Raw genomic sequence first — 56,429 nt, 5'->3', positions numbered from 1 at the left:
TCCGCCGCCGCCGAAATCGCCAACCATATTGATTGGTGGGGTTGGTTTTTCACCAGCTCTGCCAAAGGCATGCAAGGCGCCGGATATCGAAATATAATTGATGTCATGCCCTGCTGCTGAAGCCAGCGGACCGGTTTGCCCCCAACCCGTCATCCGACCATAAACCAGGCCCGGATTGTCAGCGAGCAATACATCGGGCCCCAGGCCGAGCCGCTCCATCACACCGGGACGGAAACCCTCGATCAACCCGTCGGCATTCTTTACCAGATTCCGCGCAGTCTCGATCCCTTCCGCCGACTTGAGGTCAACCTCGACCAGATTGCGAGAGCGGGAAAGCGCGAGACGTGGATCCGGGGCGCCGCCGGCGCGATGTAGAACGGTGACTGTAGCACCCTGATCAGCGAGCATCATGCCGCAAAAAGGGCCGGGACCTATTCCGGCAAATTCGATGATATTGATACCCTTTAGCGGCCCTGCCATGCCAAAACTCCCGTTTAATCGATTGATTAACAGGTCCTATGCAGGGAAGTTATTCTAATCAAGCTTTATGTGGAAGTCTGAGCCGCTCTCTACTGAGAGCACTGGCTATTTTGCAAAGAGAGGAACCTTAAGCCGGTTAACGCAAATAGCGTGGCAAATCCGATTTCTTCTGTCCGACAGGTTGCCTTGCCAGTTTGGGGTCGATCGGATGATCGAAGGCGACGCCGAATCTACCTTGGGCAACCCAAGCAACATAACCGGTAATCCGGCCAATGTTGCGCAGTTCCATTTGGACATTGTCGCCACGTTTAGCGAGAACCGGTGCTTCAGCCATTAGCCCACCTGCCGACAAGTTGCGGATACGCACTTCACCACAGTCATCGCCGTCAATGAAACGCAGCGCTGCTTTCAGAAACAGGCTGTCCCGATCAAGCTGACGCTTCGGATGATCAACCGCCTGACTATTCATCTTCAGACTATCGTCAAATGTTTCTTTCATACGATTCCCGCAGTCGATAAATGTAAAACCATGTTTCGTAAAACGAGAAATAGTGCAGAAATAGTGCAGATTTGGTTAATGTCCGGCTGTTTTTTCCGAGGGTGAATTTGCACCACTGCGCTGGATCAAGCTAGTGTTCCGACCTTTAGGCAGCATAACTGTTAATTATTTCGCCGAGGCAGTAACTTATATCACTGATCGCGTGAAATTTTCTCGTTTCGTTCATGCGCTTCCTGCGCTTCCACGGTCATTGTCGCTATCGGTCTGGCCTTCAGCCGGTCGAGCGAGATTTGTTCGCCGGTGACCTGACAATAGCCATATTCGCCTTCGTCAATCCGTCGCAATGCCGCATCAATTTTGGAAGTCAGCTTGCGTTGACGGTCGCGGGTCCGCAGCTCCAGTCCCCAGTCGGTTTCGCTCGATGCGCGGTCATTCAGGTCGGCTTCCTGAATCGGACCATCCTGCAAATGTGCCAGGGTTTCTTTGGATTCTTCAATGATTTCTTGTTTCCATTTTTTCAAGGCTTGCTTGAAAAAAGCGAGCTGCTGCTCGTTCATAAACTCTTCGTCTTCGCTCGGCTCATAGCCGTCTGCAAGGACCAGATCTGCGCCATTTGCGCTATTTTTTCCGGATGCTTTTTTTACCGAGGATGCCAACATACTCTCCAAACATCTCCCCTCCCGAATCCGGGAGGTTGAAACCATTTACACGGCGGGCCTATACCCAGCACACCTAGCGGAAACAAGGCGCAAAATTGTTGTCATTCCATTAATCCTCAAATGGGAAAACTTCGAGCACCTAAAACTTGATGCGATGTATTTTCCAAAGCCCTTCAAGCGGATATGGCTCAACCTTAGGCCGCCTCAGAATTTCCGGATCTGTTCGGGCTTTGGCAATAATAGCATCTTCAACGGTTCCAATTCGGGACATTAACCGTGGTTGGATACAAGCTGCTAAGGTTTTTTGCCATTTTGAATCGATAAACAGGGTTAACGCAATTGTAGTTTACGATTTCTTCTGCGTTTCTAATGCATGTCGAGAGAGCGAAAAGGAATGTCAGCGGTTGAATGCTGATTGACCGGTCGCCTCCACAGCGGAAGAGAGATGATATTATGTCGGTACGGATGGCTCTAGCAAAATTATGCGCTTGCACTTGCGGCGGGGCACTGATTGGCGGCGGCGCAGTTCACGTGTCAGAAGCGCCTACGGCACCCTATGTGAAGCAGGTTTCAAAGAAGAAGCCGGTTCGCGCACGGATGGTCCGCAAAGGTGAGCCCGCTCGTAAGATCAAACGCACGCGGCGTACTGTGACTAAAACTGTGACAGCTTGTCAGCCGACGGTCGTGACGATTGCTCAGACTCCGGCGGCGCAACCGATCCCGCTTCCCCTGCCTCCTTATATGCCACCTGCTCCACCGATGCAGGATGGTGGCAGCTCTGTGCCTGTCGTGATTGGCGGCAGCGGCGGATATGGCGGCGGCGTCGGCGGCGGTTTCTTCGGCGGTTTCTTTGGTGGCGGTGGCGGCTCCGGCGGGGGAAGTGTTGTAATTTCCTCTACCAGCAGCGGCGGATCATCAAGCACATCTTCCGGCGGCAGTTCGACGAGCGGTGGTTCGACCAGCACATCCACTGGCGGCGTTACCAGCACCGGTGGTTCAACCAGTACCTCTACCGGCGGCGTAACCAGTACCGGCGGTTCAACCAGCACATCTACCGGAGGCAGCAGTTCGTCTTCATCTAGTTCATCCAGCAGCTCTTCGAGTAGCTCGTCTAGTTCCAGCGGCGGTGACGGCTCAACCGGTGGAAAAGGTGGCTCGGGCGGGCATGGCGGTTCAGGTGGTCACGGTGGTTCAGGTGGCCATGGCGGCTCGGGCGGACACGGTTCTTCCGGCGGTGGTTCAAACGGCTCGTCGGGAAGCTCTGGTTCTTCCGGTAGCTCTGGTTCTTCCGGTAGCTCGGGCTCATCGGGCAGTTCAGGCTCATCGGGCAGTTCAGGCTCGTCGAGCAGTTCATCTGGCAGTTCCAGCTCATCTTCCTCGAGTTCGGGTGGCAGTTCCACCAGCAGCTCGTCGGGCGCAACGGGCGGGTCTTCGAGTTTCGGTGGTAACAGCACGTCCACCGGTTCCTCGGGCAGCTCCTCCAGTTCCAGTTCGTCGAGCAGCAGCTCCAGCTCGTCTTCGGGTGGCAGCAGTGGAGGATCGAACGGCGGTACCGAAGTTCCGGCACCACCGATTGTCCTGCTTTTCGGTGCCGCGGCAGCAGCCTTGTTTGCCCGCCGACGCAAGTCAAAGGCGGCGGTTGCCATCTAGACTTCTCAGCAGAATGATTTGAAAAAGCGGCCGGAGCAATCTGGCCGCTTTTTTCTTTGCAGTCTTGCAAGTGAAACAGACGGTCGGCATAGGCTTTGGTCATGCATGATATAAAATATATTCGCGATAATCCGGAAGATTTTGACGCAGCACTGGCGAAGCGTGGCGCCGAAGCAGTCGCTTCAAATATACTAGCTCTCGATGAGCAAAGCCGCGCTTTGAAAACGCAGCTGCAGGATGGTCAAGCGCGCCGTAACGAGGCATCCAAGGCGATAGGCAAAGCCAAGGGGCAGGGCGATGAGGACACCGCGCAGGCGCTAATGACGGAAGTCGCCGAACTGAAAAGCAAATTGCCGGAGCTAGAAGAAAAAGAGCGGGAAGTTTCGAGCCGATTGCAGGATGTTCTGGCTGCACTGCCGAATCTGCCTGCCGAAGGCGTCCCGCTTGGTGAAAATGAAGATGACAATGTCGAGGTTGATCGCTGGGGCGAACCGCGGGCATTTGATTTTGCTCCGCGTGAACATAGCGATATCGGTCCGGCGCTGGGTCTGGATTTTGAAACGGCCGCAGCAATGTCAGGCTCGCGCTTTGCTTTTCTGCGTGGCCAGATGGCGCGACTGCAGCGGGCGATTGGTCAGTTCATGCTCGACCAGCAGACCATGATAAACGGCTTCCAGGAATGTGCACCGCCAGTGTTGGTACGCGATCAGGCGATGTTTGGTACCGGCCAACTCCCCAAGTTTTCCGAGGATTCGTTCCAGACTACCAATGGTCACTGGCTTATCCCGACCGCAGAGGTCAGCCTGACTAACAGCGTATACGGGCAGATATTGGATCAAGCGCAGCTGCCGATCCGATTGACCGCACTGACCCCTTGTTTCCGAAGCGAAGCTGGCTCCGCTGGCAAGGATACCAAAGGTCTGATCCGTCAACATCAGTTTGAAAAGGTCGAGATGGTTGCCATCGTCCATCCCGACAACAGCGATGCAGAGCATTTACGGATGACAGAAGCTGCCGAATCAATCCTCAAGGCGCTTGAGCTACCCTATCGCAAAATGCTGCTATGTACCGGCGACATGGGTGCGACAGCGCGCAAGACTTACGATCTGGAAGTCTGGTTGCCGGGGCAGGACACCTATCGCGAGATTTCGAGCATTTCGACCTGCGGCGAATATCAGGCGCGGCGAATGAATGCCCGTTTCCGGCCAGAAGGCGAGGAAAAGGGCACACGATTTGTCCACACGCTTAACGGCTCGGGTCTAGCCGTTGGCCGTACGCTTGTCGCCGTACTGGAAAATTATCAGCAGGCTGACGGCTCTGTTACAGTTCCGTCGGCATTGCTGCCCTATATGGGCGGGATCGACAAACTGGAGCCAGTCTGATGAGGATATTATTGACCAACGACGACGGTTTTGATGCTCCTGGGATGAAAATCCTGCTCGATATTGCGCAGCATTTTTCCAACGACATCTGGATAGTCGCGCCGTCTGACGAGAATTCGGGAGCAGGCCATTCGCTGACGCTCACGCGGCCGTTGCGAATTCGCAAGCGCGGCGATCAGCAATATTCGGTCGATGGTACGCCAACCGATAGCGTGATGTTGGCGGTCGCCAAGATTATGAAAGACGGACCGCCTGATCTGATCTTGTCCGGTGTAAATCGCGGCGCGAACCTTGGTGAGGATGTTACCTATTCGGGTACCGTGTCAGCCGCGATGGAAGGCGCACTGGCGGGCATCCCGTCAATCGCGCTAAGCCAAGCCTATGCGCGAGGAGATATGGGCGCCGATGTGCCGTTCGAGGCCGCGGTGCAATGGGGCGAGCGGGTACTGCGGCCGCTGATCTCCCAGCGGATGGATCACCGGACGCTGGTGAACATCAATTTTCCAGCGCTGCCAGCAAGCGAAGTAAAGGGCGTGCGGATCGTGTCGCAGGGTATCCGTGACTACGGCCGACTGCAGATCGTCAGCAACCGCGATCCCAGGGGTTTTGAATATCACTGGTTTGGTCTTGGGCCGATGGTCGAAACGCCGGAGCACAGCACCGATCTTGAAGCGATCGCCGACGGCTATGTCTCGATCACACCCCTCCACCTGGATCTAACCCACTATGATTCGATGGATAGGTTGAAAAAACTTTACAGCTGATGGTGAGGCGCTGCGATCCGAATTCGCTATCCTTGGGCGACCAGGGCTGGCAAGCTGTGGTTTTGCTGCTAATAGCGTTTCGGCAAGTGGAATAAGTTAATGGGGTCAGATATGCGTCACATTGCGATCCTGATATTGCTCTTGGGTATCACCGCCTGCATCCCTGCAGGCCGTGATGATTATGCCGCTCCGCCAGCCCGGCCTCAATTGGCTACGGATCTTGCCGTTTTAAGCACTGCCCCCCAGCCGACCCAACCTTCGCCCTGGCAAGCGAGTTCAGTCTCAGCCAATGCCCAGAAAGTGGCATCGGGAACCTATGTCGTGCAGCCGGGTGACACATTGCGCGGTATTGCCAATCAGACAGGCGCGGGATCGCAAATCATTGCGTCCGCCAACGGGTTGGTTGAACCTTATGTCATCCATCCCGGGCAGCGACTCAAGATTACCGGCGGCCGATATCACGCCGTTAACTCGGGTGAGACCGGTATCGCGATTGCCCGTGCCTATGGTGCGTCGTGGCGCGAAGTAGTGGAACTCAACGCTCTCGAGGACCCTTATATCCTGCGTGTGGGACAGAAGCTGTTGCTGCCTGCCTCCGCACCCAAAGATCTTTCCAGTTTGAGTGTCGAGCAACGTGCTGCGGCTTTCGACCTGGATATTGACGATATCGTCACCGGTGGACAGCCAGCGTTGGCCGATGGTGCTGCGGTGAAAGAGCCATCGGACTGGCGGAAAGCCATCGCACCCAATACAGCCATCGCTACTCCGGGGGCCTTCTCCGGTCGGTTCATCTGGCCGGTAAATGGAACCGTGATTTCCAGTTTTGGCAGCAAAGGTGGCGGCAAGGTCAATGATGGCCTCAACATTGGCGTCGCCAAAGGCACGCCAATACGTGCTTCGGCCGGCGGTGTGGTCGCCTACAGCGGCGATGAAATCGGAGTGTTTGGCGGGCTGATCCTGATCAACCATGGTTCCGGCTGGGTTACCGCTTATGGCCATGCCGACAAGCTGAATGTGACGCGTGGCCAGAAGGTCAACGCGGGTCAGGTTATCGGCCTTGCCGGTGAAAGCGGCTATGTTCAGGAACCGCAGCTGCATTTCGAGATCCGGAAGGACCGCAAGCCGGTCGATCCGAATATCCATCTGCCGAAAAATAGCTGAACCCACCATGGCCAGGCAAACACAGCGCAAAATCTCTGACTATTTCACCCTGCGGCGGCGTTCGAGTTTGCCGATCTGGGCGGATATAGCGTGGCGCGTCGCCTTTGTCCTCGGCCTTATCGGGATGGCTGTGTCGGTCCATTATTTCGATCGCACCGGCCTGCAGGACAGCTATGACGGCGATGTGAGCTTTCTCGACGTCGTCTATTTCACGATGATCTCGATCACTACCACTGGCTATGGCGACATTGCACCGGTCACCGAACGGGCGCGGATGTTCGACGCGCTGGTTGTGACTCCTATTCGAATCTTCGTCGTGCTAATCTTTGTCGGCACGGCCTACAATTTTGTTTTCAAACGAACCTGGGACAATTGGCGCATGAAACTGATTCAGAGCAATTTGCACGACCATATCGTCATCGCCGGCTTTGGCACGAGCGGCAGCGAAGCCGTGCAGGAGCTTCTTGCGCGCGGCACCAAGCCGGAAGAAATTGTCGTGATCGACACATCGGATGACGCATTGTCACTGGCGGAGAAGCTCGGCTGCGCGGTGATCAATGGCGATGCTACGCGCGACAACGCGCTGATGAACGTGAAGATTTCACGGGCGCGGTCGATGATCGTTTCGGCCGGGCGCGACGACACCAGCATATTGATCGTTCTCACCGCACGGCATCTTGCCTATCATTTGCCGATCAGCGTTTCGATCAAGGCTGCGGATAACGAGTTACTGGCGCGCCAGGCCGGTGCGACGACCGTTATCAATCCCGTCAGTTTCGCCGGGCTGCTGCTCGCCGGGAGCTGCGAAGGGGCCAAGATTTCCGACTATCTCAGCGATCTCGCTTCGGCCACCGGCCGGGTCAAGCTGGTCCAGCGCTCGGTAACCGAGGATGAAGTCGGAATGGCGATGAGCGATGTCGTCGGTTCGGGTCTTGGTGTTCGGATATACCGTGGCGACACGGTGATCGGTTTCTGGGAAACCGAAGCGAAGAAGCTCGAAGCGGGCGACATCATCGTCGAGATCATCCCCGGCAATGGCGTCGAGCATCCGGCGACCGAGGACGCCTGATCAACTCTGCCCATTAGTTCATGTTGCACCTGCGAGATAAGTCACTATCTTGACGGGTCAATCATGGAGCTTGCTGATGGCCACCCAAATACCGATGCCCACCGGGCTTCGCCCACCGCATAGACTGGCGCAGCTGGGCGAACTGTCCTTGCCGCTCGATCTGCTGCGCTTTGGCCTGCAATGGCCGCGGCTTGTCACGGCACCGCGCGGCGATGGCCGGCCGGTCTATCTGATCCCCGGCTATGGCGGCAGCGAATTGTCGATGCGCCCGCTCGAAGCCTTTCTGGCACGGATCAACTATGACGTCGCCGACTGGTCGCTCGGCCGCAACAAAGGCTCGGTGGACCGCGATGTCGCGCGCTTCATGGCGGTTGCGGAGGCCCGCTTCGCCGAGAATGGCGGACAGCCGTTTACCCTGATCGGCTGGTCGCTCGGCGGGATCATCGCCCGCGAAGCGGCTCGTCTCGCTCCCCATCTGGTCCGTGAGGTGATCACCATGGGCACCCCGATCATCGGTGGCCCCAAATATACCACTCCCGGCCAGCGCTACGCCAAGTCTGCCAATATCCAGCTCGACCGGTTCGAGCGCGAGGTCCACGACCGCAACAGCATCGGCTTCGAACAGCCGCTGACCGTCCTCTATTCAGACCGGGACGGCATTGTCGGGCCCGATATCGCGAGGGACATCTACAATCCCCAGGCCCGCAACATCCGGGTCGATGGCGGCCATCTCGGCCTCGGCTTCAACCCCAAGGTCTGGCGAATCATCGCCGATACGCTGGCGGGACACGCCTGATCCGATCCGCTGCATGGCTCAGCCGAGCCACGCGTGGACCACACCCATCGCGATGTAGAACAGCAGCCAGTAACCTGCGTCGATGAAAAACAGCGCCTTGCTCTTCTGCGAGAAGAGATAGTTGGTGCCGATCGCCGGAACGATGAAGCCGAGCGCGACGCCGAAGGCTGTCAGCACCTTCACGCCGAAATCCAGATCCGCGGCATAGGTGGCGAATGTATGCGCCAAAGTCCACGAGGCGACCAGGCTGAACGCGAAGGCGCCGCCATAGATCTTGCCCATGCTGCCCTCTTTGATCTGCTCCTCGGTCAGCCCGACCGCGCCCATCCATTTCTTGCCCATCACCGGGCCGTACCAGATGCCCCCGACCAGAAAGCCCGCCAATGCGGCCACGACGACTGCAATCCAGTTCACATCGAATATATTCATATCATCCTCCCCAGAACGTTCCCCGGCTCGGGCCGGGGCTCGTAGCCATAGCGAATTTTGCCCATTTCGGCAATTGCAGCGCGGTTCTCGGCGGGCCTTGCGCGGTCCCGGCAATCCGGCCATCGCGATCTTTTGGTGACTCCCCTGCAAAACACGCCTAAAGGCCGCGCAATATGGCAACGCAAATTCCTTCTCCGCCCAAAGTGGGCATGGTCTCGCTCGGCTGTCCCAAGGCTTTGGTCGACAGCGAACGTATTCTCACCCAGCTGCGCTCCGACGGCTATGATCTGTCGCCCGACTATGCCGGTGCGGACGTCGTGCTGGTCAACACCTGCGGCTTTCTCGACAGCGCCAAGGAGGAGAGCCTCGAGGCGATTGGCGAAGCGATGGCCGAGAACGGACGCGTGATCGTCACCGGCTGCATGGGCAATGAAGCCGACATGATCATGAAGCGCTTCCCCGATGTGCTCGCCGTCACCGGCGCGCATCAATATGAGGATGTCGTCACCGCGGTTCACGCTGCGGCTCCGGCCGCCCGCGGCGCGTTCGTCGACTTGGTGCCCGAAGCGGGTCTCAAGCTGACCCCGCGCCATTACAGCTATCTCAAGATTTCCGAAGGCTGCAACCATCGCTGTTCCTTCTGCATCATCCCCAGCCTGCGCGGCGACCTTGTGTCCCGCCGCCCCGACGCGATCTTGCGCGAAGCGGAGAAGCTGGTCGAGGCCGGCACCAAGGAACTGCTGGTGATCAGCCAGGACACCTCGGCATATGGCGTCGATATCCGCCACCAGCCGCGCCAGTGGAACGGCCCGACCGGGCAGGGACGCGAAGTCCGCGCCCATATGACCGATCTCGCCGCCGCGCTTGGCGAGCTGCGGACGCCGGAAGGCAAGGGCGTGTGGACCCGTCTCCACTATGTCTATCCCTATCCCCATGTCGACAAGGTCATCCCGCTGATGGCCGAGCGCAAGATCACGCCTTATCTCGACATCCCGTTCCAGCACGCCGCGCCCAACGTCCTCAAGCGGATGAAGCGCCCGGCCAACGAGGCCAAGGTGCTGCAGCGGGTCAAGAGCTGGCGCGATATCTGCCCCGATCTCACCATCCGCTCGACCTTCGTCGTCGGCTTTCCCGGCGAGACCGAGGACGACTTCAAATATCTCCTCGACTGGCTCGAGGAAGCCCAGCTCGACCGCGTCGGCGCGTTCCGCTTTGAACCCGTAGAGGGCGCTGCGGCCAATCTGCTCGACGGCGCCTTGCCGGAAGAGGTCAAGGAAGAGCGTTACCAGCGGATCATGGAAGTCACCGCCCGGATCAGCGCCGCCAAGCTGAAGGCCAAGGTCGGCCGCACCCTGCCGGTGATCATCGACGACATCGGCGAACCCGATGAAGACGGCGATGTCGGCGCGACGGCGCGGTCTGAAGCCGATGCTCCCGAGATCGACGGCAATGTCTTCCTCCGCAACGTCCCTGCCAGCCTGTCGGTCGGCGATATCATCGACGCGGTGATCGAGGATGCCGACGAGCATGATCTGTTCGGGGTTGCTGCCGGGTGATTCGTCATAGTGCATCAGTGTTGGTCATCCTGAATTCATTTCAGGGCCTCGTCCCGCTTGCCACTATCATCCGGTTCAGACGCCCGGGGTCCTGAATCAAGTTCAGGATGACGAAGATAAACAAGTTCAGGATGACGAAGCTGTTCCTGCGATGGCCAGTGCGATTTCACCACCCGAACTTTACACACTTTACACTGTTATAGATTTTTTCGCACCGCCGCCCGGTCGACCTCGAACTGCGCTTGTGCTTCCGCGTGAATGGCCAGTGGCGTGATCACGGCGTCGTCGGCGGTTCCCGTGGCTTTCGCGACCAGGCCCGGGACGTCGCGTTCCATCTCGGCGGCTTCTTCGGGGCTCATCTGATAATATTCCGGCGGGCCGTCATCGTCCGGCCAGTGGATTTCGTAAAATTCCGCGCCTTCTTCTTCCTCGGCCACTTCCGGTTCCGGATGCAGCTCTGCTTCGGCGGCCCGTACCGCCAGTTCTTCCTCGGTCGGCGTCGCGATCAGCGGCGCGGTGTCCTCGCCCGCGCCAATCGCTTTCAGCATATCACCAAAGCGCGCCGCGCCGCGTTGCGCCGGGATTTCCGCTGCAATCTTGTCGAGCCGCGCCAGATGGGCGAGCAGCAACCGGCTGTCATAGCGCCGCCGCGTCGCGACGACCTCTCCATGATAGAAAATCTCCTCCTCGACCCCTTCGATCGCCCGCTCCTGCAACTTGTCCTGCGCTTCCTCCCGCGCCAGCACCAATGCTGCCAGCCACGCCCGGGCAAAATCCGGATCGCGGCGTTTCAGGTCATAGGCCGACTGGCGGGTGCGCTGGACAAAATAGGCCGACGCCTGGACATTACCGGTCTGGGCGAGCGCCTCGAGAAATTTGACCCGCAGATCAAGGTGCCAGCCGTCGTGGCGGATGGCAGGGGAGGGAGTGGTGGCGTCAACACCGCCATCCCCCTGCAACCGCATAGAATCGTCATCCTGAACTCGTTTCAGGACCCGGTCCCTCGCACCCCGATCCTCCGGTTCAGCCTCCAGAGGTCCTGAAATAAATTCAGGATGACGAATATGCTCTCCATTCCCATCCGTTCGTGTCGAGCGAAGTCGAGACACCTGTTCGTCATCACCAGTCTCTCGACTGCGCTCGAGACGAACGGCTTTGTCCGGAGTGTCCTCCCCGCCGTCACCCGTTGCCACACCCCGAGCCGCGTTTAACCGCCGCGCAAATTCATCCTGAAAAGTCATAAGTCATATTCCTTCCAATGAAACCATCCCGACCGCAGCACAGCGGTGCGGCAGGTGTTAATGGTTTGTTAGATCGAGACTATATAACCTATCTGGTGAATTGTAGGAAAGACTTGGTTTGAGGGCTCCATTTCTATTGTCCGCTTCATCCTGACAGTGGACAATAGCTTTGACCGTAATTGACGGTAGCAAGTGGGTGGAAAGCGGAAAGACGGGTTTCGATGGGAAATCGATTGTTGCAGATTATCGGTCAATCTTGCCCTGTTGGTAAAAAATCGTCACCTTTCCGGCGCACTTAAAACCTTGATCGTAAATCCATCGCGCACATTCTCGATTTCATAGTCCGTCAGCGCCGGGCTGACGCCATATGCGCCGGTCCAGTCCATACGCCACCGCCGGTAGATCCACTCTCCCCCGGCACCGCCGGTCATGGCTTTACTGACCACATCTCTTCCTACAAAAGACACACCCTGAAACTGCGCACCGGTCATGACGGTTAGATCCTCGATCGCAAATTTCCCGCTTTTTGCTTCTTTGACCATTTCTTGTTCTACCCGCAGATCAGGAAAAGTGATCCTTTCAGGATTTTTGTCCCGTTGCATGAAATAGACTTCATAATAGGGATAGGGCTTGGCCCAGCTTACCGGCACAGCAATCAGATACGTGTCGCCTGCATCAGACCGCACGGCTAGCGGAACGCCCCCTGTGGATGGATCGGCTGCCGCCCAGATCTCCAGCACATCCGCGAGGCCCGTCAGGCCTTCCATGTCAGCGAAACCGAGATCGGAATAGGCACGAAGCGCTACATATCTGCTGGCATAGACCTCGCGAATACAAGACGTATCAGAATTGCACCCATCAGCGGCCTTTATCCAGGCTAGTTGCTCGCGGCGCAGGTTCCGGTCCTTGTCGCCTTCCCGAGGGTTTGTTTCCAGGGTGAGCGCCTCACCATAAGCCTTGTTCAGCATGGCATCGAGAGCAAGCAGACCGTCCGACTGACAAACGGCTTTTTCCCGTTCTGTCGCTACGGTTGTGCAATCAATAGCATGAGCCGCGTCCGAATAGCCGGCTAGAAAGCACATAAAAAGCGGGAGCAGAATATATCGATTAATTGCCATGCACATTGCCCTTGAACCGGTCGCCAGCATAAAACCCATAGTCCTACGCGGCGTTCGATATTCCCAATAACAAGGTTTCTACTTTCAGGCGAGGAATACTGGGCAGGAACATCCGCAATCGGGGTGTTTGCTGACCTGCAGTTTTTCTATCTTTAACGTCCTCTTCTAAGCCATGCTCGGCAATATGCGATGAAGTCTTATGACGCCCGTAAGCGGCCCCCACTCCCTTGCCCCAGCCCGGTAATCTGCACCCCGAACATGACAAGCCCGCTGCCCACCCCCAAATTACACCGCGTTACAATATTTAACCGTTCATCAACCATCTCTGTGCAATCTATGGCCGGAATATATTCGAGGTGGGGTAATATGGACGATCTGCTGGCAGAATTCATTGCCGAGACGCGCGAGATGCTGGAGGCCATGCAGGGCGAGCTGGTGACGTGGGAGGCCGATCCCACCGATCGCGAGCGGCTGGATACCATTTTCCGTTTCGTTCATACGGTCAAGGGCAGCAGCGGCTTTTTCGATCTGCCGCGAATAGAGAAATTGGGGCACGCCGCAGAAGGGGCGCTGGCCGATGTCCGCGCCGGCAAGCGCGCTCCTGACGGCCCGCTGATCAATGCGGTGCTGGCGACCATCGACCGGATTGTCGCGATGGTCGACGCGATCGACGCCGGGGAAGCTTTTCCCGAGGGCGGCGATGACGAATTTGTCATAGCGCTCGAGCCCGACGCCGAAAATGGCAGCGAGATCGAAGCACTGGTTGCCGATCAGCTGAATGACGAAGGCAAGAAGAATGTCGTCCGCCCAGCCCGTTCGATCCGCTTGCCGGTGCCGCTGCTCGACCGGGTGATGGCGGGGATTTCCGATATCGTTCTGGTCCGCAACGAACTGGCGCGGGCGATCCGCCATTCGGATGTCGATCCGGTGGTCAGCTCGACCTTCGACCGGCTCTCGACGATCGTCGACGATGCCCGTCAGGATATTTCGCGGATGCGGATGCAGCGGCTGGAGCATCTGTTTGCGACCTTGCCGCGGCTGGTCCGCGATCTGTCGGCGGAGCTTGGCAAACATGCGATGGTCGAGATCGAGGGCGGGCAGGTCGAACTGGACCGCGAACTGATCGAACTGCTGCGCGATCCGCTGATGCACATTTTGCGCAACGCGATCGACCATGGCATTGAAAAACCGGCCAAGCGGCTTGCTGCGGGCAAGAGCGAGATCGGCCTGATCCATATTTCCGCGCGCCAGACCGGCAACAGCATCATCATCTCGGTCACCGATGACGGGTTTGGCATCAACACCGCCAGTCTGGTCGACCGCGCGATCTCTGCCGGCGTCGTTACCGCCGAAGCAGCTGCGAACCTGCCCGAAGACCAGCGTATTGCGCTGATGTTCCATCCCGGTATTTCCACCGCAGACGAAGTGACTTCGGTCTCCGGCCGCGGTGTCGGCATGGATGTGGTCCGCGCCAATATCGAAAGCCTCGGCGGCTATATCCGTGTGACCAGCCAGCCAGGCAAGGGAACCCGCCACGTTATTTCGCTGCCGGCGACGCTCAGCATCATCCCGGCGCTGACCGTGAAGGCCGGCAATCAAAGCTTTGGCATTCCGCGTTCCTATGTCGAGGAAATTGTCAGCATCAAATCCCAGGCGCTGGAATTCGACCAGGCCGGCGATACTTTGCTGGTCAAATTTCTCGACCAGCGGTTGCGTTGCTGTTCGCTGGCGCGGATTCTCGATCTTGAACCATCGAGTGAATCGGACAATGCTGCGCTGCTGATGATCCGGCTGGCGGGTGGCGATCTGTTCGGGCTGGCGGTCGACGAGGTTATCGATCATCAGGAACTGGTGATCAAGCCGCTGCCACCTTCGATCGCCGCCACCCAGCTTTATACCGGAAGCTCGCTGCTCGATGACGGAAGCCTGATATTGATGCTCTTCATGGGTGCGATTGCGGACCGCGAAGGGCTGGTCAGCGATGTCAGCAATTCGAGCCGGAATTCGGCATTGGCGGGTCGCCAGAAGGTAATCGAGACCACAGCGGTCTCGGCCCTGCTCGTCATCGGCCTCGACGGCACGCGCCGGATCGTGCGGATGGACCCGGTCAGCCGGATCCAGAAGGTCGACAGCGCCGCTGTGCGGCTGTCCGACGAGGGCGCGCAGGTTGTCATCGACGGAGACATTTATCCGCTCGCAGGGACCGGCTATGGCCCGCTTGACGAAAAGGAAACCAATCTGCTGATATTCAGCGATGGCGCCAATCATCTGGCTTATGCGATCAAGAATGTCGTCGACACCATCCACATTGCCAACGCGGTATTGCCAGGAGAGAAGAAGGGCGAGATCGAAGGCGTCACCCTGTTCGACGGCGAAGCGGTCGAGGTGCTCGATTGCCACTGGCTGTTCACCCAGCATGACAGTCACAGCCACGGGAAAATATCCAAAACCTGCCAGATCGACGAAGCCGACCCGTGGGTCCGTTCGATCCTTCGTCCGATGGTCGAGGCCGCAGGCTACCGGATCGTCGGCACTGACAGCGAAGAAGATGTCGACATCGCGATTACGATGAGCTCGCAGGAAGCTGCGCCATCGCGCGCCGGTCAGGTGATTACCCTGACCAATGATCCCGAAGCGGCCGATCACAAAGGCGGCGTCATCTATCGTTATGATCGCGGCAGTTTGCTGGAGTCGTTGATGAAACAGCAGAGGAAATCCGCATGAATATGTCGGTTGTGCTGGTGCAACTCGCGGGGCAACGGATCGCCTTGCCTTCGCTTCAAGTAGACGCGGTCATCGAGATCGACAAGATCACCCCGGTTCCGGGCGCACCGCCCTATATTGCCGGACTGACATCGTTGCGCAGCCGGGCGTTGACGGTGATCGACTGCGCCAAAATTCTAGGGCTCAACGATTATGAGAGCGACGAGTGCCAGCGAGCCGTTGTGTTCAATCTGGAAGGGCATGATTATGCGCTGCTGGTCGAGCTTGTCGAGGATGTCGCCGACGCCACCACCGAACCGGTGCCGGTACCTGGGGGAGCGGGAGAGACGTGGTCCAAGATATCCGACGGCTTGATCGAAACCAATGTCGGTCCCGCGATGCTGATCAGGACGGAAGCGTTGATCGAGAGTCTGAAAGAATAGAAACGTTAAGGCTTTGGTGAGGCTTAACCGATATCCAAACTAGTTAATGAGAGAGTTGAAATGAGCAAAACCTGTTTAATCGTAGATGATGCCAGCGTGATCCGGAAGGTTTCGCGACATATTCTGGAGTCACTTGGTTTCGAGGTGAGCGATGCCGAAAACGGCCTCGTCGGTCTTGAAAAATGCGCCGAGAAAAATTTTGACCTGATCCTGCTGGACTGGAACATGCCGGTCATGACCGGCATCGAATTTATCAAGGAACTGCGATCCCGGCCGGACGGCGGTATTCCCAAGATTGTCTTCTGCACCACCGAAAGCGATGTCAGCCATATTCGCGAGGCGATGACCGCCGGTGCGGATGAATATGTGATGAAACCCTTTGATCATGAGACACTGCAAATAAAGCTTCAAATCGTCGGATTCGATTGAGGTCGCGACCATGACAATGGCCGATACCAATCAGGCTGGCCAAAGGCGTGCTGCTCACAATCAGGCCGGAACAATCCGGGTGATGATTGTCGATGACTCGCTGATCGCCCGGACTGTGCTGCGCAAGATGATCGAACAGACCAGCGATCTTGTTCTTGCGGCAACGGCAAATTGCGCCGAGGATGCGATCGTAAAATTATCGCAAGTCGATGTCGATATCATCCTGCTCGATCTTGAAATGCCGGGCATGGGTGGCCTTGCTGCGCTGCCGGAAATTCTGGCATGTGCGGGCGGAGCGCAAGTCATCGTCATCTCGTCGCTGACCACCGAAGGCGCTGAAGCCACCGTGACGGCGCTATCCATGGGTGCGGCCGACACAATACTCAAGCCGCGGCCCAGCGAATTTACATCCGATTATCGCAGCGACCTTGCTACCCGCATCCGTGCCATTGGCTCGTCTTCGACCGAGCCCAAAAAAACATGTTTCGTCCCGCCTGAAAAGAAAAGCAGGCAAACCGGTCCCCTGTCAAAGCCGGCAGAAGTCATTGCCATCGGAGCATCGACTGGCGGTATCCATTCGATGTGTCAGATGTTGCATGATCTGCCCAAATATATCGATCAGCCGATACTGGTGTCCCAACATCTACCGCGAAGCTTCATGCCGGTATTTGCACGGCAGCTGGAAATCGCCTCTTCGCGCAAGGCCAGAATTGCAGAAGACGGGATGGCCGTGACGGCAGGAGAGATTCTGATCGCACCCGGTGACGGGCATCTGGTCACAGCTATGAAAGACGGGAAAGCGGTCGCCCGGATCGCTCGCCACACAGTGCCCAATGGTTGCTGTCCTTCGGTAGACCCGATGCTGGAATCGCTGGCCGAAATTTACGATGGTGCGGTTCTCGCTATCATCCTGTCGGGCATGGGCCGGGACGGCGCTCTCGGCGCTCGGTGCGTCGTCGACGCCGGAGGAACCATATTGGTCCAGAATCGCGAAACATCAGCCGTCTGGGGCATGCCACGCGCAGTGGCGGAAGAGGGATTGGCATCGGCGATACTATCTCCGGAAGAACTCGCCACACGCATTTTATCCAGCAAGGTAGTAACCAAATGGACATGAACTTCGGATCGCAAAAAATAATTGCTGATTTGCTTTCCGTTCGAACCGGCCAGCAGCTTACGGAAGACCGTAGCTGGAGAATTGGTACTGCGCTTTCGGGAATATTCCGGCAAAATGGAATATCGAACGTCGACCAGCTAGTTTGCCTGCTCGATCAACCCAGTCATGCGACCTTGTCCCAGCAAGTGGTGGAGGCTTTGTTGAATAACGAAACATATTTCTTTCGCGATCGCGCGATGTTTAACCAATTGTCCGACCAGGTGCTCCCGCAAATCGCGAAGCAGCGTAAACAGGAAAGAACCTTGTCGATATTATGCGCTGGCTGCTCGACCGGGCAAGAGGCGCTGTCGCTCGGAATGATCCTGCTCGAGCAAAAGGCGCGCTGGGCCGGCTGGAAGATCGAGATTACCGGTACCGACATATCTCACGGAGCCATCGCAACCGCGCGGGCAAGTACATATTCGCAATTCGAAATTCAACGGGGTCTGCCAGTCGCGCAAATGCTTTCTCATTTTACAGAAACGCCGATGGGCTGGGAAGCCAATGAAGATTTGAGAAGCATGGTGCGTTTCAGGGTCCATAACCTGCTCGATCCGATGCCAGCAATCGGATCTTTTGATCTAATTCTTTGCAGGAATGTACTACTCTATTTCGATTCAGCGACCCGCAAACGGGCATTCAGCCGGTTGATGGAAAGCCTCAATCCTGATGGATGGGTCATGCTCGGTGCCGGAGAAACCATTGTTGGTCACACCGACCAGCTTGCACTTGTCAAGGGAGGGATTGGACTTTACCGGCCCGCCGGCTCCAGTCTCGACGCCGACTTTATGAAGCGTGCATAAGCGGACCAATCAGAGCACTGTCTGGACGATTTGCTAAAGAGATGTTTACCAATCCTTAGGTAAATAAATGTAACACGCCTCCAAGTATCCCCAATAGAGGATCATGAAGTGAGGAAATATCTGAAGGATCTGGGGTTAAGCGCAAGAAGCTTGGTCTTCACACCGCTGATCGTACTCACCTTGATCTCTGGTACGCTTGCTTCTTTGCTCGTGATTAACGATGCAATCTCTATCCCATTGACATCACCTGTGATCCTGGGCGGCATCATCATTTATGTTATTGCAGCGGCGATTTTCGCCCGACTGGGTATATTTTACATCGGGCACCTCGAAAGCCTCGGCATGACAGACAGCCTGAGCCTCTTGCCTAACCGTCGCGCGTTGCATGTGGACGTCCAACGCTATGGCACGAAAGAAGGGGAATTGGCGATCGCGCTGATCGATCTGGATGGTTTCAAGCTGGTCAATGATCAATATGGCCATAATGTCGGTGACCAGGTGATCAAAAATTGTGCGAAAATGCTCTCAGATCTATGTGGTCAGGATGCCCGATGCTACCGTCTTGGTGGCGACGAATTTGCAATTTCCATGAATGGCCCGCTCGCCGGAACGATCGTTGAAGGCATATCGCGCAGTTTTATCGATCTTTTCAAACGGCCGCTGACCGTAGACGACCGCCGCATTGTCCTTGGGGCCAGTATCGGCATCTCGAGCAGCAAGGGCGAAGACGGACAAAATTCGTCCGAACTTCTGCGCCGTTCGGATGTGGCAATGTATGCGTCCAAGCGCAACGGCAAGATGCGCTGTACCTGGTATCAGCCCGAATTCGACCGCAGCCGGGAGGCCTCCCAGAAGGTTGACAGCGAAATGCGTCAAGCTCTGGCAAATGACGAATTTTATGTGCTGTATCAACCTTTGGTATGTGCGCAGACCGCCAAAATTGTAGCGGTGGAATCCTTGTTGCGCTGGGCGCGGCCCGACGGTGAGCCGATCGGGCCCGATGTATTCATTCCGATCGCTGAAGAATCCGGGTTGATCAATCCGATCGGATTGAAAGTATTGCGGCAGGCCTGCAAGGACGCATTGGCGTGGCCCGATATTACGCTCTCGGTCAACATTTCTCCGGCGCAGTTGCGGGACGTTGAATTTCCGATCCAACTGGGACAGATACTCGAAGAAACAGGCTTTCCTGCCGAGCGACTGGAATTGGAAATAACCGAAACCTGCCTAGTACTTGATCCGATACTGGCGGAACGGACTTTGGACGTAATCCGCGGATTTGGGGTTAATATTGCGCTGGATGATTTCGGCACCGGCTATGCTTCCATCGGTTTCCTGAGGAAGTTCCGCTTCGAAAAACTGAAACTGGATCGTTCTCTGGTGGTTGACGCCGGCGATGATGAAGGTTCCCGCGCGATGATGGTTTCCAGCATCAGCGTGGCGCGCGCACTGAACATGGCGGTCACCGCCGAAGGCGTCGAAACCCAACAACAGGCGGATTTGGTGCGGTCAGCTGGCTGCGACCAGATTCAGGGCTGGCTCTATTTCAAAGCATTGCCACCGGAAGAAATAACCCTTCATCTAAATCAGCAAAACTTACAACATTTTGACTTAAAATCAATTGGATAGGATCAGATATCATGGCGATAGCGTCGACGACCAAGCCCGATCTTAATGCGGCTCATACAGAAACCAAGGAAATGCTGCTGGAGCAATCGAGCCGGGTGGGTAATTCGTTGTGGAAAAGATATATTGATTGTTCGATCGGAACCAAGCTCAATATCTATCATGGGGTCAATTCGCTTGTCGGCTTGGCCATGCTCGGGGTGGCCTGGTTTTCGTTGAACGCGATTCAAACCAATTTGCTGGAGGAGGGCATTGATGCTCCAGTGGTTACGGAAATCGCCAGTCGGGCGCAAATGTGGCTCGGTTTGATCATGGTTGCTATCGCAGGATGGGCCGTGATCGCGATTTATCGCGCCAGCAAGGATATTACCGGTAGCCTTCAACAACTCGTTCCGATGTTGTGGGACGTGATCGAAGGCAAGATGGACATGGATATCCCTTTTCTCGAACGCAAAGACGAGATGGGCGAAATGGCGCGATCTATCGAAGTGTTCCGTCGCGCGTCGGTTCAGCTCCAAAAGGTTCGTACCGAACGCGAAGAGTCGTTCGGACGGGAAAAAGAAAATGAAGCGAAGCAGAGCCGTTTGCGCGATGAGCAAACCAAAAAGATACGGGAGATGGCCGACAAGTTCGAAAGCACGATCAGCGATGTTGTCAGCAGCGTAGCTTCCGCTTCGGCACAGCTGCAAACGACCGCGACGTCGATGGCTTCTACAGCGGAACAGTCCTCTACCCAGACCGGCAATGTTGCGCGGGCCATGGAAGACGCCTCCAAAGGTGTCACCGCCGCCGCCGCCGCCAGCGATGAATTTGCAATGTCGATCGGCGAGATCAGTCGTCAGGCTTCCAGCTCTGCAGAACTGGCGCGCAAGGCAGCAGATGCAGCCGGTGAGGCAGATACGACCATGACCGCTCTTTCGGATTCGGCCCAACAGGTCGGTCAGATCGTCGAACTCATCCAGAGCATCGCCCACCGCACCAACTTGCTGGCGCTCAACGCTTCGATAGAAGCTGCGCGCGGCGGCGAAGCAGGACGCGGATTCGCGGTTGTCGCATCCGAGGTCAAGGAGCTGGCTTCGCAGACCAGCAAGGCCACTCAGGATGTCGCCAACCAGATTGGCAATATGCAGGAATCGACCCACGCCAGCGTGGATGCGCTCCGTGCTATCGGGTCGCAAATCCAGAAACTTGAAACCACCGCTGTTTCGATCGCTGCCGCGGTTGATCAACAGGCCGTGGCTGGTCAGGACCTGGCGCGCAGCATCGATGCCACCGCGCAAGGTACCGAGGAAGTTTCAAACAACATTGCCCAGGTCAGGGAAACGTCCCGCGCGACGGGAAATTCGGCCACGCAGGTATTGGGGTCTGCAACCGATCTCGAGAAACAGGCCGCCAAGCTCAACCTGCATGTCGAAGAATTCTTGGGCTATGTCCGCGAGTGGGATTTCTTCTCGCACGATGAACAGAAAACCGGCTGACCGGCTTCACTCCCGATTTGCGCTCAGAGCTGCTCCCGCTGCAAAGGGGGTGATGGCGACGAGCAACAGGGATATTGCAGCTAGAAACAGCAAGGCGCCATTGCCTTGAGACGAGAGGCTGCCTGCGCCGAAAATCAGCAACGGAATGGCCAAGGGAACCAGTAGCAGGCCACCGAGCGCACCCGCGCCCTTGAGACCAGCGGTCAGCGCAGCGATCATCACAGCCAGGCCGGCGAGCGCCGGTGTTGCAATCGCCAGGCTCGCCAGCAGGGTGCCGAGGGCAGCGCCTTCCAGCCCCATCAGGCCGCTGGCCAGAAAGGCGGCGAGCAGAAGCGGCGGGCCAAAAGCGAGCCAGTGCGACACCAGCCGCGCCGCAGCGATCATCTCGTCGGACAGGCCGCGCACGATCATCTGGTCATAAACACCATTTTCGAGATCCGGCTGGATCAGGCGGTCGAGCGGCAACAGGGTCGCCAGCAGGGCCGCGATCCACAATATTCCGCCGCCGGTCTGCAGCAGCAGCGCACGGTCCGGGCCCACGGCAAAGGGGAAGAGCGTCGCTGCCGATAGATAGAATATCACCGGCAGCCATGTCCCGCCGCTGGCATAACTCTGCCGCACATCGCGCCAGATGATCGTGGCAATGCTGCTCATCACAGCTCTGCCTCCACTTGTTCCAGCGGTTCGAGCTTCAAGGTGAAATCAAAAGCGATCGGTAGAGGGATGTGGCTTGCCGCCAGAATGATCCCGCTACCGTCGAGATGGCTTTGCAGCGCCCGCCCCAGTTGATCGACCGAATCCGTATCAAGGCCATTGGCAGGCTCGTCGAGCAGCCACAATCTGGCGTCGGTCAGATAGGTTCGCGCCAGCCGTGCCCGCTGCCTCTGTCCGGTCGAGAAATAGCGCACCGGCACTTCGGCGAGATGGTTCAGGCCTGCGCGCTTCATAGCGGTGGCGACATCTGCTTCGCCTTTGCCATCCAGTCTCGCCCAGAAGCGCAATGCCTGTTCGAAGGGCAGATGCTCGTCGAGCGCCAGCCGGTCGTCGCACAGGGCTTTGGCTTCCGGCACAACACACGATCCCGCCGACGGCTTCAGCAAGCCGGACAGCAGCCGCAGCAGGCTCGATTTGCCGACGCCATTCGGCCCGGTCAGCAATCCTGCCTGTCCCGGTTCAAGCGAAAAATCCAGACCGCGGAACAAGACTCGCCCGCCGCGCGTACAGCTTAGCGCCTCGGCCAATAGCCGATCATCGCTTCCGGTTGACTGTCCCTTGTTCATCGCACAGACTTAAGACATGGATTGGCGCGAAAGCCAAGCAAGGAGCAATAAATATGGTAGCGCAACTGACTGATAGCGAGCGCAAGGCGGCTCTCGCGAAGCTGACCGGCTGGGAATATGACGCAAAACGCGACGCGATCAGCCGCTCGTTCAAATTCTCCGACTTCACCGAAGCCTTCGCGTTCATGACCCGCGTTGCTCTGCACGCCGAAAAGACCGATCACCACCCCGAGTGGTTCAACGTCTACAACCGCGTCGACATAATGCTGACCACCCATGATGCGGGCGAGAATGGCGGATTGTCGCAACGTGACGTAGATCTCGCGCAGATTATCGAGGGCTGCGCCTAGGCCCTATTTCTCGTCCGATCCGGCCAAGACTTCACCAAGGTCGCTGGTCAGGCTGACTGATTGCTTGCGGACACGACCGGGCATCCAGCGCGCGGCAAAGGCAAGCTGCTTGGCCATTTTATTCACCGGCGTGTGCACCTTGTCGCCATGCACAGCGGCCCAGGCAGCCGGACCGATGATCGATACCGGGCTGACCATGACGCCGGCTTCCTCGAGCCGTTGCTTGCCGCTCTGGTTAGTGCCTTCGACGACGCTGGAAATGATATTGGTATCGATGAAGCCGGGCATCAGCGACCGTGACTTGATGCCATGTTTGCGGAACTCGATATCATGCGATTCGGCCAAGCCGCGGACCGCAAATTTGGTCGCGCTATAGACGCTGAGATCGGCGACTCCGTATATGCCCGCTGCCGATGCGGTATAGAGTACACAGCTGTCCGGTGTGTTCTTGAGCATGTCGAAACAGGCGCGGGTGCCGCTGATCACGCCGGTAAAATTGATCGCGATCATCAGGTCGATGGCTGAATCTTCCATATCCTGGATCGCTCCGCCTTCGCCGATACCGGCATTGTTGAACAACACGGTCATGACGCCGCCGGTGATTGCTCCGAAATCGGCGACCGCCTGTCTCCATTGTGCGCGGTCGGTGACGTCGAGCCGGTGGATCGAGCTCTGGCCCTCTGGCAATAATGCAGCGGTTTCGGCCATGCCCTTGTCATTCACGTCGGCAATCCCGACGAACCAGCCTTTTTCAGCAAAATAGCGACCGACTTCGCGGCCGAGACCGGATGCTCCGCCAGTGATGAAAATCGTTTTCTGTCCGCTTTGATAGCCCATGATCCCGCTCCCGTTTCGTTATTAACATTGATGTTCATTCGAGCGGTTTTTGACGTAAACGTCAAGCGAAGTTGGACATGCCCGTAAAAGCGCGGCAATATGCGGCCAATGCCTGTCACCGGTCCCTCCATTCGTCTGCAGAATGTCAGCCGCCATTATGGTGCGGTCAGGGCCGTGGATATGGTGTCGCTGGATATCGCCGCGGGCAGTCTCGTGGCTCTGGTCGGTCTTTCCGGATCGGGCAAGTCGACTTTGCTCAAGATGATCAACCGGCTGGTCGAACCGGACAGCGGATCGATCCGGATTGGTGACGAACCTGTCGAATCGCTTGATCCCCATATCTTGCGCCGCCGCATCGGCTATGTGTTCCAGAATATCGGCCTTTTCCCGCATATGACCATCGCGCGCAATATCGCGATCGGGCTGGAGCTTGCAGGCGAGCGAGAAAGGCAGACTGATCGCGTGGCCGAATTGCTTGATCTCGTCGAGTTGCCGCAGGACATCGCCGCGCGCATGCCGGATCAGCTTAGCGGTGGCCAACAGCAGCGGGTGGGGGTGGCGCGTGCACTGGCGACTAGGCCCGGCCTGATGCTGATGGACGAACCCTTTGGTGCGCTCGATCCGGTGACCCGCGACAATCTGACCGGTCAGTATAAGGGGCTGCACGAACGGCTCGGCGTGACCACTATCATTGTCACCCATGACATGGCCGAAGCGCTCTATCTCGCCGACCGTATTCTCGTGATGGAGGGTGGCCAGATAAAGGCGGACGCGACACCGGCAGAGCTGCTTTCCGGCGATGTCGGTGCAGAAGCCGAGGCTCTGGTCGCCATTCCGCGCGCGCAGGCCGCGCATCTGATCGCGCTGGGCAAAGCCAGATGACCGAAGCATGGAAACAGGCCCTGGCCCGGGTGCCGGAACTGCTAGCCGCGCATGTCCAGATCAGCGTATCTGCGCTGGTCCTCGCGATGATCATTTGCCTGCCACTGGCGATCTGGGCAGCGCGTTCACCCAGAGTGGCCGGGGTGGCGCTGACCGTCGCCAGTCTGATTCAGACCATCCCCGGGCTCGCCTTGCTGGCGCTATTCTATCCTTTGTTGCTGGGCGTGTCGGCGCTGGTCGGTGGGGGAATATCGGCCTTCGGTTTCCTGCCCGCTTTGCTCGCGCTGACCCTCTATGCGCTGCTACCGATCCTGCGCAACGCGGTGACCGGATTGTCCGGTGTCGATCCCGCAGCCAGGGAAGCGGCAGACGGTCTCGGCATGACCAGCAGTCAAAAATTATATTATGTCGAAGCACCGCTGGCCGCGCCGACGATCATGGCCGGGATCCGGACGGCTGCGGTCTGGACGATCGGCGCGGCGACGCTTTCCACTACCGTTGGCCAACCGAGCCTCGGCGACCTGATCTTTGCCGGGCTGCAGACGCAAAACTGGACGCTGGTGCTGGCAGGCTGTCTGTTCTCTGCGGCGCTCGCTATTTCGGTGGATTTGCTGCTGGGGCTGATCGAACGCGGCATTCGCGAACGTCGGCGGATATTGGTCGGGGCAGGGCTGGCAATCATCGCGGCGGGACTGTTGACCGCGACGCTGTCGCTGCTGATCGCGCGCGACAATGTCGTGGTGATCGGATCCAAGAATTTCTCCGAACAATATATACTCGCGCGGCTGATCGGATCACGGCTGGAAGAGGCTGGCTATCGGGTCCGCTATCGCGACGGGCTGGGTTCCGCGGTGGTTTATACCGCGCTGTCGGAAGGCGATATCGATGTTTATGTCGATTATTCGGGAACGATCTGGACCAACCAGATGAAGCGCAGCGATAGCCTGCCGAAAGCTGCTATGTTGAGCGAGATTGCCCAATGGACCAGCACGAGTGGCGGCGTCAAAATGCTCGGCGCGCTGGGGTTCGAAAATACCTATGCTTTTGCGGTGAGGGCGGAAGACGCGCGGACAAAATCGCTCAAGACGCTCGATGATCTGGCGCGGGTTTCGAGCGATTTCAACTTCGGCACCGATGTGGAATTTCTCGAACGGCCCGAGTGGCAGATGGTGCAGGACAAATATCCGATCCGCTTCAGGACCGCCCGGTCATTCAGTCCGACCTTCATGTATCCCGCCCTGGCTAGCGGTGAAGTCGACGTTATTTCAGCTTTCTCTTCCGATGGCCGTATTGCAGCCAATGATTTTGTCGTGCTCGAAGATACCAAAGGCGCGGTGCCATCTTATGAAGCGATTTTGCTGCTCGCCCCGAAACGCGCAGGCGATGATGCTTTTGTTGCGGCACTAAATCCCTTAGTCGCTGCAATCACGGTGGAAAATATGCGCGAAGCCAATTATACGGTGGACCGCGAAAACGATAAGAAAACACCAACGCAGGCCGCACGCTGGTTGAATGACAAGTTGAGGGAATGAACGTGAAATCTGGTTTTGCATATCTATTGAAAATGGCCGGTCTGGTCGCTCTGCTCTGCATGGCATCGTTCTCGGTAACCGCGCGCGCGGAAGTGACGGTCACTTTCTATTCGCACGATTTCGGCAAGAATTTCCCACATGCTTTTTTCATGGCCAAGGGTGAAACGTCCGATGGCAAGAAGGTCGATACCGGCTTTGGGTTTACCGCGATCAACGTGTCGCCGGGCATATTATTCGGTTCGGTCAAAGGCCATGTGAAGGCGCCTTCAGCCGACTATATCGCCAGCAGCAACCCGCATTTTACCGTAAAAGTGACCGACAAAAAATACCGCGAATTATTGGCGGTGGTGAAAAAATGGCAGACCATCCCCCAGAAAAGCTACAGTCTCAACAAACGCAATTGCGTGCATTTTATCAATGACGTGATCAAGACGCTGGATCTCAAGACCAATTTGAAAACCGCCAACTGGAAGAAACCCCGGTCCTTCATGGAAGAAGTCATGAAGCTCAATCCGTTTCTCAAATGATATAAGGGCACGCGATATGACGGACGTTTGCATGGTAATCGGAGCAGGCGCCGGCATTGGCGGCCATGTCGCAAAGAGATTTGCCCGGGAGGGCTATCACGCAGCTTTATGCCGTCGCAGTGATCAGGATGGTCTCGACAAGATGGTCGCTGATATCGAGGCCTCTGGCGGGTCTGCTTCGGGGCATTTGCTCAATGCGGTCGAAGACGGATCGATCGAGAAGGCAATCGAGCTGATCGAAGCCGAAGCCGGCCCGATCAAGACATTGGTCTATAATCTCGGCGCGCAGGTCGGCAACCGGCCGCTGGCCGACACCCATCACAAGATGTTTGAAATGGGCTGGCGGCTGGGGACCTATGGATTGTTCCGGGCGGCGAAAGCGCTGATGCCTCTGATGGAAGCGCGCGGCGGCGGGACTTTTCTGGTTACCTCGGCGACGGCGGCGGTTCGCGGCAATGCGGGCCAGCACAGCCATGCTGCAGCCATGGCCGGCCGGCGGATGCTCTGCCAGACACTCAACGCCGAATTTGCGCCGAAAAACATCCATGTCGCGCATATATTGATCGACAGCGCGGTCAACGCACCGGACACCTTGGGCAAGATGATCGGAGCCGAGCGCTTTGCAAAATTGCAGGAAGCCAAAGCCAACGGCAAGGACGAGATCATGGAGCCGGGCGCGATTGCCGATACTTATTATCACATCGCCCACCAGCATCGCTCTGCATGGACTTTCGAACTGGATATGCGCGCCTTTACCGACACCGCCTGGTGGAACCACCCGGTCGATATCTAGCTACATCACCATCACATGATAATGGTGCCAGGTGAATATCGCCACGGCCCCACGATGCGGAGACCAGGCTTCGGCACGCTCGCGAATATCTTTTTCGGAAGGGCGCTCGGCCAGCTCGAGGAAATTACCGACACCGACCTGGATCGCGAGATCACCGGCCGGCCAGATATCGGGGCGGCCTTGCGCGAACAACAGATAGATTTCCGCTGACCAGCGGCCAATGCCCTTGACCTTGGTCAGCAGGGCGATCGCTTCTTCGTCATCCTGCGGCAAATTGTCGAGATCGAGGCCGCCGGAGAGGATCAGCTCGCCAAGGCTGCGCGCATAGCCCTGTTTCTGGCGAGACAGGCCACAAGCGCGCAATTCGTCGAATTCGGTAGCAATCAGGGCCTCGGCCGGACAACCCGTTCCCAGACGCGCTTCCAGCTTGTTCCAGACCGCCGCCGCCGATGCAACGCTGACCTGCTGGCCGACGATGGTGCGGAGCAGCGTCTCATAGCCTTCCGGACGGATGCGCGGTTCCGGATAGCCGGACTGCACGATCGCCGCTGCCAGCTGCGGCTCGATGGCGCTGACATGGTCCAGTCCGGCTTTGATCGCTTCTTTTGTTAGGCCCATTGAATGTCCGTCCCCGTTTCGGCCCTTGATTCTTTTTGGCGGCCCAGACATAGCGTGCGGGATTTATGTTTAACAGTCACCACAAGGGATAGCTATGCCAACAATTCACGTAACCGGCCGCGATGGCGAAGAAAAAGCAGTTTCCGTCGATAGCGGAATGAGCGTGATGGAGGCGATTCGAGACAATGGCTTTGATGAATTGCTGGCTTTATGCGGCGGCTGCTGTTCCTGCGCGACCTGCCACGTCCATGTTGATGCCGACTGGAAAGCCAAATTGCCGGCGATGAGCGAAGATGAAGATGATCTGCTGGAAAGCAGCGACCATCGCGACGAATTTTCACGGCTCAGCTGCCAGATTGAATTGTCCGACGATCTTGAAGGCCTGAAAGTCCGGATCGCCGCAGAGGACTGATTGCCGGTCAACCGATATCAAAAGGGAGCGCTTTGCCGCTCCCTTTTTTGTGTCCTGTCGCTCTATCTTGCCAGTTTGACGATGGCGCGGGGGCTGCCGGCGGCAGCGCTCGCTTCGTCGACTTTCCAATGCAGCGTCTTGACAGTGCCGTTGCTTTTATAGCCGTCTGCGGTGTTGTTGCTCAATATCTCGCCATTCGTCTCGATGGTGAAGCTGCCATCGATCGGCTGTGTCTTGTTCTTGCCGGATCCGCCCATCGGCATCGGCCCCATGGCGCCGGCCAGACCGCCTGGTCCTGCCATCGCCGGTGTCGATATCTCCAGCTCGCCGCCGCTCCGACGGATGATCTGGACGAAGGGAAATTGCATGGTCGCGCCCGGTATTGTCGGAAATGCGAACATCTGGTCGAAATTTCCGCTGACCATATATTCGACTTCAAACAGATTATCGCCGACATATTCGACCTTGTTCCAGCCGTCATATTTGGCGAGCTGGGCGGCGAATCCCTTCAGGCCCTCGTCATCACCGGGCACCGCTCCTCCGAAGATCGAGCGCATGGCAGCATTTTTCTGCTCATCGTCCTTGTCGTCGCTTTCGGTAGAATCATCATCGATCTCCCCGGACGGAGGAGACATCGACTTGCCGTCGCCTTCTGCCAGTTGCATCTGGCCGTTGTAGGTAAAGACATAAGTGCCGTCGTTCATCAGCCGTAATTGCGAATCAAATTTTCCGGGAATCAGCAGGCAGCCAGCTAGCAGTAGTGGTATCGAAAACGCCGCGACCAGTTTCACAAGCTGCTTCATCGTCCTATTCCCCTTTGGTCCTCGTATATTCCGCGTAGAGAGCGATGGCGGCGGCGTTGGAAACATTCAGGCTTTCCATCTTGCTGCTCATCGGCAGTCTCGCCAATGTATCACAATGGGCCGCGACATTCTGCCGCAGGCCTTCGCCTTCTGCGCCCATCACCAGAGCGATCTTGCCGGTACCCATCGCGCCTTCGAGCTCATCGGCGGCATCGCCATCGAGCCCGATCCGCCAATAGCCGGCCGCAGCAATATCATCGAGCGCGCGGGACAGGTTGACCACCCGGATCCACGGAACGATTTCCAGTGCACCCGAAGCCGATTTTGCCACGACACCCGATTCGGGCGGAGCATGACGGTCCTGGGTGATGATCGCGGCGGCATCAAAGGCCGCTGCGGAGCGAAGAATCGCGCCGACATTGTGCGGGTCGGTGACCTGATCGAGCAGCAACAACGGACGGTCGGTCTGCTCGTCCAATATGTCGCCCAGCCAGATATCGGGCAGGGGATCGACATCGGCGACCATGCCCTGATGCGGCGCATCGCGCGGGATCACCCGGCCGAGATCGGCGACATCGCAGATCACAACCGCGATATCATCAGGGATTTCCAGCGTTGCGAGAGCCTCGCGAGTGATCGATATCTTCTTGATCACCCGGTTGGGATTGTCGAGCGCTGCTTCTACCGCGTGCCGTCCCCAGAATTTGAGTCCGCCACCGGTTTTCTTAATTGATTTGTTTTTGCGTGCCATAATTGCTCTCTAGACGGTAAGCCTCCTGCGGACAGCCCTTTTTTTCTGCAAATTTGCAAGGGCAGGCATTGACAGTTTGCCATCCCTTCGTCATTGAGCCGCTCTTGTCGCCGATGGCGGCCTTGGATAACCTGATGGACAGGTGGCCGAGTGGTTAAAGGCAGCAGACTGTAAATCTGCCCGTGTAAGCGTACATAGGTTCGAATCCTATCCTGTCCACCATTACCCCCGAGGGGGTGCAGAAAACCAGCAAACTACTGATATTTCTTGGCTTATCCTCTCAAAAGGGTGTGTTTCAGTCTTTCAGCCTACCCGTTCTGGCAACCGTCACCAATCAGCAGCGACAGCGTCAATATAGTTTCTTGCCTGCGCGCGCGATGTGGTAGTTTCCCTTATTGCCAAGCATGAGCATCCGTTTAGGCTGACATAGCTAATTGGGTAGGAAAATTATCGATGCGACTATTGTTTCTGGGGGTCATTCTTCCGCTCATCGTAACCGGGTGCGCTACAGTGCCAGCAAAGCCGACTGTCGTTACCGTCGATAGCTCCGGACCGCGCTCAGACTCAGATAGCGCAGTCGAAGGGCTGGCATTTGCCCAGGCGCGCTGCGCCGGTTGCCACAATGTGGCGGGTGGACAGGCTTCGCCGAACTCTCTCGCGCCCCGTTTCGAAGCAATTGCCAATACAAGAGGGCTGACCAGCGACACGCTGAAGGCCTGGCTGCGCGATTCCCACAATTATCCCGGGCAGATGGATTTCGAGATTGATGCGAAGCGGATTGATGAACTTGCGGCCTATATGCTGACGCTTAAAAGCCCCGCCTACCGGCCTCCGATTCAATAGCGACGGCCTTCGGCCCAACCCATCGCAATGACAGTGCTCTATGAACAGAGCGCTGGCTGTTAACCGATAAGAACGGTCGGTAACCTATTCCCGCTCAGCACCGGCCCCATCGCCTAGCAGACTTTCCATCATCGCGATCGCGGCCTCCCTCGCCAGCCGGATGATGAGCTGGCGATCGGTCTCGTCCCCGATCTCGAACGTAACGGTCGGGGCGCCATATATCTTGTAGACATGGTTTTTGGAATTTGCCTGCCCGAGATTGTGATTGGCGTCGCGATTGATCGCATAGTCCGGCATCCGGACCTGCAGCCGGTCCAGCCATTTTTTCAGGAACAGTGGCGGGTTGGTCGGATTATCGTCCGGGATCGTGTAGAAAATATCCTTCTGGGTGGAATGGAAGTCGACGAACAGACGCAGCTTTCTGTCAGGGTCCGTTTCGATCTCGCCCAGCAACTTGTCCATCAACCGGGTCTCGGGCTGTACAAACGGCCCCCAGTCGCGGTTCAGGTCGGTGCTGCCGCTGTTGTGGCGCCAATAGCCGCGGTCGACGCCGTCCGGGTTCAGCATCGGGACGACGATTGTTTCGAACCGTTCGCGAAAGCGGCGGGCGAGCGGGTCGTCGGACAATAAGGTTTCGACAAAAGGCATCATCGCCAATGCACCGGTCACTTCCGGAGGATGCTGGCGGCCGATGAGTATGATCTGCTCGCGCGGCTGGCCTGCCGGAGCCTTGATGGTCAGGGCCGGAATATTCCGGCCTTCGGCTGACTGGCCAAGCGACCAGCTTTGGACAAGGGGGGAGGCCGCTGTGCGGTCGATCCATTGGCGATAGGATGTCGAGGATATGATCTCCTGGCCCGCAATGAATAGAGGCTGGTCGGCGAGCGTCAGCGTGATTCTGGCCTGCCTTACGCCATCGACCTCGTAAATCTCGACCGCGTCCTGCGGTAGGTTGGTCCAGTTGATGCCGTCGCTGCTGCTCTTGGGCCAATAGCGGTGGCCGCAATGTTCGTAGGTCATGTTGACCGTGATCTTGCCCGCCTGTTGCGGGGTAAGGCGAAAGGCATACCAGGCGCTGCAGTTGATCGGCGGTGCATCTTCCGGTTCTATGCTGATCGATAGTTCGCCATCACCCAGTGGCTCGCAAGAGGCGATATTGCCGGTCAGAAATGCGGTATCAAGCGTAACATCGGGCGTGCTGCAGCGCGCTGCTGCAACCGCTGTCGGCGCTGGCCCCGCTGACTGGTTTTCGACCGTCCCGGCACAACCGCCAAGCAATGCCGGTACACTCAACAGCCAGAGATGGTTTCTCAGCGACATGGATTATCGTCCTTCCGATTGGCGGGACAACGACAACCCGTCATCCCGCCATTTGGTATCAGAACTTCTTGCGCAACTCGACGGTAAACTGGCGTCCACGCGCACTGTGCAACTCGCTGAAATAGCCATAGGCTTCGTCGGCCAGCGGCGGATCTTCGTTGAACAGGTTGTTGACGCCGAATTTCAGACGGGTTCCGTTGAGCGGCGTGTCATTGTCAACCGTGTAGCTGATCGAGGCATTCATCGTGAACTGGTCCTTGACCCGGTAGAAATTTGCATTGGGGTCATCTGAGACGATCAGCACATCGCGCGTGACGCTGGTGTCCCAGACCTCGCCGATATATTTGCCAAACAGGGTCACATCAACCGGGCCGCTGCCCCAGCTGACCGAACCGCTGAGCCGCCATTTCGGGCGTCCTTCGATTTCCAGCAATTCGCCAAGGCCGCCAACGCCGACGTCGGTCGGCAAACTTCCTGCTGCGATCGCATCGAGCAATTCCTGGCCATCCGGTCCTGCCGACTGGACAAAGGATTTCAGCCGCGCTGCATTGAGCCGAAGACGGATGTCACCGATGCCGAATTCAGGGATGTTGTAGAACATTCCGAAATCCCAGCCCTTGGAAGAACGGCTGTCTAGGTTGAGATAGGGATCAAGAACCTGAATGATGCTGCCTGCTGCTTCCAGGCTGGTGCCGGCAAACAGGGCAATCGCATCCGCGTCGGGAGCGTTACGCACCACATTGGGGTTTGTGCTGCCATTCTGACGACGCACCAGATCGAGCGCAATCGCATTATCATCACCAAAGACCCCGACGATGCCACGCTGTTTCACGCGCCAGTAATCGGCGGTGAGCGTCAGGCCCGGAATGAATGCGGGCTCGAGCACGATACCAAGGTTGATGCTCTCGGTCTTTTCCGGCTCCAGCGTGTTGGTACCGGTGCGCAGGCTGACCGTACCGGTCCCGCTACAGGCGCCGAGATTGGCGATGATGTTCTTTTCCACCTGCGCCTGACAGGTCACAAAATCATCGCGGGTGTTGGAGCGGGTGGTGCCGGCATCATTGACTTGCACGAGATTGGGCGCGCGAAAACCTTTGGACCAGGCGCCACGAAAGATAACGCCCTGAACCGGCGTCCATGCTGCCGCTGCCCGCGGGACAACCGCGGTTTGATCGATATCCTTGAAATGCTCGACCCGCCCTGCGACCTGCACATTGAGGTCGCGGATCAGTGGGATGTCCATATCCTCGGAAACCAGCGGGATGAAAGCTTCTGCAAAGGCCGAATAGACATCACGGCGACCACTGGTGTCGGGCGACGGGCTCGATCCGACGACATCGCTGCCGTTGAAATCACCGGTCACACTGTCGGTAAAGGTTATCGTGCCATCGAGGCGCGGATCGCGATCATCCTTAAACGTCTCGCGCCGGAATTCGACACCGGTCGCTATCCCGACATCGCCACCCGGCAACGCAAACAGATTGTCGCGTGAAACCTTGAAGTCGGCCAGTGCCAGCGTGGTTTCACCCTTGCGGAAAACGTCGATCGTGATGTCGTCGATCACGCTTTGCGGATTGGGCGTGCAGTCACCATTATTCGGACCGGTGCCCTGATTTTCGAGGCAACCGCCGTTGAACGGATTATAGGCATCGGCTGTCGTCCGGTTGATCACATCCTGGAGCTTGGTCAGAGAGATGCGTCCGCGCGTCAGGTCGGTGCTGTTGGCTTGGGAATAGACGAAGCCGGTATCGAAATCCCACTCGCCGAAATTGCCTTTGAAGCCAGCGACAAGCCGGTAGCTGTCCTTGGTGACCGAAACGTCGCGCGTCCCGACATCGATAAAACGCATGCGCTCCATGATGACATCGGCGCCACCAGCGGCGATCGTCGTGCCCGGAAGCCGGTTCGGGCTACCCACTGGACCGAACGGGTTATAATAAGCCGTCCGTGCAATCCCCAAAGGAACGGCTGAGAGTAGCGCGGTGGCTTCGTTTGCACGGCGGCTTTCGGAGCGATAATAGCTGCCTTCCATGTAAAACTCGACAGCATCGCTGATGTCATAGTTGAACAAGGCTGCGGCGTTGTAGCGATCCTTTTTCGAGAATAGATCGACCCCGAAATTGGTATTATAGCGCACGTCGGTAGCAGGCGTTGTCCCCGCCCGGGCGCAAATACCGTTGCCGAAATCAAGACGGCAGCCACCCAATGTGGCGGGCACGAGATAGAAATCGTCATCGCCAATCGGGGTGCGGGACGAAGGCGCCTGAATATCGAACTGGCCGAATGGACTGCTCGTCGAGCGGTTGTTGAAGGAAGCATCTCCTTCAAACGGTGTCCCGATCAGCAAGTCGCGCCGATCATCAAAAGCCGCATAGTCGCGGATCGTCACCGGAGCGCCGTTTTCATGGAAATAACTTCCATAGACGGTCAGGTTTGCCCGGCCATCGGCAAAGTCGAAACCATAGCCGCCGGAAATGCTGCTGCTGTAGAGACTCGTCCCGTCGGATGCGCGCCAGTCGGCCTCGATGAAACCGCCGGTCATATTGCCTTTCAATATGGTGTTGACGACACCGGCAACCGCATCGGCGCCATAGACGGCAGACGCGCCATCGCGGAGTATCTCCAGTCGTCTCACACTGCCCGGTGAAATTTCGTTGGTATCCGGAGAGACTACGGGCACCAGCAATTCTGTCTGGAAGCCGGGGTGCAGGTTCATCCTGCGACCGTTGATCAACAGCAAGGTGTTGCCGGTCCCAAGGTCGCGCAGGTTGATCGATGCAATGTCCCCGCGTGCGCCATTCACGCCGCCGGTCGTATTCTGCTCGTTGAATGCGGTCGTGCCGACTTGCGGAATGGAGCTGAACAGCTCTTCGCCGGATGCAGCCCCCGTTGCTTCGATAGCGGTCTCGTCAAGGACGGTGACCGGCAGGATATCATTGATTTTGGCGCCTTGAATTTGGCTGCCGGTGACGACGATAATATTCTCGTTATCAGCTGTTTCTTCAGCTGATTGTGCATAAGCGCCATTGGCGCTGACCAGTGCTGTTGTCCCGAGCAACAACGCGCAGACATTACGGATTCCAGACATAACTTAACCCCCCGATTAAAAAAACAGAAAACAAGCAGAACGAAACAAATATGAAATTTTCAGATATGCTGCAGCTCGATCGCGCAGCCCTCTTTGGCGCGATTTTGATACAGAGATATCGGGAAAGGACCATATTCCCATTCCGTCAATCTAGATTCGAAAAGGAAATGTCCGTTTTATTGCAGGCGTGGTATTTCAGCCACAGGGTTGGATGCTGTCCAGATGTCGCTAACGCATTGTGGCGATAAACCAGGGTTTCGACCCCATCAACCCAGTCCGGTGATCTTCAATCCGGTCATTACAAAGACATAGCCCAGACCGCCATACATCATCGCCCGGAATACCGGATAGGGGATGCGTGCTTTTTCGGGATAGCCTTCGGGGTGGACGATTTCGATCATCTCGCCGATCACCGGCGTGGGGAAGGGCGTGTAGAGCGGGTCGCGAACCTCGATAAAGCCGCCCTTCTGGTCGGGCAGCAGCAATATGGCGCTGTACATGGTGGTGCGGTTGCCGCTCGAGCGGTGGTGACGCACGATCTTTGCCTGGGCCCGGCGCGTTCCATTGCGGATGAACAGCAAATCGCTGCGCAGAGCCAGCGCCAGTCCCGAACCCGCAAGGGCCAGTCCAATCCAGAGGAAGAGAGTTTCGATGGGGTTCCGCTATCACAGCTTCCAGGGGCTGTTAAGAGCCGTTTGCGTCCTGCTGCCACTCTGCCCGCGAAACTTCCCACACCAAAGATGGCCGGGTGGTTCCGTCGTCACGATGGCTGACGATTTCGCCCATCCGCCGGAACCCCAGCCCGTCGAGCAAATGCGCGGTTCGGTGATTGTCGAGCGAAGCGGTCTCGCAAATCAGTTCGAGGCCTAATACGTCAAACATCCAGTCGAAACTCAGTCGCGCGCCTTCGATCCCGCGTCTTTTGCCCTGACGATCGGGGTGAACCGCTCCGCCCAGTTCGCCGGCCGCCCATTCTGGCCAGATGCAAATATCGGTATAGCCACCAATCCTGCCCTGATCGTCGAAGTTCAGGAGCAGCAAGCCGCTGCCTTGTTCGCGCTGTCGCTGATGGTCGGCGATAAAATCGCGCACCGCCTCGATGGTTAGTGGGTTGGGCAGTGTATAGATTGGCGCATGTATTTGCGGGTCGCTGAGAAATTCGTAGAAGATCGCCGTATCCTCGACTGTTGCAAGGCGGGACAATGCGTTTTCCGTCGTGATCGCGGTGGCCGCGCTGACCGCCGAGCGAATGGCATCGGCTTTACCGTCTGCGACTCGCTGTCTGGTTATTGGAATATTGCTCTTGTTCGTCACCATATTTATTCAGCCTTTACCTGGGTTTGACGTCCTGACCGCGGATAATCCGTTGAACAAGCGTCTTAACTGCCCAATTAAATTGCCAATTGCAACTCGCTCCCGGCAATGGCATAACATTGCAAAAGCTGGGAGAGACGGCAATGGCTACACAGGTTGCGGACAAGAGTGCCACCACGGCAGTATCGGTCGACGTATTGATCGTCGGTGCCGGGATTTCGGGAATCGGGATGGCAGTGCATCTGCGCGACAAATGTCCCGGCAAGAGCTTTGCCGTGGTCGAACGCCGCGACGATATTGGCGGGACCTGGAACCTCTTCCAATATCCCGGGATCCGCAGCGACAGCGACATGCATACTCTGGGTTTCAAATTCGAGCCTTGGACCGAGCAGAAGGCGATTGCCGACGGTCCGTCGATCATGAACTATCTCCACCGGATCAAGACCAAGCATGATCTGGAAAAACACATGCATTTCGGCCACAAGGTATTGACCGCGAGCTGGTCGAGCGAAGATGCGCGCTGGGCGGTGACGGCGGAAAAATCCGATGGCAGCCAGGTCACGATGTACGCCAATTTCCTCTATATGGGGTCTGGCTATTATGATTATGACAATCCCTATGACGCGCAGATAGAAGGCCTGCAGGATTTCAAGGGCGAGGTCGTCCACCCGCAATTCTGGCCGCAGGATCTGGATTATAGCGGCAAGAAGGTGGTGATCATCGGCAGCGGTGCGACCGCGGTGACGATCGTCCCGGTGATGGCGGAAAAAGCAAGCCATGTTACAATGTTGCAGCGCACACCGACCTGGTATTTCGCGCGGCCGGCGAAGGACTGGCTGGCCAATATGCTGCGCAAGATCATGCCGGAAATGTGGGCCTATAAGATCATCCGTTTCAAAAATGTGAAGTTGCAGGACATCGGCTTCAAGATGGCGCGCGACAATCCGCAGAAGGTGATCGACAAGCTGGAGAAACCGCTCAAGAAAGAGCTCGGCGACAAATATGTGAAGGAAGATTATACGCCGCCTTACGGTCCGTGGGAGCAGCGTCTGTGCCTCGTCCCCGACAGCGACATGTTCAAGGCGATTGCCGCTGGTAAAGCCGATCTCAAGACCGGCCATATCGACACAGTGACCGAAAGCGGGATCAAGCTGAAATCCGGCGAGACGCTGGACGCGGATATCATCGTGACCGCGACGGGGCTGAAGCTGGCCGTTGCCGGCAAGGTCGCCTTCTCGGTCGATGGCAAGCCGGTGCACTGGCCCGACCATTATTATTACAAGGGCTGCATGTTCTCCGACATTCCCAATCTGGCGGTCGTGTTCGGCTATCTCAATGCCAGCTGGACGCTCAAGTCCGATATCGTGTCGGAATTTACCTGCCGCTTGCTGAACCACATGGACGCGACGTCGACGCGTATCGCCAATCCCGTGCTGACGAGCGAGCCGGAGCAGCAGGAGCTGTTCGACTTCTCGTCCGGCTACATTACCCGGTCTCTGTCCGAACTGCCGCGCAACAGCAAAGCGATGCCATGGAAGCTCAATCAGGATTATCTGTTTGAAAAGAAGGTCTTGCTTAACGATTCGGTCGATGACGGGGTGCTCCGGTTTTACGGCCCCAATTCGGAGCGACCAGCAGACGCAAGCGAGTCGACCCTCGAAGCAGCTGAATAGTTCCTCTGTCACAATAGTGCGAACGAATCACTTCTGTGGCTGTTTAACCATTTGTTGAGCAGAATTCGCTAAGCCCTACGGCGAGGGGCTGACGATGAGATACATGCATTCACAATTTCGTTCCGTGAAATCGGCGCTGATCGAACAGCGCCAGGTGTATCGGCATCCCGTCCAGATCCAGCGCGCCGCGATCCGGGAGAACGGCAAAGGGGGCACAAGCGCCAAGGCTGGCGAACTGGTTGATGTTTCGGTCTATGGCTGCCGGGTTTCTTGTGACGGGCGATTCAAGGCCAGCACGCGTCTCTGGTTGCGCTTTGATAACAGCAGCCCGATTCCGGCGACCGCCGTCTGGTGCAAAGATGGCTATATTGGCTGTCGTTTCGATGAAAAACTGGATCAGGGCCTGTTTCGCAGCCTGACCCTGATGAGCGAATAGGCCAGCCAAAACGCCTTGCTTGCCAATTAACACCCATGTCAGTAGGGTGTTGAAATGAAAAACGAGATTCTTGACGTTCTGATTGTTGGTGCCGGCCTGTCCGGTATCGGCGCAGCGGTTCACCTGACCAAAAGATGCCCGGGCAAAAGCTTTGCCATTGTCGAGGGGCGAGAGCGGCTCGGCGGGACCTGGGATCTGTTCCGCTATCCCGGTATTCGCTCGGACAGCGACATGTACACCTTGGGCTATAATTTCAAACCCTGGACCGCGCGCAGGGCGATTGCCGATGCGCCGTCGATCCTCACTTATCTCAATGAAACCGTTGCAGAATATGATCTGGACGACAAGATCCGCTTCAACCGCAAGGTGATAGATGCCAGCTGGTCGAGCGAAACCGCTCTGTGGACGGTCAGTCTGCAGCATGGCGATGGTTCGATCAGCACCGTCCAGTGCAATTTCCTCCACATGTGCTCCGGCTATTACAGCTATGAGGAAGGCCATAATCCCGACTTTCCCGGCAAATCCGATTTTGCCGGCCCGATTGTCCACCCGCAATTCTGGCCCGAAGACCTCGACTATGCTGGCAAGAAAGTTGTCGTGATTGGCAGCGGCGCGACCGCGGTTACTCTTGTTCCGGCAATGGCTGGCACGGCGGCGCATGTCACCATGTTGCAGCGTTCCCCAACCTATATTGTTTCCCTGCCGGGTGAGGACAAATGGGCCTTGCGGTTCCGTAAAGTCTTGCCGGCCAAGCTTGCCTATCTGCTGACCCGCTGGAAAAATGTGCTGATGGGCCTTTTCATGTTCAATCTCGCCCGCAAGAAGCCTGACGGTTTCAAGCAACGACTGCTGGAGATGGTACAGGATGAAATGGGCCCCGGCGTCGATATGGCCGATTTCACGCCCAGCTATAACCCTTGGGACCAGAGGCTATGCCTTGTGCCCGACAGCGATCTGTTTGCATCGATCAAATCGGGCAAAGCGTCGATTGTCACCGACCATATCGAAACATTTACCAAAGACGGTATCACGCTGAAATCCGGCAAGACGCTCGAGGCGGATATTATCGTGACCGCCACCGGATTGAAAATGCTCACCGGCGGTAGTGCGGCCATTTCGGTCGATGGACAGCCGGTCAATTTTGGCGAAAAAATCAATTACAAGGGCGTCATGTTCTCCGGCATCCCCAATTTCGGGATGACGATGGGCTACACCAACGCGAGCTGGACGCTGAAAGCCGACCTGACCAGCGAATATGTCTGCCGTCTGGTGAATTTCATGGACAAGAATGGCACCCCGATCGCGACTCCGACCTTGCCCTCCGACGAGCCGATGGGGACCGAGCCGATGCTCGATTTCAGCTCCGGCTATGTCCAGCGGGCGATCAAGGATCTGCCGAAACAGGGCGATCGCAAACCCTGGCGCCTGAACCAAAACTATCCGAAAGATATTATCAACCTGCGTCACAAGGCCGTGGATGACGGTGTGATGGTCTTTTCCAAGCCGGGTGCTGCGGTCATTCCTTTCCCAAACAAACGGTCCGAAGCGGAAGTCATTGCCGCCGAATAGACTCTCGCGCTCTGCTCAAACTGTGGCTATAGCGACCGAATGACTGATTTTAAGGCATTGATCGAGGCCGACACCGGCCAGCCCGCTCGCAATATCCAGATATTGGATGTGAATAGTTTTGAAGACTGGCTGAAGGGGCAACCCGAGACCATCAGGGCGATTGCGACCGCCTATAAATTTGTCGCCAATCCCGATTCCTTTCTGCTGCTGCCTCCGGTTGGCGGGAAGAGCGATGACAAATCGCTCACGAGCGACTTTTCGGTGGTTGCCGGTGTCCTCAACCGTGAAAAGCTCGATCCCTGGTCGTTAGCCAAGCTGGGTGGCAAATTGCCCGAGGGCAAGTATCGCCTGCAAGGAGCCAGCGCCAAGGGCGCGCTGTTCGGCTGGCTGATCCCGCAACATGAATTTGACCGCTACAAGGAACTGCCCAACCGGCAGGGACCGAGCGTGCTGCTGGTCACCGATGCAATCGGACAGCGCGACGAGGCGGTCCGTCAGGCCGACGCAACCGCGATGGTCCGGGATATGGTCAACACGCCGGCTGCCGACATGGGGCCGGACAAGATCGAGGATATCGTCGACAAGCTGTCCAGCAAGCACGGCGGCGAACTGAAAGTGACGCGCGGCGACACGCTGGAAGAGCATTTTCCGATGATCCACGGCGTCGGCAAGGCGGCGATGCGTCCCCATGCGCCGCGCCTGATCGAACTGAAATGGGGCAAGGCGGACCATCCCAAAATCGCTATTATCGGCAAGGGCGTGACCTTTGACAGTGGAGGGCTTTCGATGAAGTCCCCGGCCGGCATGATGCTGATGAAAAAGGATATGGGCGGCGCTGCTCATGCCATCGCGCTCGCCCGTATGGTGATGGAAGCCAATCTTCCGGTTCGCCTGCACCTGCTGGTGCCCGCTGTCGAAAATTCGGTGGATGGCCATGCTTTGCGCCCGGGCGATATTTTGCACAGCCGCAAGGGCCTGACCGTCGAAATCACCAATACCGATGCCGAGGGACGGCTGGTATTGGGCGATGCGCTGACGCTTGCTGGCGAGGATGAGCCAGAGATGATCATCGATTTCGCCACGCTCACCGGCGCGGCGCGTGTTGCATTGGGGCCTGACCTGCCGGTCATGTTCTGCGACAATAAGGAAATGGCGGACGGTCTCTTGCAATCTGGCGAGGATGTCAGCGATCCACTTTGGCAATTGCCTTTGTGGCCTGGCTATGACGCGATGCTCAGCAGTTCGATCGCCGATTGTGTGAACAGCGCTGCCGGCGGCTTTGCCGGCAGCATTACTGCAGCCCTGTTTTTGAAGAAATTTGCACCGGAATCCGTGCCATGGGCGCATTTCGATACTTTCGCCTGGCGCCCGGCGAGCAAGCCTGGGCGACCAAAAGGTGGCGAAGCTCTGGGGCTGCGGGCAAGCTGGCGCTATCTGAACGATCGCTACGCAAACTAGGCATATGCGACACCGCTTGATTAACCGCCCATAGGTCGGGTAAGGGCGGCGCGATTGTCGTTGCTTTGCAACATCGCGCTTAAACCCCAGACCACTGGGGTTTTTGGCGGAATATTAGGATTTCTATACGCATGGATACGAAAGCTGCAGATACTGGCGCGCACGCGAAATTCGTGCTGCATGGTCCGGAAGAGGAATTCGACCCCCGGATCACTGCGCATCGCGGTGACCTTGCGGATGTTGCTCTGGCCGGCAAATTATTTGCACCGCATTATGCGGCCCCGATGCCAATGCGCTGTTCAGCGCCAAAGGCGATGATCCGCAAACAGAGCGGCAAGGACCACGAAGCGATTTCCGAATTGCTCCACGGCGAAGATTTCAATGTTCTGGAAATTGCCGGGGACTGGGCCTGGGGCTATTGCGGTCATGACGGTTATGTCGGCTATGTTCCTGTCCATGCGCTGCAACATCAGAAGAAGACACCCGACCCAACCCATTTGATCTTTGCACGCGCTGCTTTGATTTTCATCGAACCGGATTTCAAATCGGGCGTTATGAAGCGGCTTCCGATGGGCGCGCGGATTGCCTGCGGCGAACCCAGCGAATGCGGGAATTTCCTGAAAACCGGCAAGGGCTTTGTCCATGTCCGCCATGTGCAGCCGATCGGCACCAAGGTTGTTTTTGACGGAACAAATGGCACCGCGGCGCTAGCAGAACAGCTGATCGGCGCACCCTATCTCTGGGGTGGCCGGAGCGGTGACGGCCTCGATTGTTCGGGGCTCGTCCAGATGATATTGATGCTGACCGGGGTTGATGCTCCGCGTGACAGCGATCAGCAGTTGGCGGCATTGGGCGATGATATTGCCGAAGACGAGGACCTCCGCCGCGGCGATCTGGTGTTCTTCCCCGATCATGTCGGTCTGATGATCGACAAGGACCGGATCATTCACGCCAATTCCCACATGATGCAAGTGGCGATCGAACCACTGGCGGATGCGGTTGCCCGTTTTGCAAAGACATCAGACAAGCCGATATCGGCTCGCAAACGGCTTTCCTGAGACTGACGATGACGAAGACTGTTTTCATCGACGGCGCCGTAGGGACCACCGGACTGGAAATCGCCGAACGGCTGTCCGGGCGGAGCGAATTTTCTCTCGTCCGGTTGCCCGAAGAGAAGCGCAAAGATGTCGCTGCGCGGCGCGAGGCGATCAATGACAGCGATTTTGTCATTCTCTGCCTGCCCGACGAGGCGGCGATAGAGGCGGTTTCGCTGATCGACAATGACAATACCCGGGTGATCGACGCGTCGACGGCGCACCGCGTTGCCGATGGTTGGGCCTATGGCTTCGCCGAATTTCGCAGTGGCCAGCGGGACGCAATCGCCAATGCGCGCTTCGTTTCCAACCCCGGCTGCTACCCAACCGGGTTTCTGGGGCTTGTTGCCCCTCTGATTGCGGGTGGCCTGCTGCCGGCAGACTGGCCCTATGTCATGAATGCTGTCTCCGGATATTCGGGCGGCGGCAAGGCGCTGATAGAACGGTTTGCACAGGAACCCGATCTGGGTTTTCGAAGCTACGGTCTGAACCTTGATCACAAGCATATGTCTGAAATGAAAGTCCATGGCGGACTGGCCCATGATGTCATTTTTGCGCCGTCCGTGATTCGCGCCTTTCGGGGCATGCTTGTAGATATCCCGCTCCATCTCGGTGCGATGGGATCGGTGCGGGCAGAACAGCTGCTGGAAGATCTGACGGCCTTTTATGCCGGTTCGGAACTTGTCTCAGTACAGGGCAGGGGCGAAATGACCGAACTACTGATCAGCGAGCACGATGCACCGACCGATAAATTGGAACTGTTCGTCTGTGGCAATGCAGGCGGCTATCACGCCCGTCTGATCGCCCGGTTGGACAATCTCGGCAAAGGTGCTTCGGGCGCGGCTGTCCAGAATCTGAACATCATGGCCGGTCTCGACGAGACCGCAGGGCTGCGGCTCTAGACCAGCGCTATTTTGTGGTAGTGGCCGCTTTGTCGGGACGCAGGCTGGTTCCGGCCCGTCCGCTCCGGAACGAACCAAGCCAGCTCAGCGGATTGAACGTGGTCGTTCCATCGAGCGAGAAAGTAATGAACTCCGCCCGTCCGCCAATATTTTCCCAGGGGATCGCGCCGCCGAGACCAAGCGGGCTCGAGACCCGGCTATCGGCGCTGAGATCACGGTTGTCGCCGAGCAGATAGACCTCATGGTCCCGAATTTCGACCGGCGCCACGTCATCGGTATATTGGGGGCCGAGATCGATAATATTATAGCTCACGCCATTGGGCAGCGTTTCGCGGACGATGGGTAGACGGCAAACCGGGTTGCCGGCGGCATCCTTGCTCCGCGCGCCAGGAAATTCATTAGGTCCGCAGGGTGAATTGGCGTCGATCGGGATCAGCAGGTCGGGCTGGACATCCTGTCTGACGCCGACGCCGTTAAGAAACACCTGACCGCCACGCAATTCAATGGTGTCGCCTGGCAGGCCGATCACCCGCTTGATATAGTCGCTGCTTTGTTCTTTCGGAGTCAGGATCACGACATCGCCGCGTTCGGGCAGGCTGCCGAACAGGCGACCTTCCAAACGTGGCAATATATGGAAAGTGGGTGACACCCAGGACCAGCCATAAGCATATTTGCTGACGATCAGCCGGTCACCGACCAGCAGGCCGGGCATCATCGATACTGACGGGATATAGAATGGCTTGGCCACCAGGCTGTGAAAGGTAAGAACCGCCAGCAGCAGCAAGCCAATGCTCTTGATCTCGCCGATCCAGTCGGTTTTTTCTTTTTCCGGTTTGCCTGTGGAACCGCTGTCAGCAGTATTTTCTATCGCCATATTTTTTTCTTTGGTTTCCTGGTCCATGGGAAGCGCATTTCCTATAGCGGATGCGCTTCGATGATCACGAATGCCTGAGCCCATGGATGATCGTCGGTGAGTGTGAGATGAACGATTGCCTCATATCCGGCAGGAGTTAGCGCGTCGAGGCGTTTTTTTGCTCCGCCGGTCAGGGCGAGGGTCGGCGCGCCGCTTTTGGCGTTGATGACGCCGATATCTTTCATGAAGACGCCAGCCCGAAAGCCGGTGCCGACCGCTTTGGAATAAGCCTCTTTGGCGGCGAAACGTTTGGCGTAGGTGCCGGCAATAGTATGCGGCCGCCGAGCCGCCTTGGCGCGTTCCAGTTCGGTGAAGACCCGCAGTTCGAACCGCTCGCCAAAACGGTCGAGCGAATTCTGGATCCGCTCGATATTGCAGAGGTCGGAGCCGAGACCGATGATCATATCTTTTCCTCCCTGCAGTAAAGCTGCGGGTAGGTGGCGCCGAAGGCGACGGAGGGGCACTCCTCCATCACCCTTCGGGCGGTCCGCCTCCCCGTCTGCGACAGGGAGGAAAAAAATTGTCTATTGCTCACCGTGCTTCATCCATTAGCGCGCGCATCTGGCGGATACTGCCGTCGAGACCGCTGAAAATTGCTTCGCCGATCAGGAAATGGCCGATGTTCAGCTCCACGAGCTGCGGAATGGCAGCGATTGGCACGACATTGTCGAAGGTCAGTCCGTGTCCGGCATGGGGTTCGATGCCGTTTTTCGCCGCTAGCGCGGCCGCATCCGCGATCCGGCGAAGTTCGGCTTCGCGTTCGGCGCCGGTGATCTCCGCATATCGGCCGGTGTGAAATTCGACGACCGGCGCGCCGAGGCGGATGGCGGCCTCGATCTGGCGCGGGTCGGGCTCGATAAACAGGCTCACTCGAATATTGGCTTCTTTCAGCTGTCCAACAAAATCGGCCAGCTTATTGTGCATGCCCGCAGCATCCAGACCGCCTTCGGTTGTCCGTTCCTCGCGATTTTCCGGCACGATGCAGGCGGCGTGCGGTTTGTGGCGCAGAGCAATCGCCAGCATCTCGTCGGTCGCCGCCATTTCCAGATTGAGCGGTATAGTTAGCTCGTCCATCAGCACGGTGAGATCATCATCGCGGATATGGCGCCGGTCTTCACGCAAATGGGCGGTGATTCCGTCAGCGCCTGCTTCGGCCGCGACCAGCGCCGCGCGCACCGGTTCGGGATGATCGCCGCCGCGCGCGTTGCGGATTGTGGCGACATGGTCGATGTTGACGCCCAGTCTAAGAAATGTCTCTATACTCACGCCGCCGATGGCTCCGCGCGGCTGCCCGGCTTGGTCGTCGGGATGGCTGCTAGATCGGCGGGGACCTCGTCTGCGGCATAAGAGGGCACGTCAAGCGCCACCAGCGGGAAGAAGGGCACGTCAAATTGCGCGGCGCCGTTCGAACGGTCGATCAGCGCACCGGCGGCGATCACGTCACCGCCCGCGTCGCGGATTGCCTGAATGGCTTCGCGGGAAGACAGGCCGGTGGTCACGACATCTTCCATCATCAATACTTTCTGTCCCGGTTCCAGCCGGAACCCCCGGCGCAGTTCGAATATGCCTTCGGGCCGCTCGAGAAATAGGGCCTCGAGGCCGAGCGCCCGGCCCATTTCATGGCCGACGATGACGCCGCCCATTGCCGGTGACACGACAATATCGATTGAGCGTCTGATATTCTGTGGTATTTTCGCGACAAGCGCTTCGGCCATCCGTGACGCACGGGCCGGGTCCATCAGCAGGCGAGCGCACTGCAAATAACGGCTACTGTGGCGTCCGGACGAAAGGATAAAATGGCCTTGCAGTAAGGCGTCACAGCTTCGGAATTCCGCCAAAATCTCTTGTTCTGTCAATATTTCATCCCTGTCTGAAATTCACCATATTGCCCAAATGGGCATATTGAGACCGCAATGCCAGATAAATTAAAGTCAAAAAACTGAAAAAATATGTATTCCGTAGCTTGAGGCTTGCGTCATCCATGCCTATAAGCCGCCCCAATCGGACTATTTCAGGCTAGGCTCGCTGATTCCAAAAGTCGAGCCATTGCCGGAAAACTACCGAAACTTGGGGTAAGATAGGGTTGAGCGATATATGACTCATTTTGTGAAAGCTTGGATTCTGGCCATCGGCTTGATTCTCACGCCGGCGGCTTTGTCGGCGCAAGAAGCGTTGCCGGCAGCACCGGTTGTGAATCCAGCAGCGTCCAGCGAACTGGAAGCAGCGGAAGTACCGGCAGTGGCAGCAGCCACCGCAACCGGTCTTGATCCTGCGCTTTATACCCCGATGAAGCCGACGCCAGGCATCGGCATGCCAGTCGATGGCGCCATCGATTTTCAAGAGCAGTTCAGCGAAACCGGCAAAACCGCCCATTGGATCAACAATGTGATCCTGGTGCCAATGATGGTCGGCGTGAGTTTGCTGGTTCTCTTCCTGTTGTTCTGGGTCGTTTACCGTTTTCGTCGCGGGGCCAATGCGGTGCCATCAAAAACAACCCATAATACTTTTATCGAAATCATCTGGACTGTCATTCCTGTCCTGATCCTGGTTGTGATCGCCGTGCCTTCGATCAGCCTGCTCGCTGAGCAGTTTGAGCCGGCTCCGGAGGATGCCTTGACCGTGAAGGTTACCGGGTATCAGTGGTATTGGGGTTACAGCTATCCTGACAATGGCGATTTCGAAGTCATTTCCAACATGCTGACTCCGGACGAAGCCGCTGCACGCGGAGAGCCATACCAGCTCGCAGCCGACAACCGGATGGTTATTCCGGTCGGCAAGCCGGTCAAGCTGCTGATCACCGCAGCGGACGTGATCCACAGCTTTGCCATCCCGGCGGCATGGTTCAAGCTTGATGCTGTTCCCGGGCGGATCAACGAAAAGGTTCTGCAGATCGATCGCGAAGGTGTATATTATGGCCAGTGCTCCGAACTTTGCGGCGCACGCCACGGTTTCATGCCGATCACGGTTGAAGTTCTATCCGAAGAAAAATTCAACAACTGGGTTCGCGCCAATGGCGGAACAGTGAAGGGCGACGCGGCAGAAGCCGTTGCAACCGAAACTGCTGCCGTTGAAGCGACGACCGAAACTGCGCCTGCCGATGCAGCCGCTGCGACCAACTGAGGGTTAGAGTAATGACAACAATCACAGCAGATGGCCACATCGACGATCATGCGCATGACGCTGATCACAAGCCAGCTTTCTTCCAGCGCTGGTTCATGTCTACCAACCATAAGGACATTGGTACTCTCTATCTGATTTTCGCGATTGTCGCGGGTATCATCGGTGGCGGGATTTCCGGTCTGATGCGGCTGGAACTGGCAGAACCGGGTATCCAGTATCTGCAAGCCTGGGCAAGCATGTCCAACGGCACAGAAGCATCGATGGATCAAGCCTATCACCTATGGAATGTGCTGATTACCGCGCATGGCCTGATCATGGTCTTCTTCATGGTCATGCCGGCGATGATCGGTGGCTTTGGTAACTGGTTCGTGCCGCTGATGATCGGCGCGCCGGACATGGCCTTCCCGCGGATGAACAATGTCAGCTTCTGGCTGCTCGTCCCCGCATTTCTCTTGCTCCTCGGATCATCTTTCGTACCAGGCGGCACCGGCAATGGTGCAGGCACTGGCTGGACGGTCTATGCGCCGCTCTCGACCAGCGGTTCGGTTGGGCCAGCGGTCGATATGGCGATTCTCTCGCTCCATCTTGCTGGTGCATCGTCCATTCTCGGCGCGATCAACTTCATCACCACCATCTTCAATATGCGCGCGCCGGGCATGACCCTGCACAAAATGCCGCTGTTTGTATGGTCGGTTCTGGTTACCGCATTCCTGTTGCTGCTCGCGCTTCCCGTGCTGGCTGCAGCGATCACGATGTTGCTTACCGATCGTAACTTCGGCACGACCTTCTATGATGCCGCAGGCGGCGGTGATCCGGTGCTCTATCAGCATCTGTTCTGGTTCTTCGGACATCCTGAAGTCTACATCATGATCTTGCCCGGTTTCGGCATGGTCAGCCACATCATCTCGACCTTCAGCCGCAAGCCTATCTTTGGCTATCTCGGCATGGCTTATGCTATGGTTGCCATCGGTGTCGTCGGTTTTGTGGTCTGGGCTCACCATATGTTCACCACCGGCATGTCGGTTAACGTGAAAATGTATTTCACCGCAGCCACCATGGTGATCGCGGTGCCTACCGGTATCAAGATCTTCTCGTGGATCGCAACCATGTGGGGCGGTTCCTTGTCGTTCAAGACACCGATGATGTGGGCCCTGGGCTTCATCTTCATGTTCACCGTGGGTGGTGTGACCGGTGTTGTGCTCGCCAATGGCGGGATTGATGACAATCTTCATGATACTTATTATGTGGTTGCCCATTTCCACTATGTGTTGTCGCTCGGCGCGGTCTTCTCGCTCTTTGCCGGCTTCTATTACTGGTTCCCGAAAATGTCGGGCCGGATGTATAACGAATTGCTGGGGCAGCTCCATTTCTGGATCTTCTTCATCGGCGTGAACATCCTGTTCTTCCCGCAGCACTTCCTCGGACAGCAGGGCATGCCACGTCGCTATGCCGACTATCCGGAGCAGTTTGCTTACTGGAACCAGATCAGCTCGCTCGGCTATGCCGTGATGCTGGTCGGCGTGCTGATCTTCTTCGTGAACATCGGCTACTCCATGTTTGCCGGCCGCAAAGCCGAAGGCAATTACTGGGGCGAAGGCGCAACGACGCTGGAATGGACATTGTCCAGCCCGCCGCCGTTCCACCAGTTCGAAACCCTTCCCCAGATCAAGTGATCTGAGGACCAGTCGGGAATTTGGGAAAAGAAATGACCACTGCGTCACAAACAATACAAGGCTTGGCCAGCGCGAAGGATCTCTTTGCGCTGACCAAACCGCGTGTGATGTCCTTGGTCATCTTCACCGCCCTGTGCGGTTTGCTGGCAGCGCCGGGATCGATTCATCCGGTGATCGGTTTCACCGCGATCCTCGCGATCAGCCTGGGGGCAGGGGCTTCGGCCGCGCTCAACCAGTGGTATGAATATGATATCGACGCGATCATGAAACGCACCAGCCAACGGCCGCTGCCGGCTGGTCGAATGGACCGCGAAACCGCGCTGCATTTCGGTATCGGACTGTCGGTATTCTCGGTCCTGCTGATGGGCGTTGCGGTCAATTGGTTCAGCGCCATATTTCTTGCATTCTCGATCTTTTTCTACGCTGTCGTCTACACTATCTGGCTGAAGCGCAGCACTCCGCAAAATATCGTGATCGGTGGCGCTGCCGGCGCTTTCCCGCCAGCGATTGGCTGGGCTGCGGTGACCGGCGACGTGACGCTGATGCCAGTCCTGCTGTTCGCGATCATTTTCTTCTGGACGCCGCCGCATTTCTGGGCGCTCGCGTTATTCATGAACAGCGACTATTCAAAAGCCGGCGTGCCGATGATGCCGGTGGTTGCCGGTCAACGCTCGACCCGCAACCAGATCTTCGGATACAGTCTTGTGCTCGCCGCAACCGCTATCGCGCCTTTCGCTCTCGGGCTGGCAGGTTCGGTCTATGGTGTCGCCGCGATCGTGCTGAGCCTGATATTCTGCGTGCTTTCATTGCAGGTCGCTCGCAGCAACACGACCAAGCCAGATGACATGGCCTCTGAAAAGCGCCTGTTCAAATTTTCGATACTTTACCTTTTCGCGCTGTTCGCAGCGCTTGTTGCTGACCGGATGATATTCGCATGAGCGAGATTGATAATGGAAAAGCCCCGATGAGCCCTGAAGAGCAAAAAATCTATCAGGCACGGCAGAAGCACCGGGCGATCATTCTGGCCGGACTGCTGTTCTTCATGGTCATATTATTCTATTTCATCACCATCGTTAAAATTAGCGGTGGTTCCTGATGGCCAACGCGAAAGCTACTCTTTCCGCCAAGAACCGCCGCAGCGGCATGATGGCTGGGGCGATGGGCCTCGGCATGTTGGGCTTGGGTTTCGCCGCTGTGCCGCTCTACGAGGTGTTCTGCCGCGTGACCGGCTATGCTGGAACGACCCAGCGAGTGGGTGAAGCACAAGCCGCCACGGTTCAAGCCACCGATAGGGTGATGTCGATCCGTTTCGACTCCAATGTCAATTCCGCGCTGCCATGGTCATTCAAGCCGGAGCAAGCCGTCGACCATGTCACTGTCGGTGCGCGTGACATGGCGATTTTTATTGCGACCAATGAATCCGACCAGCCGGTTGTCGGCACTGCCACATTCAACGTGACACCGTTATTGGCGGGGCAATATTTCAACAAGGTTCAGTGCTTTTGCTTTAGCGAGCAGACGCTGAAACCGGGGCAGACGGTGAGGATGCCGGTGTTATATTATGTTGACCCTGCGATCATGGAAGATCCGGAAACAAAAGATATCAAGGAAATCACGCTCAGCTATACTTTTTATCGTTCGACGGACGAGCAGGCAGTAGACGCCGGTAAAGGCGATAGCTAAGAGAAATTTAAGTCAAGGTTAGGGAAATAATATGGCCGGTGCCAAAAATCATGATTATCACATATTGCCGCCAGACATCTGGCCGCTGGTCGGTTCGTTTTCCGCCTTCGTCATGGCAATCGGCGGCATCCGCTGGATGCACGACATGTCCTTCGGTCCGCTCGTCTTTGCAATCGGCTTTGCCGCAATTGCGCTGACCTTCTATGCGTGGTGGGCCAACGTGATCAAGGAAGCCCATGCGGGCGATCACACACCTGTGGTTCAGTTGCACCTGCGCTACGGCATGATCCTGTTCATTGCTTCGGAAGTCATGTTCTTCGTGGGATGGTTCTGGGCATGGTTCGATTTCGCACTTTTCCCTCAGCCGCTTGAAATGGTTGACGGCATCGTCACCAATTATATCGGGCAAGACGGCGCAGCAGCGCTGTTACAGTGGCCACCCAAGGGTATTGAAGTGCTCAACGCCTTCGAACTGCCGTTGCTCAACACGATGATTCTTCTGTGTTCCGGTACCACTGTTACCTGGGCTCACCATTCGTTGATCCACGGTGATCGCAAGGGATTGATCACCGGCCTGTGGCTGACGGTCATTCTCGGTGTATTGTTCTCGGCTATCCAGGCCTATGAATATAGCGTTGCGCCTTTCCCGTTCGCTGGTCTCAACTATAGCTCGGCTTTCTACATGGCGACCGGGTTCCACGGCTTCCACGTTCTGGTCGGCACGATCTTCCTGATTGTTTGTCTGGCACGGGCCTATAAAGGCCACTTTACCCCGAAGCAGCATTTCGGCTTTGAAGCGGCAGCCTGGTATTGGCATTTCGTCGATGTCGTATGGTTGTTCCTCTTCATCGTTGTCTATGTCTGGGGTGGCTGGGGCGCACCGGTTCACTAGGCTATAATGTTGAACCAAACCGAAAATACAAAGGGGCAGCCGGATGTTCTTCCAGCTGCCCTTTTTGGTCTCTGCCCCCATTGTGGGCAGAAGACGCTTTTTGCCAATGTGATAAAATTCTCCGACAAGTGTCGGAGCTGTGGTCTGGACTTCAGCCAGTATAATGTAGGCGACGGCCCGGCGGCTTTCCTGACCTTGATTGTCGGCGCGATCATTCTGGGCCTGGCCTTGGCAGTTGAAGCCAATTTCCATCCACCCTTCTGGCTCCACATATTGCTCTGGGTGCCGCTGACCGTCAGCGCGGTCGTCGGTTCGCTCAGGGTGTCAAAAGGTATCCTGCTGATATTGGAACATCGCAACCAGGCTCGCGAAGGCAGCATCGACAAACGCGACGGCGAATGACCAGGCGCCTACCGATATTGGGGACCATCCTTGTCCTGATCGCTGTGGCAACCATGGCCGGTCTAGGCATATGGCAGTTACAGCGTGCCGAGTGGAAAAACGACCTGTTGGCAACCTATGCCGCGGCGGATGAGATGCCGCCGATTGCCTATCCCGCTGTGCCAAATCCTGAAGACGCGCCCTATTTCCGCAAATCTTCCGTTAATTGTCTCGCCGTCATCGGCTGGCGCTCGACCAGCGGGCGTAACATCAACGGGAAATCCGGCTGGGCGCATATCGCCCAGTGTCGCACTGCCGGCGCAGAAGGTCCGGGCGCGCAAATTGTCGCGGGCTGGTCTCCACGTCCGGATAATCCGGATTGGCAAGGCGGAGTCGTTGACGGTATCATCGCGCCTGACAGCCAATATATCATCCGCCTGGTGGCGAGTGAGCCTGTCGCAGGACTACAGCAAAGCCAGCCGCCCGCGCTGGAGGACGTCCCGAACAATCATCTGTCTTATGCGGTCCAGTGGTTCCTCTTTGCCGGCATCGCGCTGATCATTTTTCTCATCGCTCTGCGGGGGCGCAACAAGATCAAATGATTCAGGCAGGCTATTTGTAAAAGCCTTCCCGCAAATTTATCCCGTGCTCGACCCACATCTTGAGCGCGCACAGCATTTGCGTCCATCCGGAACAATTACCGTAAGAGGTTTTCAGACCGGCTTCGGTTTCTCGCCAGCCCCCTTCGGAAATCGTCACCAGCGTGCGGTTGCCTTCCAGCGGCTCGAAGGTCATCGTGGCGGCGACCTTGTAACCGGCTTCCCCCGATGTGTCGCCTGCCTCCCACAAGATGGAAATTTTCTCGTTCGGAATGACTTCGGTGACCTCGACCGGAAACACGCCGGGAAAATCATGAAAGTCCCACATCACAGTCGCCCCGGTCTCCAGACGGCCTTGTGCGCCGCCGGTTGTGAAATAAGCTGATAATTGCTCCGGGTTGGCCACCGCTTCAAATACTTCCGCGACGGGTTTTGAAATATGGGCAGCAACTTTGAATTTTAGATCCATAGTGATTCTCCCTTGAAATGGTTCCCAACAATATGTTATAAAAATATAACATGTCAACTAGCGATATATATGATCGGGTGTTCAAGGCCCTTGCGTCCAAGGTTCGTCGCCAGATTCTGGACGATTTGCGGGATCAGCCGCTGACTACCGGGGCGCTGTGCGCGCATTTTCCGGACCTGAACCGCTGTACAGTGATGCAACATCTGCAGGTGCTGGTGAAGGCGGACCTGATCATCCCGCAACAGAAAGGGCGAGAGCGCTGGAATCATCTCAATCCTTTGCCTATTCATGCCATCCACGAACGCTGGATCGGGCCGCATGCCGCCAATGCCGTCGAACGGCTCGACACGCTCAAAACACAGCTTGAGAAGGGTTCGATAAAACGCCCTGTCAAAGCATAGTTCTTGCCCTGATCGGAGGCTGCCGCTAACCCGCTCGCACCATGCAATATATATCTACCAGAGGCGCTGCGCCCGCATTGAATTTCGAACAAGTGACCCTGGCCGGACTGGCCGGCGATGGCGGGCTTTATATACCGCAATCATGGCCGTCTTTCAGTGCCGCCGATATTGCAGACATGGCGGGCCTTTCTTACGTGGAAACCGCCGTCCGTGTGATGTTGCCATTTGTCGGCGATGCGCTTGATGAAGCGGAATTGCGGGATATTTGTGAACAGGCTTATGGCCGCTTCTCGCACGCTGCGGTGACACCTTTGGTACAGCTGGACGGGCGGCAATGGCTGCTCGAACTGTTCCACGGTCCGACACTGGCGTTCAAGGACGTCGCGCTGCAATTGCTCGGCCTGTTGTTCGAGAAATTTCTTGCCCGGCAGGACAAGCATCTGACGGTCGTGGGCGCTACTTCCGGAGATACCGGTTCCGCCGCGATTGATGCGCTGGCAGGCCGGGACAAGGTCGATATCTTCATGATCCATCCCGACGGCCGGATATCCGATGTCCAGCGTCGGCAGATGACCACGGTCCTTGCACCGAATGTCTATAATATCGCGATTGACGGCAGCTTCGATGATGCCCAGGCTATGGTCAAACGGATGTTTGCCGATCAGGATGTGACCAACCGTTTCTCTATCTCGGCGGTCAATTCGATCAACTGGGCACGACTGATGGCGCAGGTTGTCTATTATTTTTACGCCGCCAGCCAATTGGGGGCGCCGCATCGCAAGATCGCATTTTCGGTGCCGACCGGAAATTTCGGTGATGTCTTCGCCGGCTATGTCGCGTCGAAAATGGGATTGCCGATCGAACGGCTGATCGTCGCAACCAACGTCAATGACATATTGCATCGCGCACTGAGCGCCGGGGACTATTCCACCGGAACGGTAACCCCTACCGCAGCGCCATCGATGGACATTCAGGTCAGCAGCAATTTCGAACGATTGCTGTTCGATCTCGAAGGCCGCGATGGCGTCAAGACGGCGGCCCGGATGGCCGCTTTTGAACAGAGCCATAATATGCAGCTGGAGCCCGACATGCGGGAAACTGCATCGTCGATCTTTACCAGCCATCGCGTCGATCCGGATGATATGTCGATTGCCATGCGTTGGGCGCAGGACAAGGCCGGTCACGTGATTGATCCACATAGCGCCATCGGCCTGTCCGCGGCGCAGAATGTCGATCTGGATCCGGCCGTACCGGTAGTGACGCTGGCGACCGCCCATCCGGCGAAATTCCCAGATGCAGTGGAGCGGGCCACGGGCATCCGCCCGGCCTTGCCACGCCGCGTCGGTGATCTGTTCGACCGCGAGGAGAAATATACCAAGCTCCCCGGCACATATGATGCGGTAAAGTCATTCATCATGTCCAACGCCACGCCGTCCGATGGCTGAAGTCAAACCAGCTCCAATATTGATGATCAGCGAGCCGCGCAGCGACTATGCGCTGGTCGACTCTGGCCTTGGCCGCAAGCTTGAACGCTACGGTGATTTCCATTTTATCCGCCCAGAACCGCAAGCTATGTGGGAGCCATCGAACGACGACTGGCAGGCAGACGGCGAATTTATTCCTGCATCCGACGAGGATGGCGGAGGCCGCTGGCATCTGAATTCCAATGTCCCTGAAGAGGGATGGCAGATGGACTGGGAAGAGGTCAGTTTTACCGCGCAATGCACGCCGTTCCGGCATCTTGCCTATTTTCCCGATATGGACCCGGTCTGGCGCTGGTTCCGCGGTAATTTGCAGGATGTAGACGCGCCGCAGATGATGAACCTGTTCGGTTATACGGGGGTCGGAACCTTGGCGCTGTCGGCTGCCGGAGCCAATCTGGTGCATGTCGATGCGTCGAAGAAGTCCGTGACCGCAGCGCGCGACAATGCTGCCCTGTCGGGGATGACCGAACGCCCGATCCGCTGGATTATCGACGATGCCGCCAAATTTGCCGCCCGCGAAGTGCGGCGCGAACGGCGCTATGACGCTATACTGATGGATCCTCCGAAATATGGTCGCGGTCCGGATGGAGAAATCTGGCGGCTCGAAGAGCATCTCGCAGGACTTGTGGAGGATTGCGGAAAGCTGCTTGATGGCGATAGTCGTTGCCTGTTCCTCACCGTCTATGCCGTCCGCATGTCGGCGCTGGCGCTGGGCTCGCTGCTCAACGAAAAACTGGCGCATCTCGGTGGGACGATCGAGGTCGGAGAACTGGCGGTTCGCGAAGAAGCGCGCGGTCTCCTGTTGCCGACCGCGATATTCGCGCGCTGGTCCGCCTGACTTGCCATTTAACCGCTAACATGGTCAGATAATATTTATGACAGACACATTG

The 56,429-nt window shown here is 57.2% G+C and carries 60 protein-coding genes and 1 tRNA gene (1 of these 61 running past the window's edge); 38 read left to right on the top strand and 23 right to left on the bottom strand.

Annotated features, from left to right (window positions below):
- The 5 genes from V7680_RS02570 to V7680_RS02550 all read right to left on the bottom strand — a co-directional run.
- Positions 1-480, bottom strand: the beginning of a protein-coding gene (locus tag V7680_RS02570; protein ID WP_335651724.1) for a CaiB/BaiF CoA transferase family protein. It extends 561 nt beyond the left edge of the window; 480 of the gene's 1,041 nt are visible here — the first part of the coding sequence; its start codon is at positions 478-480; its stop codon lies off the left edge, out of view.
- A 136-nt stretch (positions 481-616) separates the two neighbouring features.
- On the bottom strand, positions 617-979 hold the full coding sequence (locus V7680_RS02565) for a PilZ domain-containing protein (RefSeq protein WP_335651723.1): 363 nt from the start codon (positions 977-979) through the stop codon (positions 617-619).
- A gap of 191 nt (positions 980-1,170) precedes the next feature.
- Positions 1,171-1,638 (bottom strand): RNA polymerase-binding protein DksA, encoded by a 468-nt coding sequence (gene dksA, locus V7680_RS02560; RefSeq protein ID WP_442954959.1) that lies wholly within the window; start codon positions 1,636-1,638, stop codon positions 1,171-1,173.
- A 737-nt stretch (positions 1,639-2,375) separates the two neighbouring features.
- Entirely contained in the window at positions 2,376-2,687 is a 312-nt protein-coding gene (locus V7680_RS02555) for a hypothetical protein (protein ID WP_335651722.1), read from the bottom strand.
- A 132-nt stretch (positions 2,688-2,819) separates the two neighbouring features.
- A complete protein-coding gene (locus V7680_RS02550) occupies positions 2,820-3,284 on the bottom strand; it encodes a hypothetical protein (protein ID WP_335651721.1) in 465 nt (154 codons plus the stop codon).
- A 105-nt stretch (positions 3,285-3,389) separates the two neighbouring features.
- Between V7680_RS02550 and serS the strand changes: the two genes are divergently transcribed.
- From serS to V7680_RS02525, 5 genes are all read left to right on the top strand, one after another.
- The gene (gene serS, locus V7680_RS02545; protein WP_335651720.1) at positions 3,390-4,670 is read left to right on the top strand and encodes a serine--tRNA ligase; all 1,281 of its coding nucleotides are present in this window, start codon (positions 3,390-3,392) and stop codon (positions 4,668-4,670) included.
- Positions 4,670-5,434 (top strand): 5'/3'-nucleotidase SurE, encoded by a 765-nt coding sequence (gene surE, locus V7680_RS02540; protein ID WP_335651719.1) that lies wholly within the window; start codon positions 4,670-4,672, stop codon positions 5,432-5,434. The genes serS and surE overlap by 1 nt, the downstream gene beginning before the upstream one ends.
- A gap of 111 nt (positions 5,435-5,545) precedes the next feature.
- Positions 5,546-6,595: a M23 family metallopeptidase gene (locus V7680_RS02535; RefSeq protein ID WP_335651718.1), complete on the top strand. Its 1,050-nt coding sequence runs from the start codon at positions 5,546-5,548 to the stop codon at positions 6,593-6,595.
- A gap of 7 nt (positions 6,596-6,602) precedes the next feature.
- Entirely contained in the window at positions 6,603-7,664 is a 1,062-nt protein-coding gene (locus tag V7680_RS02530; RefSeq protein ID WP_335651717.1) for a potassium channel family protein, read from the top strand.
- Between the two features lie 76 nt (positions 7,665-7,740).
- Positions 7,741-8,460, top strand: a complete 720-nt coding sequence (locus tag V7680_RS02525; protein WP_335651716.1) for an esterase/lipase family protein — start codon at positions 7,741-7,743, stop codon at positions 8,458-8,460.
- A gap of 18 nt (positions 8,461-8,478) precedes the next feature.
- On the opposite strand, the gene V7680_RS02520 is transcribed toward V7680_RS02525, so the two are convergent.
- Positions 8,479-8,889 (bottom strand): DUF1761 domain-containing protein, encoded by a 411-nt coding sequence (locus V7680_RS02520; protein WP_335651715.1) that lies wholly within the window; start codon positions 8,887-8,889, stop codon positions 8,479-8,481.
- 173 nt (positions 8,890-9,062) lie between these two features.
- Here V7680_RS02520 and rimO point away from each other — a divergent pair, with 173 nt between their 5' ends.
- A complete protein-coding gene (rimO, locus tag V7680_RS02515) occupies positions 9,063-10,445 on the top strand; it encodes a 30S ribosomal protein S12 methylthiotransferase RimO (protein WP_335651714.1) in 1,383 nt (460 codons plus the stop codon).
- Between the two features lie 197 nt (positions 10,446-10,642).
- Here rimO and V7680_RS02510 read toward each other — a convergent pair whose 3' ends face one another.
- On the bottom strand, positions 10,643-11,686 hold the full coding sequence (locus V7680_RS02510; RefSeq protein ID WP_335651713.1) for a hypothetical protein: 1,044 nt from the start codon (positions 11,684-11,686) through the stop codon (positions 10,643-10,645).
- Positions 11,687-11,964: 278 nt separating this feature from the next.
- Positions 11,965-12,804 (bottom strand): lysozyme inhibitor LprI family protein, encoded by an 840-nt coding sequence (locus V7680_RS02505; RefSeq protein ID WP_335651712.1) that lies wholly within the window; start codon positions 12,802-12,804, stop codon positions 11,965-11,967.
- A 366-nt stretch (positions 12,805-13,170) separates the two neighbouring features.
- Here V7680_RS02505 and V7680_RS02500 point away from each other — a divergent pair, with 366 nt between their 5' ends.
- The 7 genes from V7680_RS02500 to V7680_RS02470 all read left to right on the top strand — a co-directional run bounded on the left by V7680_RS02500 (position 13,171) and on the right by V7680_RS02470 (position 21,442).
- Complete coding sequence (locus V7680_RS02500; RefSeq protein WP_335651711.1) at positions 13,171-15,528, top strand: chemotaxis protein CheA; 2,358 nt, start codon at positions 13,171-13,173, stop codon at positions 15,526-15,528.
- Positions 15,525-15,950 carry a chemotaxis protein CheW gene (locus V7680_RS02495; protein WP_335651710.1) on the top strand — a complete coding sequence of 142 codons (426 nt, stop codon included), beginning with the start codon at positions 15,525-15,527 and terminating at the stop codon, positions 15,948-15,950. The genes V7680_RS02500 and V7680_RS02495 overlap by 4 nt, the downstream gene beginning before the upstream one ends.
- A 60-nt stretch (positions 15,951-16,010) precedes the next feature.
- Positions 16,011-16,379, top strand: coding sequence for a response regulator (locus V7680_RS02490; protein WP_335651709.1), 369 nt, complete (start codon positions 16,011-16,013; stop codon positions 16,377-16,379).
- 10 nt (positions 16,380-16,389) lie between these two features.
- Positions 16,390-17,496 carry a chemotaxis-specific protein-glutamate methyltransferase CheB gene (gene cheB / locus V7680_RS02485; RefSeq protein ID WP_335651708.1) on the top strand — a complete coding sequence of 369 codons (1,107 nt, stop codon included), beginning with the start codon at positions 16,390-16,392 and terminating at the stop codon, positions 17,494-17,496.
- Complete coding sequence (locus V7680_RS02480) at positions 17,487-18,338, top strand: CheR family methyltransferase (protein WP_335651707.1); 852 nt, start codon at positions 17,487-17,489, stop codon at positions 18,336-18,338. Before cheB ends, V7680_RS02480 begins: the two co-directional genes overlap by 10 nt.
- Positions 18,339-18,446: 108 nt before the next feature.
- A complete protein-coding gene (locus tag V7680_RS02475) occupies positions 18,447-19,967 on the top strand; it encodes a putative bifunctional diguanylate cyclase/phosphodiesterase (RefSeq protein WP_335651706.1) in 1,521 nt (506 codons plus the stop codon).
- Positions 19,968-19,978: 11 nt separating this feature from the next.
- Positions 19,979-21,442, top strand: coding sequence for a methyl-accepting chemotaxis protein (locus V7680_RS02470; RefSeq protein WP_335651705.1), 1,464 nt, complete (start codon positions 19,979-19,981; stop codon positions 21,440-21,442).
- A 6-nt stretch (positions 21,443-21,448) separates the two neighbouring features.
- Here the strand turns inward: V7680_RS02470 and V7680_RS02465 are convergent, their stop codons facing one another.
- Positions 21,449-22,096 carry a heme exporter protein CcmB gene (locus V7680_RS02465; RefSeq protein ID WP_335651704.1) on the bottom strand — a complete coding sequence of 216 codons (648 nt, stop codon included), beginning with the start codon at positions 22,094-22,096 and terminating at the stop codon, positions 21,449-21,451.
- A complete protein-coding gene (gene ccmA / locus V7680_RS02460; RefSeq protein ID WP_335651703.1) occupies positions 22,096-22,722 on the bottom strand; it encodes a heme ABC exporter ATP-binding protein CcmA in 627 nt (208 codons plus the stop codon). Before ccmA ends, V7680_RS02465 begins: the two co-directional genes overlap by 1 nt.
- Between ccmA and V7680_RS02455 the strand changes: the two genes are divergently transcribed.
- Positions 22,704-23,072, top strand: coding sequence for a 4a-hydroxytetrahydrobiopterin dehydratase (locus V7680_RS02455; RefSeq protein ID WP_335651702.1), 369 nt, complete (start codon positions 22,704-22,706; stop codon positions 23,070-23,072). The genes ccmA and V7680_RS02455 overlap by 19 nt on opposite strands.
- Positions 23,073-23,075: 3 nt before the next feature.
- Here the strand turns inward: V7680_RS02455 and V7680_RS02450 are convergent, their stop codons facing one another.
- On the bottom strand, positions 23,076-23,909 hold the full coding sequence (locus tag V7680_RS02450; RefSeq protein ID WP_335651701.1) for an SDR family oxidoreductase: 834 nt from the start codon (positions 23,907-23,909) through the stop codon (positions 23,076-23,078).
- Between the two features lie 99 nt (positions 23,910-24,008).
- Between V7680_RS02450 and V7680_RS02445 the strand changes: the two genes are divergently transcribed.
- From V7680_RS02445 to V7680_RS02430, 4 genes are read left to right on the top strand one after another with little or no spacing between them, the layout of a single operon-like run.
- Positions 24,009-24,791, top strand: a complete 783-nt coding sequence (locus V7680_RS02445) for an ABC transporter ATP-binding protein (RefSeq protein WP_335651700.1) — start codon at positions 24,009-24,011, stop codon at positions 24,789-24,791.
- Positions 24,788-26,323 carry an ABC transporter permease/substrate-binding protein gene (locus V7680_RS02440; RefSeq protein WP_335651699.1) on the top strand — a complete coding sequence of 512 codons (1,536 nt, stop codon included), beginning with the start codon at positions 24,788-24,790 and terminating at the stop codon, positions 26,321-26,323. The genes V7680_RS02445 and V7680_RS02440 overlap by 4 nt, the downstream gene beginning before the upstream one ends.
- A 2-nt stretch (positions 26,324-26,325) precedes the next feature.
- Entirely contained in the window at positions 26,326-26,850 is a 525-nt protein-coding gene (locus V7680_RS02435; RefSeq protein ID WP_335651698.1) for a hypothetical protein, read from the top strand.
- A gap of 16 nt (positions 26,851-26,866) precedes the next feature.
- Positions 26,867-27,643 (top strand): SDR family NAD(P)-dependent oxidoreductase, encoded by a 777-nt coding sequence (locus V7680_RS02430; RefSeq protein ID WP_335651697.1) that lies wholly within the window; start codon positions 26,867-26,869, stop codon positions 27,641-27,643.
- On the opposite strand, the gene V7680_RS02425 is transcribed toward V7680_RS02430, so the two are convergent.
- On the bottom strand, positions 27,644-28,261 hold the full coding sequence (locus tag V7680_RS02425) for a DNA-3-methyladenine glycosylase family protein (protein WP_335651696.1): 618 nt from the start codon (positions 28,259-28,261) through the stop codon (positions 27,644-27,646).
- Between the two features lie 94 nt (positions 28,262-28,355).
- Here V7680_RS02425 and V7680_RS02420 point away from each other — a divergent pair, with 94 nt between their 5' ends.
- Positions 28,356-28,673 (top strand): 2Fe-2S iron-sulfur cluster-binding protein, encoded by a 318-nt coding sequence (locus V7680_RS02420; RefSeq protein ID WP_335651695.1) that lies wholly within the window; start codon positions 28,356-28,358, stop codon positions 28,671-28,673.
- Positions 28,674-28,735: 62 nt separating this feature from the next.
- On the opposite strand, the gene V7680_RS02415 is transcribed toward V7680_RS02420, so the two are convergent.
- On the bottom strand, positions 28,736-29,476 hold the full coding sequence (locus V7680_RS02415; protein WP_335651694.1) for a hypothetical protein: 741 nt from the start codon (positions 29,474-29,476) through the stop codon (positions 28,736-28,738).
- A 4-nt stretch (positions 29,477-29,480) separates the two neighbouring features.
- The gene (rlmB, locus tag V7680_RS02410; protein WP_335651693.1) at positions 29,481-30,227 is read right to left on the bottom strand and encodes a 23S rRNA (guanosine(2251)-2'-O)-methyltransferase RlmB; all 747 of its coding nucleotides are present in this window, start codon (positions 30,225-30,227) and stop codon (positions 29,481-29,483) included.
- A gap of 136 nt (positions 30,228-30,363) precedes the next feature.
- Here rlmB and V7680_RS02405 point away from each other — a divergent pair.
- Positions 30,364-30,449 (top strand) — tRNA-Tyr (locus V7680_RS02405).
- A 231-nt stretch (positions 30,450-30,680) separates the two neighbouring features.
- A complete protein-coding gene (locus V7680_RS02400; protein WP_335651692.1) occupies positions 30,681-31,070 on the top strand; it encodes a c-type cytochrome in 390 nt (129 codons plus the stop codon).
- Positions 31,071-31,154: 84 nt separating this feature from the next.
- On the opposite strand, the gene V7680_RS02395 is transcribed toward V7680_RS02400, so the two are convergent.
- The 4 genes from V7680_RS02395 to V7680_RS02380 all read right to left on the bottom strand — a co-directional run bounded on the left by V7680_RS02395 (position 31,155) and on the right by V7680_RS02380 (position 36,795).
- Entirely contained in the window at positions 31,155-32,390 is a 1,236-nt protein-coding gene (locus tag V7680_RS02395; protein ID WP_335651691.1) for a M14 family metallopeptidase, read from the bottom strand.
- A gap of 58 nt (positions 32,391-32,448) precedes the next feature.
- Positions 32,449-35,478 carry a TonB-dependent receptor domain-containing protein gene (locus V7680_RS02390; protein ID WP_335651690.1) on the bottom strand — a complete coding sequence of 1,010 codons (3,030 nt, stop codon included), beginning with the start codon at positions 35,476-35,478 and terminating at the stop codon, positions 32,449-32,451.
- A 266-nt stretch (positions 35,479-35,744) separates the two neighbouring features.
- Complete coding sequence (locus V7680_RS02385; RefSeq protein ID WP_335651689.1) at positions 35,745-36,014, bottom strand: hypothetical protein; 270 nt, start codon at positions 36,012-36,014, stop codon at positions 35,745-35,747.
- A 148-nt stretch (positions 36,015-36,162) separates the two neighbouring features.
- Positions 36,163-36,795, bottom strand: coding sequence for a GNAT family N-acetyltransferase (locus tag V7680_RS02380; protein ID WP_335651688.1), 633 nt, complete (start codon positions 36,793-36,795; stop codon positions 36,163-36,165).
- A 140-nt stretch (positions 36,796-36,935) separates the two neighbouring features.
- On the opposite strand from V7680_RS02380, the gene V7680_RS02375 reads away from it, so the two are divergent.
- The 6 genes from V7680_RS02375 to argC all read left to right on the top strand — a co-directional run bounded on the left by V7680_RS02375 (position 36,936) and on the right by argC (position 43,924).
- On the top strand, positions 36,936-38,465 hold the full coding sequence (locus V7680_RS02375) for a flavin-containing monooxygenase (RefSeq protein WP_335651687.1): 1,530 nt from the start codon (positions 36,936-36,938) through the stop codon (positions 38,463-38,465).
- Between the two features lie 94 nt (positions 38,466-38,559).
- Positions 38,560-38,901, top strand: a complete 342-nt coding sequence (locus V7680_RS02370; protein ID WP_335651686.1) for a PilZ domain-containing protein — start codon at positions 38,560-38,562, stop codon at positions 38,899-38,901.
- Between the two features lie 54 nt (positions 38,902-38,955).
- Positions 38,956-40,470, top strand: a complete 1,515-nt coding sequence (locus V7680_RS02365) for a flavin-containing monooxygenase (RefSeq protein WP_335651685.1) — start codon at positions 38,956-38,958, stop codon at positions 40,468-40,470.
- Positions 40,471-40,509: 39 nt separating this feature from the next.
- Entirely contained in the window at positions 40,510-41,928 is a 1,419-nt protein-coding gene (locus V7680_RS02360; RefSeq protein ID WP_335651684.1) for a leucyl aminopeptidase family protein, read from the top strand.
- 131 nt (positions 41,929-42,059) lie between these two features.
- Positions 42,060-42,986, top strand: coding sequence for a C40 family peptidase (locus V7680_RS02355; protein WP_335651683.1), 927 nt, complete (start codon positions 42,060-42,062; stop codon positions 42,984-42,986).
- A gap of 8 nt (positions 42,987-42,994) precedes the next feature.
- A complete protein-coding gene (gene argC / locus V7680_RS02350; protein WP_335651682.1) occupies positions 42,995-43,924 on the top strand; it encodes an N-acetyl-gamma-glutamyl-phosphate reductase in 930 nt (309 codons plus the stop codon).
- A 7-nt stretch (positions 43,925-43,931) separates the two neighbouring features.
- Here the strand turns inward: argC and lepB are convergent, their stop codons facing one another.
- From lepB to pyrE, 4 genes are all read right to left on the bottom strand, one after another.
- Positions 43,932-44,798 (bottom strand): signal peptidase I, encoded by an 867-nt coding sequence (gene lepB, locus V7680_RS02345; RefSeq protein WP_335651681.1) that lies wholly within the window; start codon positions 44,796-44,798, stop codon positions 43,932-43,934.
- A gap of 41 nt (positions 44,799-44,839) precedes the next feature.
- On the bottom strand, positions 44,840-45,241 hold the full coding sequence (acpS, locus tag V7680_RS02340) for a holo-ACP synthase (RefSeq protein WP_335651680.1): 402 nt from the start codon (positions 45,239-45,241) through the stop codon (positions 44,840-44,842).
- Positions 45,242-45,368: 127 nt separating this feature from the next.
- Positions 45,369-46,097, bottom strand: coding sequence for a pyridoxine 5'-phosphate synthase (locus V7680_RS02335; RefSeq protein WP_335651745.1), 729 nt, complete (start codon positions 46,095-46,097; stop codon positions 45,369-45,371).
- A 2-nt stretch (positions 46,098-46,099) separates the two neighbouring features.
- A complete protein-coding gene (gene pyrE, locus V7680_RS02330) occupies positions 46,100-46,693 on the bottom strand; it encodes an orotate phosphoribosyltransferase (protein WP_335651679.1) in 594 nt (197 codons plus the stop codon).
- A 238-nt stretch (positions 46,694-46,931) separates the two neighbouring features.
- Between pyrE and coxB the strand changes: the two genes are divergently transcribed.
- From coxB to V7680_RS02290, 8 genes are read left to right on the top strand one after another with little or no spacing between them, the layout of a single operon-like run.
- On the top strand, positions 46,932-47,957 hold the full coding sequence (gene coxB / locus V7680_RS02325; protein WP_335651678.1) for a cytochrome c oxidase subunit II: 1,026 nt from the start codon (positions 46,932-46,934) through the stop codon (positions 47,955-47,957).
- An 11-nt stretch (positions 47,958-47,968) separates the two neighbouring features.
- The gene (gene ctaD / locus V7680_RS02320) at positions 47,969-49,630 is read left to right on the top strand and encodes a cytochrome c oxidase subunit I (protein ID WP_335651677.1); all 1,662 of its coding nucleotides are present in this window, start codon (positions 47,969-47,971) and stop codon (positions 49,628-49,630) included.
- 32 nt (positions 49,631-49,662) lie between these two features.
- Positions 49,663-50,568, top strand: coding sequence for a heme o synthase (locus V7680_RS02315; RefSeq protein WP_335651676.1), 906 nt, complete (start codon positions 49,663-49,665; stop codon positions 50,566-50,568).
- On the top strand, positions 50,565-50,726 hold the full coding sequence (locus tag V7680_RS02310; protein ID WP_335651675.1) for a hypothetical protein: 162 nt from the start codon (positions 50,565-50,567) through the stop codon (positions 50,724-50,726). Before V7680_RS02315 ends, V7680_RS02310 begins: the two co-directional genes overlap by 4 nt.
- Positions 50,726-51,313, top strand: coding sequence for a cytochrome c oxidase assembly protein (locus V7680_RS02305; protein ID WP_335651674.1), 588 nt, complete (start codon positions 50,726-50,728; stop codon positions 51,311-51,313). The genes V7680_RS02310 and V7680_RS02305 overlap by 1 nt, the downstream gene beginning before the upstream one ends.
- Positions 51,314-51,344: 31 nt before the next feature.
- On the top strand, positions 51,345-52,205 hold the full coding sequence (locus V7680_RS02300; protein ID WP_335651673.1) for a cytochrome c oxidase subunit 3: 861 nt from the start codon (positions 51,345-51,347) through the stop codon (positions 52,203-52,205).
- Positions 52,206-52,211: 6 nt separating this feature from the next.
- On the top strand, positions 52,212-52,607 hold the full coding sequence (locus tag V7680_RS02295) for a DUF983 domain-containing protein (protein ID WP_335651672.1): 396 nt from the start codon (positions 52,212-52,214) through the stop codon (positions 52,605-52,607).
- On the top strand, positions 52,604-53,188 hold the full coding sequence (locus V7680_RS02290) for an SURF1 family protein (RefSeq protein WP_335651671.1): 585 nt from the start codon (positions 52,604-52,606) through the stop codon (positions 53,186-53,188). The genes V7680_RS02295 and V7680_RS02290 overlap by 4 nt, the downstream gene beginning before the upstream one ends.
- 10 nt (positions 53,189-53,198) lie before the next feature.
- Here V7680_RS02290 and V7680_RS02285 read toward each other — a convergent pair whose 3' ends face one another.
- Positions 53,199-53,654: an SRPBCC family protein gene (locus V7680_RS02285; RefSeq protein WP_335651670.1), complete on the bottom strand. Its 456-nt coding sequence runs from the start codon at positions 53,652-53,654 to the stop codon at positions 53,199-53,201.
- A gap of 50 nt (positions 53,655-53,704) precedes the next feature.
- Between V7680_RS02285 and V7680_RS02280 the strand changes: the two genes are divergently transcribed.
- The 3 genes from V7680_RS02280 to V7680_RS02270 are packed head-to-tail and all read left to right on the top strand — an operon-like array spanning position 53,705 to position 56,377.
- Positions 53,705-54,055, top strand: a complete 351-nt coding sequence (locus tag V7680_RS02280; protein ID WP_335651669.1) for an ArsR/SmtB family transcription factor — start codon at positions 53,705-53,707, stop codon at positions 54,053-54,055.
- Between the two features lie 41 nt (positions 54,056-54,096).
- Complete coding sequence (thrC, locus tag V7680_RS02275) at positions 54,097-55,500, top strand: threonine synthase (protein WP_335651668.1); 1,404 nt, start codon at positions 54,097-54,099, stop codon at positions 55,498-55,500.
- Positions 55,493-56,377 (top strand): class I SAM-dependent methyltransferase, encoded by an 885-nt coding sequence (locus tag V7680_RS02270; RefSeq protein ID WP_335651667.1) that lies wholly within the window; start codon positions 55,493-55,495, stop codon positions 56,375-56,377. The genes thrC and V7680_RS02270 overlap by 8 nt, the downstream gene beginning before the upstream one ends.
- The last annotated feature ends 52 nt before the right edge of the window (positions 56,378-56,429 follow it).

Source organism: Parasphingorhabdus sp. (genome assembly GCF_036963705.1).
Taxonomy (GTDB): Bacteria; Pseudomonadota; Alphaproteobacteria; order Sphingomonadales; family Sphingomonadaceae; genus Parasphingorhabdus.
This window is presented reverse-complemented; position numbering and strand designations above follow the sequence as displayed.

Bases quoted from the DNA above. Each gene is read 5' to 3' on its own strand.
- V7680_RS02565 (WP_335651723.1), bottom strand. From the start codon at position 979: ATGAAAGAAACATTTGACGATAGTCTGAAGATGAATAGTCAGGCGGTT.
- dksA (WP_442954959.1), bottom strand. From the start codon at position 1,638: ATGTTGGCATCCTCGGTAAAAAAAGCATCCGGAAAAAATAGCGCAAAT.
- V7680_RS02550 (WP_335651721.1), bottom strand. From the start codon at position 3,284: ATGGCAACCGCCGCCTTTGACTTGCGTCGGCGGGCAAACAAGGCTGCT.
- serS (WP_335651720.1), top strand. From the start codon at position 3,390: ATGCATGATATAAAATATATTCGCGATAATCCGGAAGATTTTGACGCA.
- surE (WP_335651719.1), top strand. From the start codon at position 4,670: ATGAGGATATTATTGACCAACGACGACGGTTTTGATGCTCCTGGGATG.
- V7680_RS02535 (WP_335651718.1), top strand. From the start codon at position 5,546: ATGCGTCACATTGCGATCCTGATATTGCTCTTGGGTATCACCGCCTGC.
- V7680_RS02530 (WP_335651717.1), top strand. From the start codon at position 6,603: ATGGCCAGGCAAACACAGCGCAAAATCTCTGACTATTTCACCCTGCGG.
- V7680_RS02525 (WP_335651716.1), top strand. From the start codon at position 7,741: ATGGCCACCCAAATACCGATGCCCACCGGGCTTCGCCCACCGCATAGA.
- V7680_RS02520 (WP_335651715.1), bottom strand. From the start codon at position 8,889: ATGAATATATTCGATGTGAACTGGATTGCAGTCGTCGTGGCCGCATTG.
- rimO (WP_335651714.1), top strand. From the start codon at position 9,063: ATGGCAACGCAAATTCCTTCTCCGCCCAAAGTGGGCATGGTCTCGCTC.
- V7680_RS02510 (WP_335651713.1), bottom strand. From the start codon at position 11,686: ATGACTTTTCAGGATGAATTTGCGCGGCGGTTAAACGCGGCTCGGGGT.
- V7680_RS02505 (WP_335651712.1), bottom strand. From the start codon at position 12,804: ATGGCAATTAATCGATATATTCTGCTCCCGCTTTTTATGTGCTTTCTA.
- V7680_RS02500 (WP_335651711.1), top strand. From the start codon at position 13,171: ATGGACGATCTGCTGGCAGAATTCATTGCCGAGACGCGCGAGATGCTG.
- V7680_RS02495 (WP_335651710.1), top strand. From the start codon at position 15,525: ATGAATATGTCGGTTGTGCTGGTGCAACTCGCGGGGCAACGGATCGCC.
- V7680_RS02490 (WP_335651709.1), top strand. From the start codon at position 16,011: ATGAGCAAAACCTGTTTAATCGTAGATGATGCCAGCGTGATCCGGAAG.
- cheB (WP_335651708.1), top strand. From the start codon at position 16,390: ATGACAATGGCCGATACCAATCAGGCTGGCCAAAGGCGTGCTGCTCAC.
- V7680_RS02480 (WP_335651707.1), top strand. From the start codon at position 17,487: ATGGACATGAACTTCGGATCGCAAAAAATAATTGCTGATTTGCTTTCC.
- V7680_RS02470 (WP_335651705.1), top strand. From the start codon at position 19,979: ATGGCGATAGCGTCGACGACCAAGCCCGATCTTAATGCGGCTCATACA.
- V7680_RS02465 (WP_335651704.1), bottom strand. From the start codon at position 22,096: ATGAGCAGCATTGCCACGATCATCTGGCGCGATGTGCGGCAGAGTTAT.
- ccmA (WP_335651703.1), bottom strand. From the start codon at position 22,722: ATGAACAAGGGACAGTCAACCGGAAGCGATGATCGGCTATTGGCCGAG.
- V7680_RS02450 (WP_335651701.1), bottom strand. From the start codon at position 23,909: ATGGGCTATCAAAGCGGACAGAAAACGATTTTCATCACTGGCGGAGCA.
- V7680_RS02445 (WP_335651700.1), top strand. From the start codon at position 24,009: ATGCGGCCAATGCCTGTCACCGGTCCCTCCATTCGTCTGCAGAATGTC.
- V7680_RS02440 (WP_335651699.1), top strand. From the start codon at position 24,788: ATGACCGAAGCATGGAAACAGGCCCTGGCCCGGGTGCCGGAACTGCTA.
- V7680_RS02430 (WP_335651697.1), top strand. From the start codon at position 26,867: ATGACGGACGTTTGCATGGTAATCGGAGCAGGCGCCGGCATTGGCGGC.
- V7680_RS02425 (WP_335651696.1), bottom strand. From the start codon at position 28,261: ATGGGCCTAACAAAAGAAGCGATCAAAGCCGGACTGGACCATGTCAGC.
- V7680_RS02420 (WP_335651695.1), top strand. From the start codon at position 28,356: ATGCCAACAATTCACGTAACCGGCCGCGATGGCGAAGAAAAAGCAGTT.
- V7680_RS02415 (WP_335651694.1), bottom strand. From the start codon at position 29,476: ATGAAGCAGCTTGTGAAACTGGTCGCGGCGTTTTCGATACCACTACTG.
- rlmB (WP_335651693.1), bottom strand. From the start codon at position 30,227: ATGGCACGCAAAAACAAATCAATTAAGAAAACCGGTGGCGGACTCAAA.
- V7680_RS02400 (WP_335651692.1), top strand. From the start codon at position 30,681: ATGCGACTATTGTTTCTGGGGGTCATTCTTCCGCTCATCGTAACCGGG.
- V7680_RS02395 (WP_335651691.1), bottom strand. From the start codon at position 32,390: ATGTCGCTGAGAAACCATCTCTGGCTGTTGAGTGTACCGGCATTGCTT.
- V7680_RS02390 (WP_335651690.1), bottom strand. From the start codon at position 35,478: ATGTCTGGAATCCGTAATGTCTGCGCGTTGTTGCTCGGGACAACAGCA.
- V7680_RS02380 (WP_335651688.1), bottom strand. From the start codon at position 36,795: ATGGTGACGAACAAGAGCAATATTCCAATAACCAGACAGCGAGTCGCA.
- V7680_RS02375 (WP_335651687.1), top strand. From the start codon at position 36,936: ATGGCTACACAGGTTGCGGACAAGAGTGCCACCACGGCAGTATCGGTC.
- V7680_RS02370 (WP_335651686.1), top strand. From the start codon at position 38,560: ATGAGATACATGCATTCACAATTTCGTTCCGTGAAATCGGCGCTGATC.
- V7680_RS02365 (WP_335651685.1), top strand. From the start codon at position 38,956: ATGAAAAACGAGATTCTTGACGTTCTGATTGTTGGTGCCGGCCTGTCC.
- V7680_RS02360 (WP_335651684.1), top strand. From the start codon at position 40,510: ATGACTGATTTTAAGGCATTGATCGAGGCCGACACCGGCCAGCCCGCT.
- V7680_RS02355 (WP_335651683.1), top strand. From the start codon at position 42,060: ATGGATACGAAAGCTGCAGATACTGGCGCGCACGCGAAATTCGTGCTG.
- argC (WP_335651682.1), top strand. From the start codon at position 42,995: ATGACGAAGACTGTTTTCATCGACGGCGCCGTAGGGACCACCGGACTG.
- lepB (WP_335651681.1), bottom strand. From the start codon at position 44,798: ATGGCGATAGAAAATACTGCTGACAGCGGTTCCACAGGCAAACCGGAA.
- acpS (WP_335651680.1), bottom strand. From the start codon at position 45,241: ATGATCATCGGTCTCGGCTCCGACCTCTGCAATATCGAGCGGATCCAG.
- coxB (WP_335651678.1), top strand. From the start codon at position 46,932: ATGACTCATTTTGTGAAAGCTTGGATTCTGGCCATCGGCTTGATTCTC.
- ctaD (WP_335651677.1), top strand. From the start codon at position 47,969: ATGACAACAATCACAGCAGATGGCCACATCGACGATCATGCGCATGAC.
- V7680_RS02315 (WP_335651676.1), top strand. From the start codon at position 49,663: ATGACCACTGCGTCACAAACAATACAAGGCTTGGCCAGCGCGAAGGAT.
- V7680_RS02310 (WP_335651675.1), top strand. From the start codon at position 50,565: ATGAGCGAGATTGATAATGGAAAAGCCCCGATGAGCCCTGAAGAGCAA.
- V7680_RS02305 (WP_335651674.1), top strand. From the start codon at position 50,726: ATGGCCAACGCGAAAGCTACTCTTTCCGCCAAGAACCGCCGCAGCGGC.
- V7680_RS02300 (WP_335651673.1), top strand. From the start codon at position 51,345: ATGGCCGGTGCCAAAAATCATGATTATCACATATTGCCGCCAGACATC.
- V7680_RS02295 (WP_335651672.1), top strand. From the start codon at position 52,212: ATGTTGAACCAAACCGAAAATACAAAGGGGCAGCCGGATGTTCTTCCA.
- V7680_RS02290 (WP_335651671.1), top strand. From the start codon at position 52,604: ATGACCAGGCGCCTACCGATATTGGGGACCATCCTTGTCCTGATCGCT.
- V7680_RS02285 (WP_335651670.1), bottom strand. From the start codon at position 53,654: ATGGATCTAAAATTCAAAGTTGCTGCCCATATTTCAAAACCCGTCGCG.
- V7680_RS02280 (WP_335651669.1), top strand. From the start codon at position 53,705: ATGTCAACTAGCGATATATATGATCGGGTGTTCAAGGCCCTTGCGTCC.
- thrC (WP_335651668.1), top strand. From the start codon at position 54,097: ATGCAATATATATCTACCAGAGGCGCTGCGCCCGCATTGAATTTCGAA.
- V7680_RS02270 (WP_335651667.1), top strand. From the start codon at position 55,493: ATGGCTGAAGTCAAACCAGCTCCAATATTGATGATCAGCGAGCCGCGC.